The following is a 55182-nucleotide window of genomic DNA, read 5'->3' as shown; positions in this document are numbered from 1 at the left end:
GTCGCTGAGGATCAAGCAGCGTATTAAGCTCGAGTGTTTGCTTCTGCAACGATTGGCGAGAGGAAAATGCCAACAACTTGTGTGTCAGCTTGGCCCCGCGCGCCACCGACTCACGACCCATACGCACAACCTTGTCCAGGTCTTCGAGGCGGCCCTTTTGTAATCGTCGCTCGATAAGTTCGAAGCTTCCCCCGATGCTGGTCAGCAAGTTATTGAAATCATGGGCGAAACCACCAGCGAGCTGACCAATGGCATCCATTTTGCGCCTATGCTGGAGAGTGTTGTCGTCACGCGCCGCATAGGTTTCAAGCCGATCGGTGAGTTCGCGCAATGCCTCACGGGCAAGATATTGACGCTTTCGGGTGCGCATTGCCTGTTCAGCCAAGCTCAGTAACTGCGCCTCATCGAAGGGATGGTACAAGCAAGACAGATTGCCAAGGCTTTGTGCTAGCGCCGAGCCGCTGCCTGTCTTCATCATCAAGATCGGCAAGTCAGACCAGTTCGGCTGGGCGTCGACAAACTGCTGGAGTGGGGATATTTGATCAGTGGACAGCACCTGCTCATCGACCAAGACCAGCGCTGCGCCCTCATTGAGCCACACCCCAAGACGTTGGTTGTCAGTCGTGCACAGACACGTGATGCCACCGCCTGAAAGCATCTTCGAGGCCTTAGCGGCAACGTGCTGCGGCGCCAGAATGAGCGCCCTTTCGTCGTAGGGCAGTGAACCTGACAAGACCAATCTCCCGAGGGTGGGGCGGCCTGATGCGATGGGGCATTCAGCGAGCCGATACTCACTGGACCGCCTATTTTCCGTCAGGGTTCAAAGTGCTTGTAAGAAAGGGCTACAAGCCCTGTTGCAGGTATGGATCGTCGGGATTTTGCCGCTCAAGTTCGGCGAGCAACACCTGAACGTTCTGCAATTGTCCAGTCTCTTTCCAGTAGCGGATCAGTTGCACCCGCGCACGGCGATTGGCGGGTTGGCGATCCAGCAGGTTTTCCAGCTGCTTTTGCGCGGCCTCTACCTGTTCAAGGTCATGCAGGGTAATGGCCAAGGTGTAGCGGTAGTCGGCGTTGTCAGGTTCGAGTTCGACTGCGCGCGATAGGGCAAGCAGGGCATACTCGCGTTGTCCGTGGCGTAACAGCCAGAGACCGAGCTCATACTGCAGAAATGCGGAGTCTGGACGCAGTGCCAACGCCTGTGCGAGCACTTCGCGGGAGGCATCGTGCCGGTCCATGGCCTCTAGCAGTCGCACCTGGGTTGCCAGTGCATCCGGATCTTGCGGCGCCAATCTCAGGCTGCGGGCGAGGGCGGCTTCGGCACTTGGGAAGTCTCGCTCGTGCAAGTACAGCCGCGCCAGATGGGTCTGGGCCTGAGCATCGTCTGGCTGTTGCTCGAGGGCTTGCTGGTACTGCTCGAGCGCTGATTGCAAAGGGCGGAAATACAGGCCGATGGCGTCCGGATCCAGGCCCATCAACGCGTCTACGGCGGCGAAGCGCACGCTTTGCTCTTCATCTTCGAGCAACGGCCCCAGCACCAGACTGCGCTGGGCGGGTGGCAACAGGCGTCGAATGCTGGCAATGGCTGCGCGCCGGACCAAAGGAGCACCGTGTTCAAGGTCCTGCTTGGCCAGCTTGAGCGCCTGGGGGGAAGGGTAATTGGGTAACTCGTTGTACAGCGCAGCCCGACGGATCGGGGTGAGATCGTCCCGCTGGAGTTGCTGATAGAGCACCCGGGCGGCGCCTGGCAGTCCGGCATGGGCCTGCCGTAACGCTTTGGCGTAGCGTTCGGCAGGTGGGCCGGGAGGCGAGGATGCGGGAGTTCGCCACACGACAAGGATGGCCACGGCCAGAACCACCAGCGCGAGCGGCAGCGCGATCAGGTAACGGTGACGAATGGACATCAGCTGTTCCGTGAACTCGGGAGTGCAGAGCTTGGGACAGGTGGAGGTCAATTGCAACGGTGTCGCGGCTCGAGCTCGCGATCGATATGGGAAACACTTACACGCCCACTGTCCTGCTGATAGGACTATTAAAGCTGCTTTGAGCGGCTAATTACCCATTGCCTGGGTTGGTAGACTGATCCTCAGCCAAATGAGGAGTTTTCCCATGAAACAGGTTCTGAGTGTGCAACGAAGCCCACAGCCGCACTGGGTAGGCAATGGCTTTCCCGTGCGCAGCCTTTTTACCTATGATCGGCAGGCAGCGCATGTCAGCCCATTTCTCCTGCTCGATTACGCCGGTCCCCACCTATTTGCCCCCACTGAGGCGCGTCGCGGTGTCGGGCAGCACCCGCACCGCGGCTTTGAGACCGTCACCATTGTCTACCAAGGCGAGGTCGAGCACCGCGACTCCACGGGCGCAGGCGGGCTGATCGGCCCGGGCGACGTGCAGTGGATGACCGCGGCGGATGGGATCATTCATGAAGAGTTTCATTCACCGGCGTTTGCTCGGCAGGGCGGCACACTGGAAATGGTTCAGTTGTGGGTCAATCTGCCCGCCCGCGACAAGCAGGCAGCGCCGGGCTATCAGACATTGCTCGACCGAGATATCCCCCGCGTGTCACTGGCGCACGGCGCCGGCAGCTTGCGCGTGATTGCTGGCGAATATGAAGGATACAGCGGCCCGGCGCGGACATTCACCACCATGGATGTATGGGATATCCGTCTTGATGCAGGCGCTACCCTGCAATTGCCGATCAGCACCGGGCGCAACGCTGCACTGGTCGTGTTACACGGTGCGCTAACCGTCAACGATTCACAGCGAGCCGCCGACGGCGAGCTTGTGCTGCTCACACGTGAGGGCGAAAACGTTCGTGTGGCGGCGCAGCAGGATGTTTCGCTGTTGCTGCTCAGTGGTGAACCCATTGACGAACCCATCGTTGGCTATGGGCCGTTCGTGATGAATACGCAAGCGCAGATCGCCGAAGCATTCGACGATTTTCACGCTGGGCGCTTCGGCAAGATACCCGCGTCGACATCGGCGCCGGAACGGTGAACCGAGTCCTGTTTGGCCGTCCGTCACCTGGCCAGGAAGAGTGCTCGAACTAACAGGGTCGCGTGATGCTCATCCGTTAAGGCGTAGCGTGTGATCGCGCGGCTCAATTAGCCGCCCTGATAACCACGTGTTAGCTCACAGGCAATATCCATTGGCAAAGGACAGGTAGATGGCGTAATCCCTCATCTGGCCATCCACCGTTTTGAGGGTCTGACGATGTCTCTGAGTGGCGTTTCGATGCTGGAAATGCGTCAACTGATCGAGCAAGCCTGCCTGCCAGACCGGTGCGAGGTCAGTAGTCGCGATGGCGTGAGCTTGACCATCCGGCTTGGCACGGGCTCAAGCCTTGCCGACTGCGTGATAATGACCGACGTGCGACTGGACAGCCTGAACAGTTCTCGCGATCTGATTGGCCTGCTTGGAAAGCTCAAGGAAGGGCAGCGCCTGGGGCACCTAGCGCCGCAAAAGGCGTCGCCTCATCTACAGGCCTGACTCTAGGCGGATGCATGTGGGGTTGGTGTACACCCAACCCCACTCAAGGTGATCGGCCACAAATGGGATCAGTGCGTCAACGCTTCGGGTTCAGCGTCAAGTGCACGTGCCGGTTGACGTCCTTGTACAAGAGGTAGCTGAACGGACCTGGACCGCCGGAGTAGCAGGCCTGTGGGCAGAAGGCGCGTAGCCACATGAAGTCGCCGGCTTCGACCTCTACCCAGTCTTGGTTCAGGCGATACACCGCTTTACCTTCCAGCACATACAATCCGTGCTCCATCACGTGGGTTTCGGCGAACGGAATCACGCCGCCGGGTTGGAACGTGACGATGTTGACGTGCATGTCATGACGCATGTCAGCCATGTCGACGAAGCGCGTAGTCACCCAGCGGCCTTCGGTTCCTGGCATTTCGATGACGGTCGCGTTGTCACGGTGGGTGACGAAGGATTCAGGCGTGGCTAGGCCCTCAACCTTTTGATAGTGCTTGCGCAGCCAGTGGAAGGTGACGTTGGCCTTGCTGTTGTTACGTAGGCTCCAGTCAGCACCGGGGGCGAGAAACGCGTAGCCACCGGGCACCAAGGTATGGTGTTTGCCTTCGACGGTGATGTCGATTTCGCCTTCTACGACAAACACCACCGCTTCGGCATTGGGGTCCAGCTCGGGCCGCTCGCTGCCGCCTTCAGGGGCGACTTCGACAATGTACTGTGAAAAGGTTTCGGCAAAGCCGGTCAGCGGTCGGGCAATGACCCACATGCGCATCTTGTCCCAGAACGGCAGATGGCTGGTGACGATGTCACGCATCACACCCTTTGGGATGACGGCATAGGCTTCGGTGAACATGGCACGGTCAGTCAGCAACTCGGTCTGAGCCGGGTGCCCTCCGTGAGGGGCGAAGTAGGAGTGATTCGACATGGACGGTCTCGATTTGTTGTTCTGCCCCGTGCCGTAAGCCGCACCGTCCGGTGCGCCGCAGGGGATGCGAGGCCAGCATAGGGCGCGTCCGAGGCTATCCACAAATTAAATGTTGGAATAATCGGCATTCATCTTTCAAATGCAATTTCCGCTCTCAGCGATTGCTGGTCAGACGCTGTTGAGCGGCCACGCATCCGTTGATCTCCACGGCTTTCTGCAGCATGGCCTGACTGCGTTGTGGGTCGAGCTCGCCAAGCAACCGGTAGACTTCTGCCTGGTAGTCACGTTGACGTCCCCACTGCAGCTCCAGTCCCTGCGGGCGGTTGCGGTTGCATGCCAGGCGCGGGGCGGGTTGAGGATAGTAGGGGGCATAAAGGGTGGCCATGCCTGCAATGGCCTCCAGAGCATCTTGGTAGGCAGGGCTGGTACTGAACGCAGGGCACCAGTTGGCGATGGCCGTGGCCGGTGGAGCGAAGCCCTGCCGAAGGCTGGATTCGAGCAAAGGGCAAGCCGCCTCGGCGATTTTTCCGGCTGGCAGGTAGGTCATGTAATACAACGCCAAGCGATACTGGGCAACCGGATGACCCAGTTCGACTGACTTCTCCAGTAGTGCGACCGCGCTCGGTAGCGTGCGCGCCATGGCCTGGCCCTGCCGGCTGAGCTCTGGGTCGCGCAGGTCGGCAGTGCGCAGCGGACTGGCGCTGTCATTTTCTGCGTCGGCCTGCTCCAGCAATGGCAAGGCCTGGCGGTAGAGAAGATCGGCGTGAGGGTCGATGCGCACTTCAAGCGCCAAGGCCGCAACCGGCATCAGCGTTGCGAGCAGTCCCGAGAAAAAGACAGCTCGACTCACAAATACGCCTCGCGGGTAAGCGCGGGGCACTGGAGCAGGACCAGCGCGGAATTCAGTGCTTGGGAGTTCATGGCGAGTACGCGTTTGCCTCGAGCGACCGGGAGCGGTGACGGGCTATTCTAGCCATCACCGGGTGCTTGTCGAAAGGGCCGCGAACAGTAATCAGACGAGCTTGAAGGGCGAAGCCTTGCGGCTGGCGTATTTTTCCTGCGCCAAGCCGAGCTTGGCGGTGATGACTTTGGCGAGTGCATTGTTGCCGAGGTCGTTGAGATGCAGACGGTCGATGAACAGATCCTGGCCGAATACGGGTGAGCTGCTGAGCATGCCATTCATGTCATAGCAAGGCACTGGCTCCGCCTGGCTTTTTATCCGCCGGAAAAAAATCGAATGCAGATGATCGTCGTACACGCCGTCCAGCAACCGATCGTAATGGTCCGACCGTTGGAGCAGCAGGTTCAGCATTGCCTGTTCTCCAGGCGGTAGTTTTTCTCTACACCATGGAAGCAGCGGCTGCAGGATGAAGGTCAGCGAGGTATGGCTGTCAGCGAGCAAGCGATCCCATTGCAGCAACGTGCGGCCAATGCGATCGGCGGCGCGGATCAAGCGCTTTTCAGGTGACGATAATACCGGTGGCGGTAGGGGCTGCTGACGGCGCCGGAAAAGGCGCTGCAGCCAATGCGGCCACGGCGAGCGGTGTGTTGTCGCCTGCTGTGGGTGCTTATTTGAGGTTCGGTGTTCGGGCGCATCGACACGCAGGTTCGCTTGCTGATCGTCAGCAAGCATTTCGCACATGCCCTCGTGCGCCAGGGTATTGAGTCCGCTCAGGATCACCACATGACCGATTCGCCCCAGTCGATGTTGGTGGCTCAGGAACAGCAGTAACTCCTGGGTGGCGTCTAACCCGCAGCCTGCCAGGCTCAGCCACACCTCGCCGGTCAGCAGGGCCAGGCAGGAGGCCACCGTCTGCTGGTCGGAACTCGCGCCGATTCCCAATGCGGTCGAGCCGCCCACCAGCAGGTTGACGCGTGCCGAGCCGCCACGCTCGGCCAGGGAATAGCGCTTGCCGCCGAGGTGACTGTAGCGCACACCCAGCGCATCGGTATTGATGATGTCCGAGCGATAGCCTCGTTCATGAACGTAGAGCGTGAGGGGGGCACGGCGTCCGCCCAGCAGCAGGAAGCGCTGATAGTCTTCGCGCAGCGCCTGGCCGCAGTTCATCTCCAGCGTGTGGTCGATCGGTGCCATAGGCGCTCCTATGGGCCGGGCCTGTTCAGCCGGCCAGCTCCCTGAGGTTGTACAGCAGGCCGCCTGCAGCAATCAGCAGCAGCGCGATGCCTGAGGCCAGGCTGATCATCCGGCTGCTGCGCTGCGAGGCGATCTTGCCGATCGCGAAGATGTACAGGCTCAGCACGGCAAAATCGATGGCAATCCACAGCAGCGACAGCACCACCATGCTTTTTCCGAACGACTCGGTGATCTGGATGAACTGCGGAAAGAAGGCAATGAAGAAGATGATGTCCTTCGGGTTGGAGATGCCGACCATGAAACCCTGCAATAACCCGCCGCGGCCTCCACTCGTCGCCATCGCGCTCTGTTCGGCAGCAGCAGCGGAGCTCGCTGGAGGCTTGAGGGCCTCGCGCAAGGTGCCCGAGGCGATGTAGCCGATGAACAGGCAGCCCAGCAGGCTCATGCCGCTGAGCCAGGCCTTGTCGATGGCCGCGCTGGTCATGATGATCCAGGCGGCGGCGCCAATCAGTACCAGCGATGCCCAATTGGTACCTACTGCCGTGAATAGTGCCTTGCGTGCGCCTGCCGCGGCAGCGGTGTTGACGACCAACGCCACTACTGGGCCAGGGGTGGCGATCAGCAGCAAGACGGTCAAGGCATAGGTGGCGGTCAGTGCGGTATTCACGTTCAGTTCTCGATATTGTGTTCGATAGGGGTGTCAGGATTGAAAGGGCAGCGCGCGGGGTTGAGTGAGCCGGTTTCCTGGAGTTGGTACTGCGTCCATTCGTAGTTGTCGGGCTCGCCGAAGAACCCCAGGCTCTGGGGCACTGGCCCATCGTTGTAGCGCGCGACCCGTTCGCGGATTCGAGCGCGAATCCGTTGCCCGCTCTGGGTCGTGGCGCTGGCCACCTCGTCGAAACTTTCACGCGGATTGATCACGAAAACGATGCTATGGCCCAAATTGCGGCTTTTCATCTGCCGGTGAGCCGGAAAGCTCATGTTGATGAACAGCGGCATGCTGGCGAAGCAGAACGACCATTGCGTGTCGTGAGGATCACGTGGCACGTCCTGGGGCCAGGGATGAGGGTCGCGAGCGTGCACTTGCTGCAGAATCTTCCACGCAAGCGCCTGCTGTTCTGCCAACGTGCCGTGTTCGCGGGTTTCGAGAAACACCAGCAGTGGACAGCCGATCCGCTGCTTGAGTGGGATCGGCGTAATGGTCTGTACGTAGTCGGCCAGCCCGCGAGCGATATCGTTGGCCGGATCCTCGGCGCGGGCGAACAGGATATGGCAGGTGCCGGCGGCCACCGCCTTGCGTCCGAACAGGCAGGGAAAGCCAGGGTTGGCAAGAATGGCTTTGAAGTGTTGCAACGTGGTGTACGTCCAATGCTGTTTGCTCTGGACATGTTCGTCGGCCAGCTCTAGCGCATCCAGGCGATAGCAGTTTCCATAACCCGTAAACATGTTTTCCCCGGAAGAATGCTATGAAGTGGTTTTTCTGCCTTATCGCGGCGTATTGGCTGAATGTAATTGTTATTTACCTGCATTTTCTGGAAGCAGGACTCGGTTGTAAAACGCCTGGAACTATGAGTAACTATTAGTTTCACTCATGGTTTGGCGGCGAAGATGTCAGAACGGATTCAGGCTTTGCACGCTTTGCGTGCCTTCGAGGTGGCCTCGCGCTACGGATCGTTCACCCGTGCAGCGCAAGAGCTGGCATTGACCCAGGGTGCCGTCAGCCACCACATCAAGACCTTAGAGGCCTTGTTCGGCTGCGACCTGTTCGAGCGCCGAGGCCCCAAGCTGCGCCTTACCGAGCACGGCCGTCTGCTGGCCCAAGAGCTCAAGGTCGGGTTCAAGATCATCGAGAACGCCTGTGCGTTGTTGCGTCAGGACCGCTACGGCCTGCGCTTGAAGGCCGCATCGACCCTCACCGTGCGCTGGTTGCTCAGGGCGGTGGACAGCTTCAAGAGGGCCGACGACAGTTGCAGCGTGCAACTCTCCAGCGTGTGGATGGATATCGACACGGTGGATTTCTATTCCGAGCCCTATGACTGCGCCATCCTGCTGGGCAATGGCCGCTTTGCAGCCGACGTCGAAAGCGTGAAGCTGTTCGACGAATGGCTGATTCCCGTGTGTCATCCGGACTATCTGAGCGACGCGGCACCGCCCTTGTCGGTGCTGCGCGAATGTGAGTTCCTGCACCCGTCGTCCGACCGCCGCGATTGGCGCCGCTGGCTGGCGCGGGTGGATGCCCCGGACATCAGCATCGACCAAGGCCAGGTGTTCGATACCTTGGACCAGGGCATCTCCGCTGCCCAGCAAGGGTTGGGGATTTCGGTGGTCGATCTGGTACTGGCCAGCGCCGACCTTGATGCCGGGCGCCTGATCACCCCGTTCAGGCAGGCGGTGTCGACGGGTGACGGCTATTACATGACTTGGCTCAAGGCCAGCCCCAAAGCCAAGCAGATGGCCAAGTTGCGCGATTTTCTCATCGGTCAGGTGCCGCCTCTGGCATTGAAGGACATCACCTACCTGTATGGCTGATCCGTCCCTGGATCGTGGCACTGACCTCAGAAGCCGAAATGGCTCAGGCCTGGGTGATCGTCCGGTCGGCGCCCCAGTGGCCAGCGGAATTGGCGTTCTTCTTCGTTGATTGGCATCTCGTTGATGCTGGCGTGGCGATGCTGCATCAGGCCATCGGGTGCGAACTCCCAATTTTCATTCCCGTAGGCCCGATACCACTGGCCGCTGTCGTCGCGGTATTCGTAGGCATAGCGCACCGCGATGCGGTTGTCGGTAAAGGCCCAGAGCTCCTTGATCAGGCGGTAGTCATGCTCGCGGTTCCACTTGCGGGTGAGAAAAGCCTGAGCCTCGTCGCGATTACTGACGAAATCGACCCGATTGCGCCAGCGGGTGTCGAGCGTGTAGGCCAGGGCGACCTTTGCCGGATCGCGGCTGTTCCAGCCGTCTTCGGCCAGGCGGACTTTCTCGATAGCGGTTTCACGGCTGAACGGTGGCAGGGGTGGACGGGACATGGCGAAATTCCTCTGAGTGCAGATCGAGTAGGCGACCTGATGGAGTGAAGCCTAAGCCTTCACGGCTAGCACGAGAATCCGCCCGCGTGTCAGTTCATCATTTCGCCGGGCGGAACAATCGCCGATTGTGACCTGTGGTGTGTCAGAGCGCTTCGCCCATTCCCCGTCGCGCTACTTGAGTGCGTCCACCCAGCCACACCAGCAGGAGCGCGCTGGCGGCGAGCAATCCACCGGCCATCGGCACGGCCGCATAGCCAAGGTCCAGACTGATCACCGCGCCGCCCAAGGCCGCGCCGAGAGCGTTACCCAGATTGAACGCGCCGACGTTGATCGACGACGCCAGCCCAGGCGCCTCGGCGGCGGCGGTCATGACCCGCATCTGCAGCGGCGGGACGACGGCGAAGGTGAAGACGCCCCACACCAGCAGCGCCAGCGCCGCACCGATGTGAGTGCCGAGCACCAACGGCATCGACAGCATGATCACCGCCAGAATGGCCAGCACGATGCGCGCGGCACCGTCCAGCGACCAGTCGGCCAGGCGCCCGCCAAGGCTGTTGCCCAGGGTGAAGCCCACGCCGATCAGCACCAGCCCGAGGGTAACGAACGCCGCCGAGGCGCCGGTGAGCGCCGTGAGCACTGGCGCGACATAGGTGTACAGCGTGAACATCGCGCCGGCGCCGAGTACGGTGGTGGCCATGGCCAGCAGCACATTGGCACGGCCGATCACCGCCAGCTCCTTGCGCACAGGCGGCACGCTGCCGCGTTCACCCTTGGGCAGGGCGTACCACAAGGCGGCGATGGCGATGAGGCCCAGCACGGCGGTGCCGGCGAAAGCCATGCGCCAGCCAATCTGCTGGCCGATCCAGGTGGCAGCTGGCACCCCGCCGATATTGGCGATGGTCAGGCCCATGAACATGCTGGCGATGGCGCTGGCCTGCCGTTCCTTGGGCACTACGCTGGCGGCGACCACCGCGCCGAGGCCGAAGAATGCCCCGTGGTTGAGGCTGGTGATCAGGCGGGAGATCAGCAGGGTGTAGTAATCCGGCGACAATGCCGACAGCAGGTTGCCGACGGTGAAGATGCTCATCAGCAGCATCAGCGCCGCGCGCTTGCCGAAGCGGCTGAACAGCAGGGTCATGATCGGCGCGCCGACCATCACACCGATCGCATAGGCGGTGACCAGCATGCCGGCGCTGGGAATGCTGGCGTTGACGCCTTCGGCGATGACCGGCAGCAGGCCCATTGGGGCGAATTCGGTGGTGCCGATGCCGAAGGCGCCGATAGCCAAGGCAAACAAGACACGTTTGGGATGCAGCACGCTCATCGAGAACTCCAGGTGATGGCGGTGGAACGACAAAGGAGGAGGGCGCCGGGCACGCCGGCGCCGAGTGGTACAGGATCAATCCCAGGCAGGCGCCAGTCCCGCCGGGCTGACCTCACGGCCGTTGCGCTCCAGTCCGGCGATGCGCGCCATGTCCTGTTCGTCCAGGCGCAGGTCGCGGGCGAGCAGGTTGCTGGCCAGGTTCTCACGTTTGGTGGAGGAGGGAATGACCGCATAGCCTAGCTGCAAGGCCCAGGCTAGAGCAACTTGAGCGACGCTGGCCTGGTGTTTGCTAGCGATCTCGGCCAGCACCGGATCCTTGAGCACCTTGCCGTAGGCCAGGGTCATGTACGAAGTCACGGCGATGCCCTGCTCGCCGAGGAAATCGGCCAATCGACGGTTTTGCAGATAGGGGCTCAGTTCGATTTGGTTAGTGGCGATTTCGCCCTTGCCGACCACCTCGATGGCCTGACGCGTCAGTTCGATGTTGAAATTGGAAATACCGATCTGTCGGGTCAATCCTGCCCGTTTGGCCTCGGCCAGTGCGGTCATGAATTCACGCAGTTCCACGCCGTTGCCCGGTGCCGGCCAATGGATCAGGGTCAGGTCGACCTGGTCGGTGCGCAGTTTGCTCAAGCTTTCGCGCAGGCTGGGGATCAGCTTGTCGGCAGCGTAATTGTGGGTCCAGATCTTGGTGGTCAGGAACAACTGGTCGCGAGCCACGCCACTCTCGGCGAGAGCCTGGCCGACATCGGCTTCGTTCTTGTAGATCTGCGCGGTATCGATGGCGCGATAGCCCAGTTGCAGGGCCGTCTTGACCGAGTCGATGACGGTTTGACCGGTCAGGCGATAGGTGCCGAGGCCGAAGGCAGGGATAGTCATGCAAGGTGCTCCACGCAAAGGATGATCGAATTCATTCGAGCCGGGAGCAGTGTGAAGGTTGCAGCGCAAATGATTAAGCACGCTGCCAGGCAAGCACTTTTGCGTTCAAATCATCAATCCGACCGTCTGGCCTGACGGGCGCGAAATGCAAGCCCGGCACGGTGAATGCGATCAGGGCTGCGCATCCGCCAGCGGGCGAGCGTCGTTCTGCACCTGCTCCCAGACCCGCAGGAAGTTGCCGGCCCAGAGCTTGGCAATGTCGGTCTCGCTGTAGCCGCGGCTGAGCAGTTCGGCCGTGACGTTGCGGATCTCGCTGACGTCTTTCCAGCCTTCCAGGCCGCCGCCATCGTTGAAGTCCGAACTCAGGCCCACATGGTCGATACCGACCTTCTTGACCGTGTAGTCGATGGCGTCGGCGTACTGCTTGAGCGTCGCCTTGGGCTCTTCTTCGAGAATCGCGTAGAGGCTGCTGGCGTATTCGCCGAAGCGTGATTCGGGCCAGATGGCGATCACTGCATCGCCCGGCATCAACGCGTTGGCCAAGCCTTGCAACGGCTGCAGGTCGAAGCGCGCGCGCAGGGCTTCGAGCTTCTCCAATACCGGCTTGCTCAGCGGTTTGAGGTACTGACCGAAGCCGACTACCTGGATCACGCCGCCGCTGTCCTTGATCAGCTGCATTTCCTTGTCGGACAGGTTGCGCGGAATGTCCACCAGGGCCCGGGGCGCGGAGTGCGAGGCAACGATGGGCGCACGGCTCAGGCGCGCGACCTGCTCCAAAGCCAGGGTGGACATCTGCGACACGTCGATGATCACGCCCAGGTCATTCAGTCGTTTCACCGCCGCTTGGCCCAGCGGCGACAGACCGCCCAGCGCGTCGGCGGTGTCATTGAGAAACGGCAGCGGGCGCGAGGAGTCTGCCCAGTCGTTGTTGCCGGTGTAGCTGAAACCGAACATGCGCATGCCACGTGCCGTCCACAGGTCCAGTTGCGACAGGTCGTGGCCCAGCGGATAGGCGTTCAGCATGCTGATGAAGATCGCGAACTTGCCCTCGCCATTCAAGCGGCGGAAGTCCTCGGGGGTATAGGCAATGCCGACCTGGTTGGGGAAATCGCGAACCATGCCACTGATGATCTTCCAGCGCACCTCTTGCTGCTGCCTGGCCTCGTCGACGAAGCCAGGCGTCGGGCGGTGCGGTGCATTGGGGCCGTTCCAGATCTCGGGCCAGCCAAAGAGGGTCAGGGCCGCGCCGGAGAGCCGACCGCGGTTGGCCTTGACCAGGTCGAACTGACCAGGGCCGTCCTTGTCCACTTCCTCGCCCGTGCTGCCCAGGCTCAGAGGAACGGTGATGTGACTGTCGAACGAGAGCATGTGCTCGTGCAGCGCCTCGGCCTGCTCGACGATCTTCGCCGGGTAGCCGGCAGTGCGGTGTTGCCAGTAGAAATAGCCGGCAGCGCTGCCCAGGGCGACCACCAGGGCCAAGGGCAGGCCGATGTACAGGGCTTTGCGGGAACGGGTCTTGGTCATTGCCATCTCGGTGCAGGACTGATCGCAACCGCCCGGCAGGTGCACGACGTGCCGGGACAGGGTTCGGGTATCAGGTGGACGAATGGCGTCGACGCAGATTTACGTGGCAGGCGGTTGTCGGTGCCAGCCTCAGCCGTGCGGGGTTGCGCGCTTGTCGGGGGTGCCGGCGTACTGCGCCTTGAGATGACCCTGATCGTCCAGCAACCAGGCGTCCATGATCTCGCGCACCACGGGGCCGGCGACCCGGCCGCCAGCTTCGCCGTTCTCGATCATCACCGCCACCACGATCGATGGGTGATCGGCAGGGGCGAAGCCGACGAACAGGGCATTGTCACGGTGCCGCTCCAAGGTCTTGTCGCGGTTGTAGCGCTCGCCCTGGCGGATCGCGACCACCTGCGCCGTGCCGCTCTTGCCAGCGATCCGGTACTGCGCGCCTGCTGCGGCGGCGCGGGCGATGCCCCGCGGGTCGTGCATGACCATCTGCATGCCCTGACTGACCTGGTCCCAGGCGCGCTTGTCGTGCAGCACGATATCGGGCATCGGGTTGGGGTCTACCGGCTTCTCGCCGCCCACCGTCATGGCCAGGTGCGGGCGATGCCACACGCCCTTGCTGGCCAGCAGGCTGGTGGCCTGGGCCAGCTGCAGCGGGGTGACCTGCATGTAGCCCTGGCCGATACCCAGAATCAGCGTCTCGCCCGGGAACCAGGCCTGGCGGCGAGTGGCGCGCTTCCACTGCGCCGACGGCATCAGGCCCGGCGCTTCTTCGAACATGTCCAGCGAGACTTTCTGCCCCAGGCCGAACTCGGCCATGTAGTCGTGCAGGCGATCAATGCCCAGCTTGTGCGCCAGGTCATAAAAGTAGGTGTCGTTGGAACGCATGATGGCGGCGTAGAGGTCCACCCAGCCATCGCCACTGCGGTTCCAGTTGCGGTACTTGTGGTCGTAGTTGGGCAGTTCGTAGTAGCCCGGGTCGAATACCCGGCTGCCGGGGGTGATGACGCCGCTGTCCAGTCCGGCGATGGCCACCTCCGGCTTGACCGTCGAGCCGGGCGCATACAGACCACGCAGCACGCGGTTGAACAGCGGCCGGTCGATGGAGTCGCGCAGGGCTGCGTACTGCTTGAAACTGATGCCTTTGACGAAGAGGTTGGGGTCGAAGCTGGGGTTGCTGACCATGGCCAGCACGTCGCCTGTAGCCGGGTCCAGCGCGACCACCGCGCCACGCCGCTCGCCCAGGGCTTTCTCGGCGGCCTGCTGCAGATGGGCATCGAGGCTCAGCACGATGTCCTGGCCCGGTATCGGGTCATGATGGCGCAACACACGCATCACCCGGCCCTGGGCATTGGTCTCGACTTCTTCGTAGCCCACGTGGCCGTGCAGCTCGTTCTCGTAGAAGCGCTCCACGCCGGTCTTGCCGATCGACTGGGTACCGCGGTACTCGGTGTTATCGAGGCTCTTGGCTTCTTTTTCGTTGATCCGCCCCACGTAGCCCACCGAATGGGCGAAGTGCTCGGCCAACGGGTATTCGCGGATGAACTGTGGCTCGACTTCCAGCCCTGGCAGGCGGAACTGATTGACCGCGATCTGGGCGATTTGCTCCTCGCTCAGACCGACCATCAGGGTCACCGGCTCGAAGGGCTTGCGCCCCCGCCGCAGGTCCTTGTCGAACTGGGCGCGGTCGTCCTCGGACAGGTTCAGCACCTGGGCCAGGGCATCGAGCACGGCCGGGGTCTGGCCGTTGGTGCGCTCACGGGTCAAGGTCAGGTTGAAGCTGGGTTTGTTGTCGGCCAGCACCACACCGTTGCGGTCGTAGATCAGGCCACGTTCCGGGGGAATCGGCAGCACATGCACCCGGTTGTTCTCCGAAACGGCCGACTGCTGGTCATGCTGCAGCACCTGCAACACGTACAGTCTACCCACCAGGACCGCGACCAGGCTCAGGGTCAGCGCGGCGCACACCAACAGGCGGCGGTTGACCAGGCGTTTTTCGGTTTCGTGGTCCTTGAGGGGGATCGGTTGTGGCATGGGGTCTCGGGTGGCGTATCGGTGAGGGCAACGGCGCGGGGTTCGCGATGCTACGCAAGGCCGCGGCGCGTCTCAACCCAAGCTTGCCCTGGGATCACCGTGTCGCAGGGCTGCCGAGCCGCTGTTGAAGGGGTTGTGGAGAACATGAAGATTTATTCATTCGGCCAGATGGAGCGTGGGTTGCGTCCTGCCTCGACGTTGAGAGAAGCAGGGCGCAACCCGCCGCGGTCTACAGCACTTTGTCGAGGGTGATCGGGAACTCGCGCACCCGCTTGCCCGTGGCGTGATAGATGGCGTTGGCAATCGCGGCGGCGACGCCGACCACGCCGATTTCCCCGACGCCCTTGGAGCCGAGCTCATTGACGATGTCGTCTTGCTCCTCGACGAAAATCACCTCGATGTCGCCGATATCGGCGTGCACGGGAATGTGATACTCGGCCAGGTTGTGGTTGAGGACGCGGCCGAGCCCATGGTCGGTTTGGCCTTCCTCGTGCAGCGCCATGCCCAAACCCCACACCACGCCGCCGAGGATCTGGCTACGGGCGGTCTTGGGGTTGACCACGCGACCTGCCGCCACGGCGCTGACCACGCGGGTCACCTTGATCGAGCCCAGATCCTCATCGACAGCGACTTCGACGAAAACGGCCGAGTGGGTCGCGGTGGAAAAGGCCTGGCGCCGACTCCCAGGCTCGGCGTCGATCTGCACTTGCAATACGCCATGCTCGGCGCGTGCAACGATGTCTGCCAGGGCGATGCGCTGGCCGGCGGCGTGCAGATGGCCGTCGGCGAAGCGAATGTCTTCGACCGCCACTGCCGCCAGCGCCGGGTATGCCTGACGCGCGCATTCCAGCACCTTGGCGCGCAACACCAGGCAGGCCTGGCGCACCGCCGAGCCGACCGAGGACACGGTGAACGAGCCGCCTTGCAGGGGCGCGGTGGGCAACGAGGAGTCGCCAAGCTCGAAGGTCACCTCAGCCGTGTCCAGGCCCATGGCGTCGGCCGCGATCTGGGTCATGACGGTGTAGGTGCCGGTGCCAATATCAGTGGTAGCGCTGCTGACCGTCAGATGTCCGGAGGCATCCATCCGGGCTTTGGCGCTGGCTTTCATCTGCATGGCTTCCCACACGCCGGTGGCCATGCCCCAGCCCAGCAATTGCTTGCCGCTGCGCATGCTGCGCGGCTGCGGGTTGCGCTTGGCCCAGCCGAAGCGCTCGGCGCCTTGGTCGTAGCAGGCCAGCAGTTCTTTGCTGGAGTAGGGCTTGCCTTCATTGCCATTGTGCGAGGCAAAGTTGAGCCGTCGCAGCTCCACTGGGTCCAGGTCCGCTGCGCAGGCCAGTTCGTCCATCGCGCATTCCAGCGCGATCATCCCGGATCCGGCCCCAGGGGCACGCATGTCCAGCGGGGTGTAAACGTCCAGGTCCGCCAAGCGATAGCCCAGCGCCACGTTGTCACACTGGTAGAGCATGCCGCTCCATTCCACCAAGTGCTCGGTGAAGTCTTCGAAGCGTGAGGTCTGGCCAATTGCGTCGTGGCCGACCGCCAGTAACTTGCCCCTGCCATCCACACCCAGCCGTACACGCTGCTGAGTCCTTGGGCGATAGCCGAAGGTGAACATCTGCTGGCGGGTGAGGGCGAGTCGCACCGATCGCTTGAGGTGCAGCGCCGCCATCACCGCCAGGGGCAGTTGATATTGAGGTCTCAGACCCGAGCCGAATGCCCCGCCGACGAACGCGGCCAGCACGCGGATACGGTCCTTGGGCAGGCCGAAGACGTTGTGCAAGTATTCTTGGCAGTTCTGCGTGCCTTGGGTCTTGTCGTGGATTTCCAGGGCATCGCCGGATCTGTAGAACACCGTGGAGGCGTGTGGCTCCATCGGGTTGTGGTATTCGTTGGCAGTGACATAAGTAGCGTCCAGCGTGGTGGTCGCAGTGGCATAGGCACCGGCGAAATCACCACGCGGCTCGGGGAGATCGGCCGGCGCTTCGTGGCTGGCTGCAAGCGCACCGAGCAGATCGGTGCGATGGTCATCCTGATCGTACTCCACGGTGACCAACGCCCCGGCATGCCGGGCGAGCTCCAGCGTGTCGGCCACCACCAGCGCGATCGGCTGGCCGCTGTACAGGACCTTGTCGTTGTACAGCGGACGGAAAGGGGACCCGTCGGCCGAGTCGTCATCGCTGTAATCATCGTCGTAACTGGAGACATGGGGTCTGTTCAGGTGGTGCAGCACGGCAATCACGCCAGGCACCTGCAGGGCGGCGGCGATGTCAATTGCGCGGATACGGCCGCTGGCGATGGTGCTCGACACCACACTGGCATGCAGCAGGCCGTCTTCGTGGTACTCGCCGGCATAGCGCGCCTGGCCGGTGACCTTGGCCACGCCATCGACGCGGTCCAAGGGCTTGCCCATGGCGGAGGTAAAAGTGTTCATGGGGTGTTTCCTCCGTGCGGGGCACCAAGCGCTGCTTCGGTCAAGGCGCGAATGATCGCGCGCTCGGCCAGTTCGACTTTGAAGCCGTTGTGATCGAGCGGGACGGCGTCTTCGAGGACCAGCTTGGCCACTCGGGCGAAGAGTGCTGGCGAGACGGTCTGTCCCTGCATCAACGCCTCAGCCGCCTCGTTGCGCCAGGGCTTGTGCGCCACGCCACCGAGTGCCAGGCGCGCTTGCTGGATGACGTCGCCGCGCAACTCCAGTGCCGCTGCGACCGATACCAAGGCAAAGGCATAGGACGCCCGGTCACGAATCTTCAGGTAGCGGGCGTGTTCGGCGAACCGCGCCGGGGGCAGCTCGATGGCGGTGATCAGTTCATCGTCGTCGAGTTGATTGTCACGCTCAGGTGCATCGCCGGGCAGACGGTGGAAATCCTTGAAGGCGACGCAGCGCGTGCCGCGAAGACTCTGCACGTGCACCACGGCCTCCAGCGCCGCCAGGGCCACGCACATGTCCGAAGGGTGAGTCGCAACGCACGCTTCGCTGGCACCGAGGATGGCGTGAATACGGTTCAGGCCTGTGCGCGCCGGGCAGCCGCTGCCGGGTTCGCGTTTGTTGCAGGGCGTGCCGGTGTCATAGAAGTAGTAGCACCGGGTGCGTTGCAACAGGTTGCCGCCGGTGCTGGCCATGTTGCGCAACTGCGGCGAAGCGCCGGCCAGGATGGCTTCGGACAGCAACGGGTAGTCCCGCTCGATCAGCGGATGCCAGGCCAGGTCGGCGTTGCTCACTAGAGCGCCGATCAGCACGCCACCGTCGGCGGTGGACTGCACGCTGTCCAGGCCCAGGCCGGAAAGATCGATCAGGCGTTCGGGACGCTCGATGTTTTCCTTCATCAGGTCGACCAGGTTGGTGCCGCCAGCGATGAAGCGTGCGCCCGGCCCGACACTGTTCAGGGCCTCGGCGATGGAGGTGGGGTGCTGATAGCTGAAGGGCGTCATTCACTCACCTCGCGCATCTGCGGCAGGGCTTCTTCGACCGCCGCGATGATGTTGCTGTAAGCCCCGCAGCGGCACAGGTTGCCGCTCATGTGCTCGCGGATGGCCTCCCGGGTATGGGCACGGCCTTCGCGGGCCAGTCCGACCGCCGAGCAGATCTGCCCAGGCGTGCAGTAGCCGCACTGGAACGCGTCCTGCTTGATGAAGGCGCGTTGCAGGGGATGCAACGTATCGCCGTCAGCCAACCCCTCGATGGTGACCAAATCGGCCCCCTCGCAGCGGATCGCCAAGGTCAGGCAGGCGTTGACTCGCTTGCCGTCGCGCAACACGGTACAGGCGCCGCACTGGCCATGGTCACAGCCCTTCTTCGACCCCGTCAGGTCAAGCTGTTCGCGCAGCAGGTCCAGCAGCGTAGTCCAGGGATGCACCTGTACGGTAAGGGCCTGACCGTTGACGGTCAGGGAAACGGGGTGCGCCGCAGCGCCCTCGACAGAGGTGGCATTCATGGAAATTCCTCACGGTTACGGTCGTGCACAGTGGACTGTGTCTCTAAACAGCGACTGACGTGATCCGATGAAGGTTCAGCCTGTTTGCCGGAATGCTGATTGAAGGGGCTGGCGTTGAACGGGCTTGGCTAAGCCGCAGAAGCGGCTGGAGGGGGCTCCGGCAGCCTGTGCGAGGTCTGCCGGAAAGGTCTCGATACTCAGGGTTTGAGGTCTGGATTGGTGTCTTTGGTGTTTTTCTGACCGATGGGATCGATATCGTCCGGGTTACGCGGGTCCTGGCGCGTGTCGATAGTCGGTGCCGGAGACAGTTCCAGCACCTCGTTGGTGTAGTCCCACTCCTGCTGGACCTTGTCCGGGTGATCGTTCAAGTGCAGACCGTAGGACGGGATGATCTGCTTGATTTTCTGTTGCCATTCGGGTGTGGCGAGCTTGTCCTTGAACACTCGGTTGAGCAGGTCGAGCATGATCGGTGGCGCGGTCGAGGCGCCCGGCGAGGCCCCCAGCAGGCCGGCGATGCTGCCGTCCTTGGAGGCGACCACTTCGGTACCGAGCTTGAGCACACCGCCTTGGTCCGGGTCTTTCTTGATGATCTGCACGCGCTGGCCGGCCTGCCACAGTCGCCAATCTTCCTTCTTGGCATGGGGGAAGTAAGTCTGCAGGGCTTCGAAACGATCGTCGTCGGACTGCATGACTTGGCCGACCAGGTACTTGACCAGGTCGAACTCACGCACCCCGACGCGGACCATGGGCCAGGTGTTGTGCACGCTCATGCTGGCGAACAGGTCGAGTAGCGAACCTTCCTTGAGGAATTTGGTGGAAAAGGTCGCGAACGGCCCGAACAGGATCATGCGCTTGCCGTCCAGTACCCGCGTGTCCAGGTGTGGCACCGACATCGGCGGCGCGCCGGTGGCGGCGATGCCGTAGGCCTTGGCCATGTGGCGCAGGGCGATGGCCGGGTTCTCGGTGACCAGGAACGAGCCGCCCACGGGGAAGCCGGCATAGTCCTTGGCCTCGTCGATGCCTGACTTCTGCAGCAGCGGCAGCGCGGCACCGCCCGCGCCGATGAACAGGAACTTGGCGTCGGTCGACTGGCGGCTGCCGTCCTTGAGGTTCTTGTACGTCACGTGCCACGAGCCGTCGTCGTTGCGGGTGATGTCCTGGACCTCGCTGGACAGTTTGAGGTCGAAGTTCGGCCGGCTCTGCAGGTAGGCCACGTACTGGCGGGTGATCTCGCCAAAATTGACGTCGGTGCCGATGGGTGTCCAGGTCGCCGCCAGTTTTTGATCGGGGTCGCGACCCTCCATCATCAGCGGCACCCACTTGCGGATCTGCTCGGGGTCCTCGGAGTACTGCATCGGCCGGAACAGGGGGCTGGCCTGCAGCGCTTCGTAACGCTTGCGCAGGAAGCGGATATTGTCGTCGCCCCAGACGAAGCTCATGTGCGGCGTGGAGTTGATGAACGAACGCGGATTTTTAAGTACGCCCTGCTTGACCTGCCAGGCGAGGAACTGGCGGGTGATCTGGAACGACTCGTTGATTTCCACGGCCTTGGTGATATCGATCTTGCCGTCTTTCTCCGGTGTGTAGTTCAGTTCGGCCAAAGCCGAATGGCCGGTGCCGGCGTTGTTCCAGCCGTTGGAGCTTTCCTCGGCGACCTTGTCCAGCCGCTCGATCATCTGCATCGACCAACTCGGCTCCAGTTCGTTGAGCCAGATGGCCAGGGTGGAGCTCATGATGCCACCGCCGACGACCAGCACATCGACCTTGGGTGGATCGGCGGCGTTGGCGGTGGACAGGGCGCAGCCCAGGCTGAGCAGGGCGCAGTTGAGGCGGTTGTTGATCTTCATGTCGGCTCCAGAGAGGCACGCACGCCTCCGATAACGGTGGAACAGTCTTCGAGAAGCCTGACCGGACGTCGGTTCAAAACGTCCGGCCAGGGCCTGCATTGGAGTAGCAGGCGCGTCACCTTGAGGTTGAGAATAGAAGATCGTCGCAGCGCCACGGGAGGCACGGGATGCTGTTGGTCCGCACAGATCGCCAGCACTCGTCTGGAAGGCTATCCTTCGAGCAGATCGCCTGGTGCTTGAGGGGGCCACCCCACATCGGCATGACCTACCATCGAATACACATCAGGGAGGACGCGACATGCTCAAGCGAGGCGATGACTACAAGCGCTGGTGCGACCCAGGCCTCAACCATCAGGTTCACCAGCAAACCCTCGATGACGGCACGTTGCTCGAGGTGCAGACGCGCTTGTCGCGAACCGGCGCTACGCAGTTGTTCATTGGGATCTACGAGGCTGACGGTGCGTGCATCCATGAGCGTGTCTACGACCAAAGGCCTGGCGAAACCACCACGCGTGCATTGCTCTGGGGGCTGGGTCGCGCCCGGCGGCTGGCGCAAGAAGCGCGCAAGCATGGGACTTGGATCATCAATCAGTGAGTCTGCAGGCCTGAGGTTCACCTGGGCCACCCGGTAGATTTTTGGAACTCAGGCCCTGCGCCACTTGCCCACTTCCTTGACAGTCACAGACCACGAGGAGGGGCAAGATGCCCAAGGCAACAGGCAAAGTCCGTTATGGCGTGGTAGCCGGCGGCTCGATTTCCCAGGGTGCGTTCATGCCAGGTATCGGTCAGACCGATAACTCGGTGATCACTGCATTGGTGACGGGTGACCCACCGAAGGCCAGGCTTCTAGCCGAGCGCTACGCGCTCAAGGCCTATGCCTATGAAGAGTACGCCGCGCTCTTGAGCAGCGGTGAAGTGGATGCGGTGTACGTTGCCACGCCGAACTTTCGCCACCGCGAATTCGTGGTTCCAGCGCTCGAAGCGGGCATTCACGTGCTGCTGGAAAAACCCATGGGGGTCAGCGAGGCCGATTGCCAGGCCATGATCGACGCGGCGCAGCGTTCCGGCGCCAAACTGATGATCGCCTACCGCCTGCACTGCGAGCCCGGCACCCTGGACATGGTCGAGCGCGTTCATGCCGGTAACTTCGGTGACCCACGGTTGTTCACGTCGATCTTCACCCAACGCGTCAAACCCAGCAATCATCGCGCGCAAAGCGGTTTCGAGGCCGGTCCTGTGCCTGACATGGGGCCGTACCCGCTGAACATGGTGCGTCAGCTGTTCAATGCCGAACCCATCGAAGTGTCGGCGATCGGCGTGCATTCACCGGGGTCATCGATCAATACCTGGGACACCGTGACGGTGAGCCTGCGCTTCCCCGACGAGCGCCTGGCACAATTCACCGTGAGCTACACCTTGCCCGACAGCGAGCGTTTCCAATTGCTGGGCACCAAGGGCGAGATCGAGGCGTCGCCGTGTTTCGGCTATGGCGAAGGCGTCGCCATCAGCTATCGAGCCACCATCGACGGCGAAACGCGGGTCCACGTCAATCCGGTTGTGGATCAATTCGCTGGTGAAACCGCTTACTTCTCCGATTGCATCCTCAACAACGAGAGTCCGGAGCCCGATGGAGAGGAGGGGCGGCGCGATGTGAGAGTGGTCGCCGCGATCCAGCGAGCCCTGGAGACTGGCCAGGCTCAGCGCCTCGAGCCCCTCGAGCCACGGCCAGTCGCGCGGCGTGCAACGCAACGTCGGGCGTTTCCGTTAGCCAAGGTGCCGCCGATGATCGACACCGAATCGCCCACCGAATGACTGTACCGTCCGAGCGCGCTGCCTGGCGCGCCCGGACCTGCGCGCCTCAGCGCTGGGGGGCGTAGCCGCCAATGGCCAACGCCGCACGCAACGCGGCCAGGTGGGTCAGTCCCTGGGGCAGGTTGCCCAGATAATGCCCCGTACTTGGGTCGACCATTTCCGAATAGATACCCACGCCATGGGCCAGCCCGGATAGCGCCTGGTTGTAAGCCTGCTCGGCACGGCCACGCTGATCGAGTATGGCCCAGGCCTCGATCAGCCAGAACGTGCAAGCGAGAAAACACCCTTCCTCTTGCTCGGCTCCACTGTAGCGATAATGGTAGGCGCCGCTACCCAGTGCCTGCTGCACCGCCTCCAACGTACTGTTCAAACGTGCTCTGGATGGGTAGCCGAAGCGCACTGCCAGGGCGATGGAGGCATCCAGCCGATCGCTGCCGGGGTAGAACAGGTAGGCCTGGTGCTTCTCGCTCCAGCCGTGGGTTTCTATCCATACGTGAATACGCTCCCGCTCGCGCACCCAGCGCTCGCGGCAGGTGGTGGGCAGATGACCGCCATCGGCCAGTTCGATGGCACGGGTCAGAGCTTGCCAACTGCTGACCTTGGACATGGTGTAATGCTGCGGCTCGGGCAGTTCCCAGATACCGGAGTCGGGCAGGCGCCAGCAGTCCGCACATTGATCGGCCAAGTGGGCCAGCGTGGCGGCGCTCACGGCATCAAGGATATTGCCGCTGTCGATGAAACAGCGCGCGGTCTCGAAGATGTCGCCGAACACGCCGTGCTGCAGTTGATCCCGGGCATCGTTGCCGACCACCGGCGGGGAATGCTTGTAGCCGGGCAGGTCGAGGGGGCGGGTGCAGTCGCCCAGCGCACCGTCGAGTGTGTAGAACACCTGCGCCCCATGTTCTTTCACCCGCCGCAACAGCCAGGTGAAGGCGGCCTTGGCTTCGGGCTGGGCGCCGATACCGAGGAAGGCTTCGATGGTGTAGCCGGCATCACGGATCCAGGCGAAGCGGTAGTCGTAGTTCTTCGCACCGCCGATGCGCTCGGGCAACGAGGTGGTGGCCGCAGCCATGATCGAGCCGCTGGGCGAGGACAGCAGCAGCTTGAGCGCCAGGGCATTGCGCACCACCAGGCCCTTGAAAGGGCCATCGTAAACCAGGCTTTGTGACCACTGGCGCCATTCCCGGTCGGAGCCGTCGATGCGCGCATCGATCAGGCTCAACGGGGGCACCACCAGCGGCTCGTCGTGCCCGGCGATTAACGCCACGATGCTGCGCTGGCCTGGGCCGACCGACACCCGGGCGCGCACGCCCATGTCATCCTTGCGCTCGATTTCCGTGCGCGCATCATGCAGGAACAGACCGAGGATATGACCGGCGTGGAACACGCAGCCGTTGTCGTTGGGCGTCAGGTAGGGGCTGATGGTATCGGCCTGGGTGCCGAAGTCGATGGCGATGTCGAACTCGACTTCGCCTTCGACTCCTTCGATACGGCGGGCCAGCTCAGCCCAGGGCAGGCGACCGGCCGGGCCGCTGTTCAAAGACTCGGTGAGTCTGGCGCGACCATTGGCGGTGATGTACAGGGTTTCCAGCACATTGCTGTCAGGTAGATACCGGCGCTGGACGTGGAAAGGTTCGCGTGGCGTGATGGCGAAGAAGCCTCCGGTGGAGGGGGCCAGCAGCCGATCGAACAGGGGGGGAGAGTCCATGTGCGGGACGCACCACCAATCGATCGAACCATCCAGGCCGATCAGCGCCACTGATCGGCCATCGCCCAGGGCAGCGTAGTGCTCGAGCAGCAGCCAGCCACCGCTGTCGCGTTGCGGTTCGCCCTGTTGGCAGGAGTGAGAGTCGATATCGTGCACGCTGTGTCTCCGCTGTAGGTCGTAATCTTGGGACCAAAGGTGCGGCTGCGGAGTTCTGAACGACGCGTTGGCGCTATTGAGTGACCAATCAGTCAAAAAAACGGAATTTTTTGATTCAGTGCCCGCTCCATTAGCCTGAACTGATGAGGAGAGTCCAATGGCAGGACAGCAGTTGTACGTGATCGAGTACGCGCTTCATGGGGAATACCGGACTTTCATCATTCGGCTGGAACGTATGGACAATGCCGCAGCTTGGCACTGGGCAAGCTGCGACGCGGGCGTGGGCATCATTCCCCGGTTTGGCCAGCATTCCATCAAGAAGGTCAGCCGGCCGATGGCTGAGCGCTATGGGCTGTCCGATGTGCGCTGGCGGCCTTCGGGGCAGGGTCCCGAGTTCGTCCCACCACCAGTAGATGTGAAGAGGTTTTCCAGTTCGGGACGCTGTGGGGCCGACGCCTGAGCGATATGAGCGGTGCCCCTGGAGTCGAACCCGCTGCTGTGAGGGCGGTTTCAGCCGCCCTCACGGGACGTTGCCAAAAGCCGTGGCCTGTGCTCGACGTTTTCACGGCTCGAGCAACTGTGGGGTGTTGAAATTGCTCAGGCGAAGGTCGTTTGCAGTACACTCCAAGCCAACTACGCGCTCGTGCTGCAGCGCTTTCTGCAGGCTGCGTTCGCCAGCCTGCCAGGCATGTTCGAGTACCGGGAGCAGTCGACGAGGCAAGACGCTGAACATCGGCTGCCAATAACCGCTCTGACGCACCATCGCGGTGGCCTCTTCGGCCGCCGCGAGCTGGCGCAGGGCGTCGATCAATTCACGGTCGATCAGCGGCGAATCACACGCCAGTACCACCACCCATTCATGACGCACCACCTGCAGGCCGGCGATAACGCCAGCGAGCGGTCCTGGATAATCCCTGTCTTCATCGCCCACGCAGCAGTCGGCGAAGCCGGCATAGAGCTGCTGGTTGCGGTTGCACGAGATCACCACGTCATCGGTGAGCGGCCGAACCACGCGCTGTATGTGCGCCACCAGCGGCTCGCCACGCCAAGGCAGCAAGCCCTTGTCACGCCCGCCCATGCGCTGGCCACGGCCTCCGGCGAGGATCAGAACGGAACAGGGGGGCAGGGCAGCAGGCATTGAAAAGGGCTCCGGACAGTGACTGCCCGGAACCCTCTCATTCAACGCCTGGCTTGTCCAGTCAGGCGTCCGGCTTGGCGCTGCGGTGACCGGCAATACGCATGACCACCACGAAGAACACCGGCACGAACACCACGGCCAGGGTCGCACTGAGCATGCCGCCTATCACGCCGGTGCCAATGGCTTGCTGGCTGGCCGAGCTGGCACCGCTGGCAATGGCCAGCGGCACCACGCCGAGGATGAACGCCAGCGAGGTCATGACGATGGGGCGCAGTCGCAGCTTGGCGGCCTGCATGGCCGCATCGGCGGCGTCCACGCCTTGATCGACCAGGCTCTTGGCGAACTCGATGATCAGGATGGCATTCTTCGCCGACAGACCGATCAGGGTGATCAGGCCGACTTTGAAGAAGACGTCGTTGGGCATGCCGCGCAGGGTCACCGCCAGCACCGCACCCAATACGCCCAACGGCACCACCAGCAGCACCGCCGTAGGGATCGACCAGCTCTCGTAGAGCGCTGCCAGGCACAGGAACACCACCAGCAGCGACAGGGCCAACAGCACAGGTGCCTGGCTACCGGACAAGCGCTCCTGCAAGGACAGACCAGTCCATTCCAGCGCACTGCCGGCGGGCAGCGCATCGACCAGGCGCTGGATTTCCGCCATTGCCTCGCCCGAGCTGTGGCCTGCTGCTGGCTCACCGGAAATCGACACCGCCGGGTAACCGTTGTAGCGCGTCAGTTGCACCGGGCCGCTGAGCCAGCGTGCCTGCACGAAAGCGCCGAGCGGCACCATCTTGCCGCTGGCGTTGCGTACGTGGATCTTCAGCAGATCCTCGACCTGGCTGCGTTGATCGCCCTCGGCTTGAACCACCACGCGTTGCATGCGGCCCTGGTTGGGGAAGTCGTTGACGTAGTTCGAGCCCACGGAAGTGTCGAGCACGGCGCCGATGTCGGCGAAGGACACACCCAGCGCATTGGCCTGACGGCGGTCCACTTCCAGTTGCACCTGCGGGCTCTCGGCCAACGATGCCTCACGTACGTTGGTCAGCACCTTGCTCTTGCGTGCCTGGGCCAGCAGCTCGTCGCGGGCCGCCATGAGACCGGCATGGCCCATGCCGCCGCGGTCCTGCAGGCGGAACTCGAAGCCGGTCGACTCGCCCAGTCCGTCCACCGGCGGCGGCAGCACTGAGTAGGCCACAGCATCCTTGAGCGCCGAGAACGCGATGGTCGCGCGATCGGCGATCGACTGCGCGCTGTCGTCGGCGCCACGCTCGGACCAGTCCTTGAGTGTGGTGAAGGCCAGCGCCGCGTTCTGGCCAGTGCCCGAGAAGCTGAAGCCGAGGATCATGGTGGTGTTGCCCACGCCCGGTTCCTGGGCGTTGTGGGCTTCGATCTGCGCGGCGACCTGTTCGGTACGCATGCGGCTTGCCCCTGGGGGCAACTGGATGTCGGTGATGGTGTAACCCTGGTCCTCGGTGGGCAGGAAGGCGCTGGGTAACTGGCTGAAGCCGTAGCCCAGCACCGCCACCAGCAAACCGTACAGCAGCAGGTAGCGGCCACTGCGGGCCAGGGCGTGGGCGACCCAGCGCTGGTATCCCTGGCTCATGCCCTCGAAGCGGCGATTGAACCAGCCGAAGAAGCCTTTACGCTCATGATGCTCGCCTTTGGCGATGGGCTTGAGCAGGGTCGCGCACAGGGCGGGCGTGAGGCTCAGCGCCAGGAAAGCGGAGAACAGGATCGACACCGCCATCGACAGCGAAAATTGCTGGTAGATCACGCCCACCGAGCCTTTCATGAATGCCATGGGCAGGAATACGGCCACCAGCACCAGGGTGATGCCGATGATCGCGCCGCTGATCTGCCCCATCGCCTTGCGCGTCGCCTCCTTGGGACCTAGACCTTCCTCGGCCATGATCCGCTCGACGTTTTCCACCACCACGATGGCATCATCGACCAGGATGCCGATGGCCAGCACCATGCCGAACAGGGTCAGCACATTGACCGAGAAACCCAGCGCGAGCATCACGGCGAAGGTGCCCATGAGTGCGACTGGCACAACAAGGGTGGGGATCAGGGTGTAACGGATGTTCTGCAGGAACAGGAACATCACCGCGAACACCAGCAGCATCGCTTCGAATAGCGTGCTGATCACCTGCTTGATCGAGACCTTGACGAACGGCGAGGTGTCGTAAGGGATGTCGTATTTGACCCCGGCAGGGAAGTAGCGCGACAGCTCGTCCATCTTCTGCCGCACCAGCGTGGCCGTTTCCATGGCGTTGGCACCCGGGGACAGCTTGACGCTGAACGCGCTGGTCGCCTTGCCGTTCAGGCGCGTGCCGTATTGGTACTCCTGGGCGCCGATCTCGACGCGAGCGACATCGCCAACGGTGACCACCGAGCCATCGGGATTGGCCCGCAGCACGATGGCGGCGAACTCTTCCGGCGTGCTGAGCTGACCCTTGACCACCACGTTGGCGGTGATTTCCTGGGTCGGCCGGGTGGGCAGATCGCCGATGCTGCCAGGCGCCACCTGCGCGTTCTGCGCCGTAATGGCGCTGGCCACGTCCTGAGGCGTGAGGGCGAAGCCGACCAGCTTGGCCGGATCGATCCAGATCCGCATGGCCCGTTCCGAGCCATAGAGCTGGGCCTTGCCGACACCCTTGATGCGGCGGACCTCGTTCATGACGTTGCGCGCCAGCAGATCGCTCAGGGCGATTTCATCGTAGCTGCCGTCTTCGGAGGTGAGGGTGCCGAGCAGCAGAAAGCCGGTTGAGACCTTTTCCACTTGCAGGCCTTGCTGAGTGACCGGTCGCGGCAGACGCGACTCGACCACTTTCAGACGGTTCTGCACATCGACCTGGGCCAGGTCGGGCACCGTGCCTGGCTCGAAGGTGGCGGTGATGGTGGCACTGCCCAGGCTGCTCTGGGATTCGAAATACAGCAGATTATCGGCGCCATTGAGCTCCTGCTCGATGACGCTGACCACGCTCTCATCCATGGTCTGCGCCGAGGCGCCTGGGTACACGGCGTAGATTTCCACCTGCGGCGGCGCGACGTCGGGATACTGGGCGACCGGCAACTGCGGAATGGCCAGCGCGCCGGCGAGCAGGATGAACAAGGCGACCACCCAAGCGAAGATCGGGCGGTCGATGAAGAACTGCGGCATGGGTCAGGCCCTCACTGGCCGGTGTGCTTGACGAGGGGTTGAGCGGACTTGTCGGCGTCGACTTGCACTTGATCTCCGACCTTGACGTGCTGCAGGCCCTCGACCACCACGCGTTCGCCAGGCGTCAGCCCTTCGCTGACGATCCAGCGGTCACCCTGGGCACTGCCCAGGACCACCTGGCGCTCTTCGATACGCTGCTGGTCATCGACCACCAGCACCTTGGGTACGCCGGCGCTGTCGCGCAGAATCGCCCGCTGCGGCACGCTCAGGCCCTTGGGCTGTACCGCCTGCTCCAGTCGCACGCGCACATAGCTGCCGGGCAGCAGGTCCAGGTCTGGATTGGGGAACTCGCTGCGCAAGGTAATCTGGTTGGTGCTCGGGTCGACGCTGATGTCGGAGAACAACAGCTTGCCCGGCAGCGGGTAGGCACTGCCGTCGTCCTGAATCAGCGTGGCGCGGGCCTGGTCGGGGCCGACCTGCTGCAATTCGCCGGCGCGCAGGGCGCGGCGCAAGGCACTGAGGTCGCGGGTCGACTGGGTGACGTCGGCATGGATCGGGTCGAGTTGCTGGATGACGGCCATCCCGGTGGCCTCGCTCTGTCCGACCAGAGCGCCCTCGGTGACCAGGGCGCGGCCGATACGGCCTGAAATCGGTGCGGTGACCGTGGCGTAGCCCAAGTTCAGTCGCGCACGCTCCAGTGCTGCCCTGGCCTCGGCCACCTGGGCACCGCCCTGCAGGAAGGCGGCACGGGCGTTGTCGTATTCCTGACGGCTCACGGCATTTTCTTCGACCAACTGCCGGTAGCGCTGCTCCTGAAGCCGCGCCTGGTACATGGTAGCCTCGGCGCGGGCGAGGGCAGCGCGAGCGCTGTCGTGATCGGCCTTGAACGGTGCCGGGTCGATCAGGAACAGCACATCGCCTTGCTTGACGTCGCTGCCTTCGCGGTACACCCGCTTGAGCACCACGCCGGCGACGCGGGCGCGCACCTCGGCAGTTCTTGGCGCCAGAATACGCCCGCTCAGTTCGGTGCTGATGGCCAGAGCCTGCGGCTGCACGGTCTCGACCCGGACCTGCGGGGCCGCCGCGTCGGTTTCCTGATCGTTGGCATCGTCGCAACCGGCCAGGACCAAGCCCAGCACGGTCAAAAGCGCCAGACGGCGCTTGAAGAAGGGAATAGACATACGGATCTTCCAGATAGGATCGTGCCTATGCTACGGCAGCCGTTCGCGTGCGGGCTGTTAAGCTATGTAGGTCGTGTGTGAAAAAGTGTAAGGAGCGTGCTGTGCGCTGCGTAGGATTCTATATCCTGCGGGCAACGGGCCGTGTCGGCCTTTTCACTCTGATGACTTTCAAGCGCCCATGCCCAACATACTCCTGGTCGAAGACGACAGCGCGCTGTCGGAGCTGATCGCCAGCTACCTGCAACGCAACGATTTCCATGTCCGGGTGATCGCCCGTGGCGACCACGTGCTCGAGGAGTTCCGCCGCCAGCGTCCGGACCTGGTGGTGCTCGACCTGATGCTGCCGGGGCTGGATGGATTGCAGGTCTGTCGCCTGCTGCGCCAGGAGTCGCAGAGCCTGCCGATTCTCATGCTCACCGCTCGCGATGACAGCCATGATCAGGTATTGGGCCTGGAGATGGGTGCCGATGACTACGTCAACAAGCCGTGCGAGCCACGCGTGTTGCTGGCCCGTGTACGCACTTTGCTGCGCCGTAGCAGCGTGGGCGAGCCGCGCCTGGACCACGAGCTGATCGAAATCGGTGGGCTGAGCATCGATCTGGCCGAGCGAACAGTCAGTTGGCGCGGCGCCGAGGTCGAGCTGTCCAGTGGTGAGTACAACCTGCTGGTGGTGCTGGCGCGCAATGCCGGCGAGGTGCTCAGTCGCGACCGTATCCTGCAGCAGCTGCGTGGTATCGAGTTCAACGGCACCGACCGCTCCGTGGACGTGGCGATCTCCAAGCTGCGGCGCAAGTTCGACGATCACGCCGGCGAAGCACGCAAGATCAAGACCGTGTGGGGCAAGGGTTACTTGTTCAGCCGGCTCGAGTGGGAGTACTGAGCCGCCATGCTCAAGTTCCTGGTACGACTCTACCTGCTGATCATCGTCGCCTACGCCGGCGCGCTGCTGCTGATTCCCGATGCCATAGTCGGTGCGTTCCACGATCGTTTCATGGCCTACAACCTGGATCAGACCCGTGGTGTGCAATCGCTGATCGTCCGTCAGTTCCAGCAGGCGCCTCAGTCACGCTGGCCGCAGGTGGAGCAGGAACTGGCTGCCGCGTTCGCACCCTTGCAGGTGCAACTGCTGCGCATGGACGACCCGGATCTCAAGCCGGTCGAGCGCGCACGCCTGGAACGCGGGCAGCACGCCTTGCGCCTGGCGGACTGGGGTTATTACCAGACCATCATGGCGCCGCTGGATCGCAATTGGTTCGTGCGTCTGAACTCGCCACCGGACCCGCTGGACATCAACGTGTTGTCGTGGGGCGTGACGGTACTGATCGGCGCGGCCATGCTCGGCTGCCTGCTGCTGTGGGTCTGGCCGCACTGGCGTGACCTGGAGCGGCTCAAGGACACCGCCCGACGCCTGGGGCGCGGCGAGATGTCCGAGCGCACGCAGATTTCCCCGCGCTCCAACATCGGCGAGCTGGCTGGGGTGTTCGACACCATGGCCGGCGACCTGGAGCGCCAGGTCAGGCAACAGCGCGAGCTGCTCGATGCCGTCTCTCACGAGCTACGTACGCCGTTGACCCGGCTGGACTTCGGGCTGGTACTGCTGTTCGACGAGGTGCCCGCCGCCAGTCGCAAGCGTCTGCTGGAACTGGTCGGGCATGTGCGCGAGCTGGACGAACTGGTGTTGGAGCTTTTGTCCTACAGTCGGCTGGACAACGCCGAGCAGGTGCGCGAGCGGGTGGAGGTGTCGCTGGTCGAACTGGTCGACAGCGTGATCGGGGGTTTCGCCGAAGAGCTCGACGGGCGCGGCATCCAATGGGAGGTGCACGCCGATGAGGGGCTGCCGCGCTTCGTGCTCGATCCGCGGCTGACAGCGCGGGCGGTACAGAATCTGGTGCGCAACGCCATGCGCTACTGCGACCGACGCCTGCTGCTGCGCCTGACCCAGGAAGCCGACCGGGCTTGCCTGCTGACGGTGGAGGATGATGGAATCGGCATTCCGCCCGAAGAACGCGAGCGAATTTTCCAGCCGTTCTATCGTCTGGACCGCAGCCGAGACCGCAGTACCGGTGGCTTCGGCCTGGGCTTGGCGATCAGCCGTCGAGCCATCGAGGGGCAGGGCGGAACCCTGACGGCGGCGCAGTCCGCCTTGGGCGGGGCGCAATTCAGGATTCGCCTTCCGGCAGGTTCCCTGCAACCCAGCTGAACAGCGCTCGCAAAAAAGGGCTGCCAGGCAGCCCTTAGTGCATCGTCCGTGAGGACTTAGAACACCACACCCTGACTACGCAGGTAGTCATCGTACGTGCCGCTGAAGTCGATCACGCCATCGGCCGACAGCTCGATGATACGCGTGGCCAGCGAGGATACGAACTCGCGGTCATGGCTGACGAACAGCAGGGTGCCCGGATAGTTCTCCAGCGCCAGGTTCAGCGCCTCGATGGATTCCATGTCCAGGTGGTTGGTCGGCTCGTCCATCACCAGCACGTTGGGCTTCTGCAGGGTCAGCTTGCCGAACAGCATACGGCCTTGCTCACCACCGGAAATCACTTTGACCGACTTGAGAATCTCGTCGTTGGAGAACAGCATGCGGCCGAGCGTGCCACGGATGACCTGCTCGCCACTGGTCCACTGACCCATCCAGTCGAACAGGGTCACGTCGTCTTCGAAGTCGTGAGCATGATCCTGCGCGTAGTAACCTACCTCGGCGCTGTCGGTCCACTTGACCGAACCGGCGTCGGGCTGCAGCTCACCGACCAGGGTGCGCAGCAGCGTGGTCTTGCCGATGCCGTTGGGGCCGATGATCGCCACGCGCTCGCCGGCTTCGACGGTGATGTCGAAGTTCTTGAACAGCACCTTGTCGTCGAAGGCCTTGGCCATTTTTTCCACGACCACGGCCTGACGGTGCAGTTTCTTGGTCTGCTCGAAGCGGATGAACGGACTGACCCGGCTGGAGGGCTTGACCTCGGCAAGCTGGATCTTGTCGATCTGCTTGGCCCGGGAAGTGGCCTGCTTGGCCTTGGAGGCGTTGGCCGAGAAGCGGCTGACGAAGGTCTGCAGCTCGGCGATCTGCGCTTTCTTCTTGGCGTTGTCCGAGAGCAACTGTTCGCGGGCCTGGGTGGCGGCGGTCATGTACTCGTCGTAGTTGCCTGGGAACAGACGCAGTTCACCGTAGTCCAGGTCGGCCATGTGGGTGCAGACGCTGTTGAGGAAGTGACGGTCGTGGGAAATGATCACCATGGTACTGTTGCGCGCCGTGAGCACGTTTTCCAGCCAGCGGATGGTGTTGATGTCCAGGTGGTTGGTCGGCTCGTCGAGCAGCAGCACGTCCGGATCGGAGAACAGCGCCTGGGCCAGCAGCACGCGCAGTTTCCAGCCCGGCGCCACTTCGCTCATCGGACCGAAATGCTGCTCCAGCGGAATACCCAGGCCCAGCAGCAGTTCGCCGGCACGCGATTCGGCGGTGTAGCCGTCCATTTCAGCGAACTCGGTTTCCAGCTCGGCGACGGCCATGCCGTCTTCCTCGGTCATTTCCGGCAGCGAGTAGATGCGGTCGCGTTCGGCCTTGACCTTCCACAGTTGGCTGTGACCCATGATCACCGTGTCGATGACACTGAACTGCTCATAGGCGAACTGATCCTGACGCAGCTTGCCCAGGCGCGTGTTGGGCTCGAGCATCACCTGGCCGGCGCTGGGCTCCAGATCGCCGCCCAGGATTTTCATGAAGGTCGACTTGCCGCAACCGTTGGCGCCGATCAGGCCGTAGCGGTTGCCGTTGTTGAATTTGACGGAGACGTTCTCGAACAGGGGCTTGGAGCCGAACTGCATGGTGATGTTGGCTGTGGAGATCAAGTGCTTGTCCTGCGGGGGTTCCAGAGGTGTATTTAGGCTATCCCGGCGCTGTCGGGCCATTTTTCGGCCCGTTCGACTCGGGGCGGCAGCTTCTCCAGCTCCCTCCAGTCCGAGGAGGAGCTGATCCATTTCGCGTAGGTAGAGAGCAACAGCTCTACGCTATGGCCGAGCTGATTGGCGATGAACGCGGGGTTCATCCCAGGCATCAGGCACAGAGTTGCGTAGGCGTGGCGGGTGTCGTACTGACTGCGTTCACGGATGTTCAGCGCCTTGAACGCTGATTTGAAGTGGCGGATTGTAACACTTGGCTCGTCGATCCACAGCCCACCTTTGCCCGGCTGGAGCAGAAAGGGCTTTGCGGGTATGCCGGTTTGAATACCAAACGTCAACATTTCGCCAGCCGCCAAGCCTGATGTACGGCGTTATTCTCCCTCCCTCGCCGCCGCCATCTGATCATTGAACCGCCTGAAGAATCCCGTGTAATCCTCGCCGCGCTCGGCGAAGCGCAATGGCTTCACTCGTTCCACCAGAATCTCGTCCGCATCCGGTGAGTGCTCGAAGATCGCCATCACCTCGTCGATGAACTCACGCAACGGCATGGCATGGGGATCGTTCGCCTGACGCTGGCCCATCAACTCGGTTTGTACGTAGGGCGGGGCGATTTCATGCACGCGCACACAGGTGTCTTTCAATTGATAGCGCAGTGACTGCGTGTAGGAATGAATCGCCGCTTTGCTGGCGCTGTAGCTGGGCGTGAGGGCTAATGGCAGAAACGCCAGCCCTGAAGACACGGTAATGATCGTCGCGTGAGGTTGTTGCAAAAAGTGCGGCAGTAGCCAGCCGTCCAGACGCATGGGGCCTAGTAGGTTGGTGGTGATGGTGGCATCCAGTTCGGTGGGGCCTGCTCTGAGTGATTCGCCGCGCATGATGCCCGCGGCATGCAGCACGCCGTTCAAAGTCGGGTAGTCGCGGATCAACGCCTGTGCCACGCGCTGCAGATCTTCGGCATCGCTGACGTCCAGCACTTTGTACTGCAGGCCGGGGTTATCCGCCACCTGCTGACGCAACACCGACTCGCGCCGCCCGGCGATGATCACCTCGTTGCCCAGGGCTGAAAACGCCTTGGCCAATTCCAGGCCGATACCGCTGCCGCCGCCGGTGACCAGAAGAGTATTACCTGTCGTTTGCATGATCGTTCCTTACTACGGATGTAGTGTGAGGTGAACACGGGGTGGGCATTGCTGGTTATCAGCGATGGGTGAGCGAAAGCGTGGAGATGATGCAAATCGAACCATCGTCAGCCGGCGTCGTTTCAGTTTGATCGACCTGATTGTAGACGCCGCCATGGAATTCGAAGCGCTGTGAACTCCACGTCTTATCGAATTGAAGAGGACCGCAGGATCCGGAAGCGCCGTTGCATTTCGCAGTCACTGTTATCTGGCCCTGGGCGGTGGCCTGTAGGGTCACGGTGAACTCGGCACCCAGCGGCACATTTTCCAGCACTGTCATGTTAGTTGGCGTGGCTTGGTTATAGGTCCGGCGAAAACCCAGGGTGAGGCTGCCCTTGTTCCAGAACACCTTGACGGGCGGTCCGTCATCACCTCTCACATGCATCTGCGAAACCACCACCTTGTGTGCTGAGTTGACTTTGGTAAGTCGCATCGTTTGCCGGTTCAGGTGTTCAGTTGCACTCGCCAGCGTCCAATTTGTGGATTCAGACCACTCGCAACGGGTTCGCCGTGTGCTTTTGCTCGACGCGCCTTTTGTGGGCGCTGAGAGCTGGACAGACCCGTCGTCCAGTACCTTGATGATGCTGGGGTATTTCGCGATCGCCTCCGAGCCTTTCATCTCAAGCGCAACCGGGTTCTTCGCCGATGTCGGTAGGGGTGTAGTGAGGGTGAGGTTATTGATGTTTACAGTCATGTCGCCTTCCTTGTGCGGCCGGGGTAGTAGGTGACGATTGCACGTCATGTTCAATCAACCGTCTCACCCATTCATCTTCGCAGCCAATAGCGCACGTTCCTTGCTCAATGACTTGAGTACGCCGGGCTGTCCTCCGACTTTCATGAACAGGAAGTAGCGTTCGTGTTCATCGTGGAGGAGGCGATAGACATTGGCTGACCTTTCAGCATTAGGCGGCGTGAGTTTGTCCACGATCAATGTGTAGGCGTCCACTCCGAGGTCGCTCAAGGCGTTCTGCAGCTCAGTATCAACTTTCAAGCGCCACCTCTTCGAGTTGTATCGATACGCCCAAATCGCAAACGCGATAGCCAGTATTGGCATTACCCCGGAGGCGAAGACCGTCAGAACTTTATCCATGAAGCCTCTTCGTGACGTGGGAAAACCCGTTATCAATACCGGCGGGCGCCCAGAACTGCAAGAGAGGTCTACAGGCACTGCCCGCTGCCTGTCCATCCAGCCTGGATGCAAAGCCAGTGGCACCGTCAGGCACGCCATAGTAGGTTGCGCCTTCAACACAACCTGTCCGGTTCGTTGCCTGTATGCCCATGGACCGGGCACTCACCATTGGGGAGGTCAGATGGACACTGTTCAATCAATCAGTCAGCGAGAAATGGATGCCGCCCTCGTGGCGTTTGCCCGCTTCAAGATCGGCGAGATCAAGCTCTTCGATCTGGAGCAGGCCATGAGCTTCGATGCAGGGGACGCGCTGTCCAGAAGCGGGCTGGTGAGGTTCTCGATCAGCAAAATGGCGTCGGGCCGTTATCGCATCAGCGATGAAGGCGAGAATGCGATCACCCAGGCAGGGCGGGAACGTCTGGAGGCGCTTCGCGGATAAGCGCCGGGCTACGGTAGCTGTTCAGGCGAGGCCCCGGCAATGCCCAGCCTCGTCGTGAACGGCGCACTGATACTGCAACTGAAACCCTGTGGGTCGTAAGTCAGGCTCGCACTGCCATCGAACGCATTGCGCAGGCTGCCGTTGATCATCAACGTGCCGTAGCCCTTGTGGGTGGGCGCTGTTACCGGTGGGCCGTTTCCTTCCTGCCAGGTCAGGTCGAAATAGGGGTCGCTCTCTTCGCCGGTGCGCAGCGACCAAGCGACATTGAGTCTCCCGCCAGGTTCGGAGAATGCGCCGTACTTGGCAGCATTGGTCGACAGCTCATGCAGTACCAGGGCGATGGAGGACGCAGCCTCCGGTGCCAGGGTGATCGCAGGACCGTTGAAAAGCGTCTGGTGCGTGCAACTGTAGGGCGCCAAGGTGTCCTGCAGCAGTTCGAGCAAGCCGGTTTGCTGGTGAGTGACGGCCAGCGCGTGGGCTTTTTGCATCATCACCAGGCGTCCCTCGAACGCCTTGCGAAAGTTCGCGGGGTCGGGGTAATTGCGTGAGGTGAAGACGGCCATGGCGCCGATGGTGGTAAACAGGTTGCGCATGCGGTGGTCGAGCTCCTCGACCAGAATCTTCGCCGCCTCTTGCGTTCTGCTATAGGCGAACAGGTGCGCGCACAGCTCGGTGGCATGACCAAGCAGCTCACGCTGGTCCCCGCTCAAAGGCACGTCGAGTGGATGGATGACGGCGATGCTGCCTTGCACCACGCCTTCGTTGCTCAGTGCGGGGAACGACACCAGCGATTGCAGACCATGGGCGTGGAACAGCGCTTTCCATTCGGCAGAAAATCGCGAGTCGCAGGCGACGTTCGGTACTTCGACCGGACGTCCTGTCATCACCGCCATGCCGCATGAGCCACGTGTGCCCGTGATCAGATTGCCTACCAGCTGGGCGCCGAACTGTTCCGGCAACGCTGGAAAAATGGCGTGGCGAAAGGTTTTCCCGGGTTTGTCCAGGACGGTGACGCCTACCGTAGTGCCGGGCATTTCAGCCTGCAGGGCGTTCACGAAGGCTTCCAGCAATGGAAGCACTGGCCCACCAACGGCCATGACGCCAAGCGCTTTTTGGCGAAATGCATCAATCAGCTGGAGCATGGTCAGGTCACTCGAAACGATAAGCTGAACGGCAGCGTCTAGCGTGAGGGCTGGCGGATGCTCGGCGCCCAGGGCAGCGCTGCGCGAGGCACATGATGCGTCAAAAGGCTGCACTCGCCAAGCAAACAAAATCTTGGGAAAGGGGCGCGGGTGTCGCGATCAGGTAACTATTGCTGAATGGCGGGCAAAGAAAAGCCCGCTGGGGAGGGCGGGCGAAGTATTTCACGGATGTGGCTTAACCTTGCCAGCCGCCAGGTGAAAATGTCGTGAAGATAGTGTCGCAAAGATCTGTAGTTGGAAAAAACTGGATCCACCCGATGACCCCGATTAGTGTGCCAGGTGTCTCATCCCTTCCAGGAGCCATCCGTGTCCAACGCCTATACCTTGATGCCATCACCCGTAGGCACTTTGACACTGGTCGCGCGTGGCGAGTGTCTGGCTGCCGTACTTTGGGAAGAAGAGCGTGAGAACCGGGTGCGGCTCGGTGAGCTACACCGCGAGGACAGCTTGCCGGTGTTGCGTGAAACCGCTCGCCAACTGGGTGAATACTTCGCGGGGCAGCGTGAGCGCTTCGAACTTTCATTGGATTTTGCCGGCACCGACTTCCAGCGCCAAGTCTGGGCGGCGTTGCTGACCATCCCCTTCGGGCAGACCCGCAGCTACAGCGATATCGCTCGTCAGATCGGCAATCCTTCGGCGGTGCGGGCGGTCGGGGCGGCCAATGGTCGCAATCCCATCTCGATCATCGCGCCATGTCACCGGGTGATCGGCGCGTCGGGCAGCCTGACGGGCTTTGCCGGTGGGCTGGCGGCCAAGCACTTCCTGCTGGCGCTCGAGGGACGCCAGAGCTTATCTCTGTTCTGAGTGCTCAGCGGCTGAACGCCCATGCCAAGACACAGGCCACGAGGCTGACCAACGTTCCCGCAAGCATTGTGTAGTGGCGGTGAGACTGGCGAGCATGCGCCTCGACGTTGCGCAGGTATTCGCCCGGGGTCGGAGCGTCAGGCCGATGACGCAGACCTTCGGCGATGTCGGCCAGCCTGCCGTGAATCAGCAAACCGACCAGGTAATAGCAAATGGCATAGCTGGCGATGATCAGCAGCAGGTATTTCACGCGGATCCGTCCTTGGTCGAGACAAGTGTCAAAGATAACCACGTGCGCAGACTTTTACCCAGTGAAACTGAGATTTCCACGTTCATCGCGTGACCCAACCTTATGCCATGCTATCCGCCACAGCCTAAGCAGTACCCTACGAATGCGGGCGGTCTGTCGAGAGGTTATAGAGAATGCTGCGCTTTCAGAGCATGACGGCCAACACCGCAGGCCGCGACATGGCGGTAGGTGATATTCATGGTCATTTCCAGCGCCTGCAGGCGGCGCTGGAGCTCATCGCCTTCGATCCCTCGGTGGACCGACTCTTCAGCGTCGGCGATCTGGTGGATCGCGGTCCTGCCAGCGCGGATGTTCTGCATTGGCTGGCGCAGCCCTGGTTTCATGCAGTGCAAGGCAATCACGAAGCGTTGGCAATCACGCACGTGCGCGGTGGTCAACTCGATCTGGATATGTACCGTGCGGCGGGTGGCAGCTGGTTTCTGGACTTGGCGCCGAGCGAGCAGTTGCATTTGGTCGAACATTTCGAAGCGCTGCCCATCGCTATGCAAATACCCACGCCGCTGGGCCTGATTGGGTTGTTGCACGCGGACAGCCCGTTTCCGGACTGGCAGCAACTGCGCGCCGGCCTGGAGGTCGGCGATCAGAATGTGCAGGAGGTCTGCCAATGGTCCCGGCGGCGACTGAAAACGCACGATGCCAGACCGGTTGAAGGCCTGCGCGCGCTGCTGGTCGGTCACACCCCGGTGCCCGAGTACAGAGTCTTGGGTAATGTCTGGCACTTGGATACGGGAGGGTGGAGCAACGGATTCTTCAGCCTTCTGGACATCGCGACCCTGAAGATTGCTACGCCCACACGCCGCTGATTCCCCCACGCTGACGCATTCGGCAGCCTCGACCCATTTCATGTTAATTCGTGCGCCTGCCGCGCCTGGCAGCGCGTCCGCACACCCTCACATTCGATAACCCGTGATTATTGAATGTATTCGCATCAGGAATTGAGGTGGAATAATTTTGATTTTTAGTATGTAATTACATGGTACGTAATACATTACGAAATCGTAGGAGTCATCATGGCCCGTGGAGGCATCAATAAGGCGGTGGTGCAGCGGGCGCGTCAGGCTCTCATCGCCAGGGGCGAGCATCCCAGCATTGATGCCGTCCGTATCGAGCTCGGCAATACCGGGTCGAAGACCACCATTCATCGTTATTTGAAAGAGCTGGATGCGCAGTTGCCCGTGCAAAGTGCCCCGGCGCTGGGTGAGACGTTGGGCCGCTATGTGCAGCAGCTTGCAGACCAACTCAATGAGGAAGCCGAGGCCCGCGTTGCCCTGGCTCAAGCTGCGTTCGATGCCCAGATCGAACAGATGCGGACACAACTGAGTTTGGCCGAGCAAGCGCTTGTAGCCGCCGATCAGCAACAGCAGATCCAGGCCAGCGCGTTGCAGAGTCAATCCGAGCGACTCGAGACGACCCTGGCCAGCCTTCAGAGCGAGCAACTGCGCAGCGCCAGCCTCAACCAGTCTTTGGGCGAGCTCAAAGTGCGCCTGAACGATAAGGCTGAACAGATTCGGTCACTCGAAGACAAGCACCGCAATGCCCGCGATGCCTTGGAGCATTACCGCAGCGCCAGCCGTGAGCAGCGCGAGCAGGATCAACGTCGCCATGAGGCGCAGGTGCAGCAATTGCAGGTGGAATTGCGCCAGATGCAGCAGGGGATGGTGGTACGCCAGGAAGAACTGACCCGACTGCACCGCGACAATGAGCGGTTGTCAGTCGAGAATCGACAGCAACAAGCGGAGCGCAAGCAGCTCGATGAACAACTGGAGCAGCGCGACGCCCAGGTCCAGGGACTGCGCTCGATCCTGGCTCAGGCCCAGGGCGCCAGCGAAGAGTTGCGCCGGCAGTGGGATAATGATCGTCAGGCCTTGGAAACCCAGCGTGAGTTGACTCTTGAGCAGGCACGCCTGGTAGAACGGCTGCAAGATCGGCTGACGCTCAGCGAAGCTCGATCTGCGCAGCTCGCCCCGGCCGCCGAGGAGCGTGAGAAGCAGATAAATCAAACTTCCCCGCCGTGACAGGCTCTTTCATAGACACGTTCGAGGAGAGTAGAAGATGAGTACACACAAAACTCCTTTACATCACAATGAAGGGCCGCATTCTTCGGAAGAGAGTTCTGGGGAAAAAGATCTTGGATTCGATCCGGATTCGCCGGATCTGGAAGATCCTCAGGTAGACCCGCAAGGTCCGGCCATTGCGCCCAAGGATCACGAAAAGAAAGACCACCACTGACGCGACGAGCCTCGGCGCTGCGCAGGCAGCCACCGAGGCTCTAGGCCTTCAGCCTTCCAGTTTCTTCGCCGCCTCTACGCCGGCGCTGGATAGCTTGATGGGGTAGCTGACGTCGAGTTGCTGATCAGCATCGACGCTGACGCAGCCGTCATGGATCAACCCCTCTTCTTGCAACGACTTGAGCATCCCGGCCACAGCCATTTCGCCGCGGTAGTTGTCCAGGATCTCCTTACCCAAGCCGTGAGGGTGGGCGTGTCGCAACCGGGTCAGCACCTCGGCTCGCAGGTCATCGTCACTCATATCGAACCTCATTGGTTACCGGTGAATCACTTGCCGTGCTTGGTTTGCAGTTGCTTGGCTTCCTGCAGGTGCTTTTCCAGCGCAGGCAAGGTCTGAACGGCAAAGGCCTTCAGCTCGGCCTTGTCGGAGGACTGAGCCTCCTTCTTGTACAGCTCCACGGCTTTTTCGTGTGCAGCGACCTGATTGTTGACGTAGGACTTGTCAAAGGACTCATCACGCCATTCCAGGATCACTTTCTTGATCTTGTCGGTCAGCGCAGCGTCATCCGGCACCTTGATGTCCAGCTTGCCCGCCAACTCGGTCAACTGCTGATTCACTTTGGTGTGATCGGTGACCATCTGCTGAGCGAAGGTCTTGATTTCGGCGTCCTTGCTCTTTTCCAGCGCCAGGTTGCCGGTGACCACTTCCGCGATACCTGCCTCTACAGCAGCATCGACGAAATCGTCCGAGGTGGCGGCCATCGCTTGTACCGAGGCCAGTCCCATGGCCATGCACAGTCCGGCTCGCTTGAGGAAGAGATTGCTCATGTGTCACTCCTTATCCGTGGGCGCGACGTCAGTGTCGCGTTCGGTTGAGCCACGGCCGGTGGAGAAAGTTTGATTTATCTCGCTTTTTTTAGGCGCCATTGGGGTGGGGAGGGGCGGGCTGCTTTCGGTGCCGTCAAGGCGGACACCGAGAATGCAGTTGCAATTTGATTGTTATAACGTAACATTTTATCCCGATTCTTCTTTTAGGATTTCCGCGTGCGCTCTCTGCCTTTCATTCCTGCCTCACCCAATTCCTGCGCCTGCCATCCAGGGGCAGCATTTGTCCTGATCGGGTGCTGACATGGCCGATCTGTTGATACGCAACGCTCGCTTGATCAACGAGGGCCGCGTCTTCGAAGCCGACGTGCAGGTGACCCGTGGACGCATCGACAAGATCGCCACGAGCATCGACGGCGCTTGTGCCAACCAGGAAATCGACGCCCAGGGTCAGTGGTTAATGCCTGGGATGATCGACGACCAAGTCCATTTTCGCGAGCCCGGAGCCGCGCACAAAGGCACTATGGCCAGCGAATCGCGGGCGGCGGTGGCGGGCGGCATTACCAGCTTCATGGACATGCCCAACACCCTTCCGGCCACGTTGAGCCTTGCGGCGTTGGCCGATAAGAAGCATCGCGCCGCCGCCACTGCCCAGGCCAACTATGGATTTCATTTCGGTGTCAGCTGCGACAACTTGGACACCGTCGCTGCGCTCGATCCCCGAGAAGTCGCCGGGGTCAAGGTGTTCATGGGCGCCTCCACCGGCAATATGCTGGTCGACGACCCGCAGGTGCTCGAGCGCTTGTTCCGCGACTGTCCGACCATCCTGCTGGCGCACTGCGAGCACACGCCCAGCATCCTTGCCAATGAAGCGCGCTGGCGTGCCAGCCATGGTGAGGCGATCCCTGCGGCAGCGCATCCATTGATCCGCGACGCCGAGGCATGCTACCGCTCATCTTCTCTGGCCGTGGCGATGGCGCGCCGACTGGGGACACGCCTGCATGTACTGCACCTGACCAGCGCGCGCGAGTTGGCGCTGTTCAGCACAGGCGCGCTGAGCGACAAACGCATCACTGCTGAGGTCTGCCTGCATCATCTGCTGTTCGATGACCGCGACTATGAACGACTGGGCCATCTGATCAAATGCAACCCTTCGATCAAGACCCGGGCAGACCGCGATGCGCTGCGCCAGGCACTGGCCAGCGATGTCATCGACGTCATCGGTACCGATCATGCGCCCCATACCCTCGAGGACAAACAACGCCCTTACAGCCAGGCGCCTTCAGGACTGCCGCTGGTGCAGCACGCATTGCCGGCAGCGCTGGAGCTGGTGGCCGATGGCTTGCTGAGCTTGCCAAAGCTGGTGGAGAAGACCAGTCACGCGGTGGCCAGGCTATTCGGTATTCGCGAGCGCGGTTTCCTGCGCGAGGGGTATTGGGCGGATCTGGTATTGGTCGAGAAACTGGCCACGCCGCGTCCGGCCATTGATGACCCGGTGCTGGCCCACTGCGGCTGGACGCCGTTCCAGCACCATGCCTTCCGCCATGTGGTGCGCACCACGGTCGTATCGGGGCAACTCGCCTGGCACCAGGGTCAGGTGCAGCCGGGCTGCCAAGGGCTGCCATTGATATTCGATCGATGATTCATTTCTTCCACGAGCGTGTCCCATGACTGAAGAAGAGTTGCTTGCACAGGCACCAGAAGCCTACATGAATGAACCCCAGCGTCAGTTCTTCCGCAACCTGCTGCTGGCGCAGCGTACCGATCTGCAGACGCGCATCGAGCAGGAGTTTCGTGCGTTGCGCGAGCAGGAGGTGCACAGCGATCCAGCTGATCTGGGCAGCGCCGAAGAGGAAAGGCAGTGGCAACTGCGCTCTCTGGAACGGGAAAAACGCCTGCTGGACAAGATCGACCAGGCGCTTGAGCGCCTGGCGCGCGGCGACTATGGCTGGTGCGATGAAACCGGCGAGCCGATCGGGTTGCGCCGCCTGCTGCTACGCCCCACGGCCACCTTGTGCATCGAAGCCAAGGAGCGTCAGGAGCTGCGCGAGCGGCACCTGCGCGACGATACCTGATACGCCCTAGTCGGTCAGCACCGGCTGCACGTGGCGCTGCCACCGCACCGCGCTGACGCCTTTCTCCAGGCTCACCCGGCTGACCAGGCGCTCCAGTTGGGCGGGCGCCTGGGGCGTGCCGAGCAACTCGGCGCGGACCTCAAGACGTTGTGCGTCGGGCAAATCTTCGCTGTGCAGCGACTGCAGACGCAACCCAGGGTCGTTCAGGCTGTGCAGCATCAGGCTGCGCACTTGAATCTCGTCTTCGGTGCGGCAGACGATGCGCACTTCGAAGTGTTGCTCGACTTCGCTGGCCGGAACCATGTCCTGGCGGTCGAGGCGTTGGGCGATCTCACGCAGCAGGATGTTCGCGCACAGCACCGTCAGGCTGCCCAAGGTGGCTTCCAGCAGCAGACCAAGGCTGCACAGCACACCGATGGCGGCGGTGCACCAGAGCGTGGCAGCGGTGTTCAGGCCGCGCACGTTGAAGCCGTCGCGCATGATCACGCCGCCGCCGAGAAAACCGATGCCCGACACCACGTAGGCGGCGATGCGCGACGCGTCGCTGGGCGCCATGCCCGGCACTGCCTGGGTCATCAGCACGAACAGGCAGGCGCCGGTGCTGACCAGCGCATTGGTGCGCAGGCCGGTCAGACGCTGGCGCAGTTGACGTTCGGCGCCGATCAGGGCGCCCAGAGCGAGTGCTACGCCGACGCGCAGCAGAAAAACTTTCCAATCCATAGCAAACCTCTTTCCACGGGCCAATGCCCGCACGCGCGTCACTGCGGCAGTGACGCCGATGAAATGAATGAGTGCGCAGGACCACAGTGCTCGCCAGCAGCAGCCGGCTGAGTGGAAGGAGAAGGGAATGAGCCTGTACAGGCATCAGGGGCCGCTATCTACCGTGTTCGGCAAGACAGCGGCAGGAATACTGCCGGACTAGCTTGCCGTGTGGACCTGTCGCAATCGACTGGGGCTACTGTCCAATGCAGGACTCCTGTTGGGGATGCGAAATTGCGCGGCGGACATTACCCCGCGCCAAGCGATCGATCAAGGGCAGATCGATGACAATTGCTTCATCGCTGAACTCTCCTACCGATTTCGAAGGCCTGTCCGGCGGTGGTAATCTTGCGCCATTCGTTTTTCACGCCGGACCGTCACATGCTGTTCAACATCGCCGTGCTGCTCGCCACCCTCGTGGCCATGGAGGGTGTCGGTACCCTGGCCCACAAATACATCATGCACGGCTGGGGCTGGTGGTTGCATCGATCGCATCATCGACCGCACCTGGGGATACTCGAGACCAACGACTTCTACCTGCTTGCCCTAGCGTTGGTTGCGACCGCCCTGGTGGCTTTAGGCAAGGCCGGCTACCCACCGTTGCAATGGGTGGGTGGCGGTGTCGCAGGCTACGGCCTGCTCTACGTGGTGGCTCACGATGGCCTGTTCCACCGGCATTGGCCACGCCATCCCCGGCTCCTACAGCCCTACCTGAAGCGGCTGTACCGCGCCCATCGCCTGCACCATGCGATCAAGGAGCGCACAGGCAGCGTGTCGTTCGGCTTCTTCTATGCACCGCCTTTCGAGGCGCTCAAGCGCCAGTTGCGCGAGCGTCGGCGTGACTGAACGGTGCACCTGTGTCCGGGCGGCGACACGTCGCGTTGCGGGCGCCCGCCAGGCGCAGTAGGATTCGCGCTTTTGCCGAAGGATTAGCTCGTCATGCCGTTCCAGCAAGGTCTGCTCGCCACCCCGGTACCGGTCCACGCCCGTCACTTGTTCTTCGCCCTGCAACAGATCGATGCCGCTGCGGCGGCACTGCAAGCGCTGCTGGGCGAGGTCGATGGGCGCAGCCTGATCCTCGGCATTGGCCTGCCGTTGAGCAAAGCCCTGGGCCGCGACATACCGGGCCTGCGCAGCTTCCCGCAATTGGACGCGGTGGTGGAAAACCCCTCCACTCAGCATGCCCTGTGGTTGTGGTTGCGCAGCGACGAGCGTGGCGACCTGTTCCTGCGCGCTCAAGCACTGGAACAGACCCTGGCGCCGGCCTTCACCTTGGTGGACAGCGTCGACGGCTTCCTGCATCGCGGCGGACGCGACCTGACCGGTTACGAAGATGGCACCGAGAACCCGCGAGACGAAGAGGCCGTGGAGGCGGCAATCGTGGCATCGGAGGCCGGCGATATGGCCGGGTCCAGTTTCGCGGCGTTCCAGTTGTGGAAGCATGACCTGACCTACTTCAAATCGCTGCCGCAGCCCGAGCAGGACGACATTATTGGTCGACGCCTGAGCGATAACGAGGAACTGGACGAGGCGCCGGAATCGGCCCACGTCAAGCGCACGGCGCAGGAAAGCTATGCGCCGCAAGCGTTCATGGTGCGTCGCTCGGTGTCCTGGGCCGACACCCGCGGCGCAGGGCTGGCCTTCGTTGCCCTGGGGCGTTCCTTCGAGGCGTTCGAGGCTCAGTTGCGGCGTATGAGTGGTCTGGAAGATGGCGTCGTCGATGCCTTGTACCGCTTCAGTCGACCGCTGACGGGTGGCTATTACTGGTGCCCACCCATGGGCCGTGCCGGGCTGGACCTGCATCGGCTGATCGGCTGAGCGCCCCCACACAAGGCGCCGCACCCACGCGGTGCCTTCTACACGACGTCATCTCCAGGCACAAAGCTGCCGCACCAAATACCCCGCCTTGCACCTTTAGCGCCGCCGGTCCGCTGGCCTGTCAATAAAACGAATCGCCCGTTTTCGGCGCACTCCGAACCTATGTACGGCGCACGACCGTGCACATCCCACAGCCCAAGAGGTGCAAGACCATGGCCAATAACCAGAGCAAGACTGGCAGTCAGGGTGGTACCAAGAATCCTGGAAACTTCGCCAATGACCGGGAGAAAGCGTCTGAGGCCGGACGCAAGGGTGGACAGCACTCCGGTGGCAGTTCCGGTGGCAAGAAAGACGACATGAGCCACAAGGGCGGTCGTTCCTGAGGTGCTGGGCAGTGCCGGTGCCTCCGGCACTGCCGCAGTTCATCGTCGTGTGTTTGGCTCACTGGCAGGTGCTACTGCCGGTTCGGCAACAGGAGCCATAGATGGCCCGTGCAATCTGGAAAGGCGCGATCAGTTTTGGCTTGGTGCACATTCCTGTGTCTCTGAAGACCGCCGTACGCAGCGAGCGCATCGACTTCGACTGGCTCGACAAGCGCAGCATGGAGCGGGTCGGCTATAAGCGGATCAACAAAGTTACCGGCAAGGACATCGACAAGGCAGAGGTGGTCAAGGGCGTCGAGTACGAGAAAGGCCGCTACGTAGTGATCAGCGAAGAAGAAATTCGCAAGGCGCGGCCGGAGGCGACCCAGACCATCGATATTTTTTCGTTCGTCGAAGCGGGCGAGATTCCTCTACAGCATCTCGATACCCCGTATTACCTGAGCCCTGATAAACGTGGCGGTAAGGTTTACGCGCTGCTGCGCGAGACGCTGGCCAGCACCGCGAAGGTTGCGCTGGCGACCGTGGTGCTGCACACCCGCCAGCATCTGGCCTTGATTCGACCGCTGGACGGGGCGCTGGTGTTGATGACCTTACGCTGGCCAGACGAGGTTCGTGGCGTCGATAGCTTGGAGCTTGGTACCGAGGTCAAGGACGTCAAGCTGGACAAGAAAGAACGAGACATGGCCAAACGTCTAGTGGAAGACATGAGCGGCCCTTGGTCTCCCGATCAGTATCACGATGCGTTTCGCGACACGATCATGGAATTGGTGGCAGAGAAGGCCAAGAGGGGCAAGATCGCCAAGGTCCGCAAGGGCGATGGCGGCAAAGGCGAGAAGGGTGCGGACATTCTTGACCTGACCGAATTGCTCAAGCGCAGTCTTGCCGGCAAGGGTAAAGGCGCTCAGCCTTCCAAGAAACCGGCGGCGAAGAAAACCCGCAAGGCATCCTAGGTCGCCTTCAGGTGCAGATGTGCTCCGCGCCCGAGAGCTTACGGGTCAGTGGGGCGCGCGGACGATGGTCTTGAGCAGATCCTCAGGACTGATGTGCCCGACTACGGCACCCACGGCACTGCCGGGTGAGGGCAGGTCGATGATATGGCCCTTCATGCGCCCGACGACATGCATTTCACAGGGCTTGCAGTCGAACTTCAAGGTCAGCACCTCGTCGCCGTGCACCAGTTGCATCGGCGCCACCTTGGTGCGCACCCCGGTCACGCCTTTGGCCTGCTTGGGGCACAGGTTGAACGAAAAACGCAGGCAGTGCTTGGTGATCATTACCGGCACGTCACCGTGCTCCTCGTGCGCCTCGAACGCCGCATCGATCAGTTTCACCCCGTGGCGATGGTAGAAGTCACGCGCCTTCTGGTTATAAACGTTCGCCAGGAACGACAGGTGAGCCTCGGGATAGACCGGCGGCGGGGTGGTTTCGGCCTTGCGATAGCCGCGCGGATGCGCTTTGACGCGTGCGTCGGTCAGCGCCTCGATGGCCTCGCGGCGCAGGGCCTTGAGTTGCGAATTTGGAATGAAATAGGCCTGCGGCGCATCCAGTTCGACGGCCTCGGCGTGGTACTGGGTGGTGCCCAGTTGGCCCAGCAGATCATGCAACTGATCCAGTGCCTGTTGAGGCTTGTTGGCCGTGCCGAAGGGGCCGTCCAGGGCTACTTGCGCGGTGATGCCTTCTTCGCTGGTGACACTCAGTGCCAGGCGTTGCTCAGTGAGTACGGCCTGCCAGCGCACCGCGACTCGCCGTTCGGAGGAGGTGCGCTGCAAGGCCTGCTGCCAGTTATGGTCCAGGTTGCGCGACAACGGATGATTGGGCCGCAGCTTGTGCAGGCCTTCAGGCATTTCGTTGGGCTCGACGCGATAGCGGTAGCGGGCCTGGCCGTCCACTTCGAACTCGCCACGGGGTTCGGCGATATTGGCGCGGAACCCCACCACCTCGCGCTTGACCAGCACGTTCAAGCCATCGCCATTGGTCAGCGGCACCTCAGTCACGACCACCAGGTCGCGCTTGCCGACTTTCTCCACCACCCCCACCGGCAGGCCGGTAAAGGTCGGCGAGTCGAAGGCGCCGATGTCGATCTTGCGGTCGCTGACGAAGTAGTCGGTGCTGCCGCGGTGGAAGGTCTTGTCCGGGTCGGGCACGAAGAAGTGCTGGGTCCGACCGCTGGACGCGCGGGCCAGGTCGGTGCGGTCTTCAAGGATGGCGTCCAGCTCGCGGCGGTAGTGGGCCGTGATGTTCTTCACATAACCCATGTCCTTGTAGCGCCCCTCGATCTTGAACGAGCGCACGCCGGCGTCCACCAGGTCGCGCAGGTTGGCGGTCTGGTTGTTGTCCTTCATCGACAGCAGGTGTTTTTCGAACGCGACCACCCGGCCTTGGTCGTCCTTGAGCGTATACGGCAGGCGGCAGGCCTGGGAGCAGTCGCCACGGTTGGCGCTGCGCCCGGTCTGGGCGTGGGAGATGTTGCACTGTCCCGAGAACGCCACGCACAGCGCGCCATGGATGAAGAATTCGATCGCCGCATCGGTTTCGGCAGCAATGGCGCGGATCTGTTGCAGGTTCAGCTCACGGGCCAGGACCAGTTGCGAGAAGCCGGCCTGGTCGAGGAACTTGGCCCGCTCCAGTGTGCGGATGTCGGTCTGGGTACTGGCATGCAGCTCGATCGGCGGAATGTCCAGTTCCATGACGCCCAGGTCCTGCACGATCAGCGCATCGACGCCGGCGTCGTACAACTGGTGGATCAGCGCACGGGCCGGCTCCAGTTCGTTGTCGTGAAGAATGGTGTTGATCGTGGTGAACACCCGCGCATGGTAGCGTCGGGCGAACTCGACCAATTCGGCGATATCGGCGACCTCGTTGCACGCATTGTGCCGCGCACCGAAGCTCGGGCCGCCGATGTAGATGGCATCGGCGCCATGCAGGATCGCCTCGCGGGCAATGGCCACGTCGCGGGCAGGGCTGAGCAGTTCCAGGTGGTTCTTTGGAAGGGACATATCGTTATGAATTCGGGCTGGCACGGTTTGGCCGGCATTGTAGCGGCGAAACGGGCCGCTGGCACCCTTGGCTGCCGGAAGGCAGGCGCCTGGGGCATGGCGCCTGCGCGGCTGGAGTGCGACCTCAGCCCTTGGCCGCCATCGCAGTGACTTCCACCTTCATCCCTTCGAACGCCAGCGCCGCCACGCCGACAGCGGCGCGCACGGGCCAGGGCTTGGCGAAGAAACGCTGGTAGACCTGGTTGAAGACCGCGCGATCGGCCATGTCGGTCAGGTAGATGGTCAGGTGCAGCACGCGGTCCATCGAGCTGCCGGCGCCTTCGAGCGCATCCTTGAGTGCCTGCAGGGTGCACTCGCACTGGGTGACGATGTCGCCCAGTTCCAGCTCGCCGTCGGCGCGCACGGGAATTTGCGTGGTGACCAGCACGCCGTTGAACTCGGCGACGTCGGAGGAAATGGACTCGGCGTCCGCATCGGGGGTGAAGGTGATACCTGTCTGAGCCATGGATGAATCTACCTTGCGCTGGACTGAAACAGGCAAGCCTACGCGAGCGTCACGAAAGGGTCGAGTCGGCTGCGTGCTACGAATGGCATTGAAATGAGGAGGCTGGCACCGCAGAATCGCCGCGGATTTCAGGCAAGGGGTTGGCGTTGAACGAACTGACACTGTCGCAGCGGCTGGAACGCGTGGCGGCTTACATTGCACCGGGTGCGCGCCTGGCCGATATCGGCTCAGATCACGGGTATCTGCCGGTGGCCCTGGCGCTGCGCGGCGTACTCGAAGCGGCGGTAGCCGGCGAGGCTGCGGTCACGCCGTTCGAGTCGGCGCAGCGCAACGTCAAACGTAACGGCCTTGAGCACCGCGTCACGGTACGTCTGGCCGATGGCCTGGAGGCCATCGACGTCCATGACCGTATCGACACCGTCAGCCTGTGTGGCATGGGCGGCGAGACCATGGTCGAGATACTGCAACGGGGCAAGGCGCGACTGCACGGGCGCGAGCGCCTGGTGCTGCAGCCCAACGGTGGCGAGCAACCGTTGCGGCAGTGGCTGATGGACAACCGCTACCGCATCGTGGCTGAAGAGGTGCTGCGGGAAAACCGCTTCGACTACGAGATCATCGTCGCCGAACCGGCCGACCCGGTGAGCTACAGCGCCCAGGAGTTGCTGTTCGGGCCACTGCTGATGCGTGAGAAGAGCGCAGCGTTCATTGACAAGTGGCAGCGCATGCGCCGTCAGCGGCAGATGGCCCTGGCCAATTTTGCCCGCGCCCGGGATGTGCCGCAGGACAAGGCGAGGCTGTTCGCCTTGCACATCGAGTGGATCGAGCAACTGCTGGGCTGAATACCCTGGCCTGCGGCATCTCATGATAGATTCTCGCCCCCTGGGTAATGTTCGACCTCAAAGGATTGCCGACCATGGATATGCTGCATGCGATGCGCACCTTCGCCCGCGTGGTGGAGTGCGGCAGCTTCGCCGGTGCCGCCAATGCGCTGGACATCTCGGCGGCGCAAGTGTCGCGGATCGTCGCGGAGCTGGAGAAGCAGTTGCAGACCCGCTTGCTGCACCGCACCACCCGGCGCCTGCGCATGAGTGAGGCCGGGGAGCGCTTCCTCGAGCGTTGCCGGCAAATCATGTTGCTGACCGAAGAGGCCGTCGACGAAGCCCGTGGCGCCCACCTCACGCCGCGCGGACGGCTGCGGGTGCATTGCAGCCATGGCCTGGGCCTGCTGATGATGCCGCTGGTGGCGCGCTACAACGCCAGTTGCGCAGAAGTGGTGATGGAGCTGACGCTGTCCCAGCGCAACCCCGACCTGCTCGCCGAGGGGCACGATGTGGTGATCGCCATCGGCCAGGGCCTGCCGGATTCGCAACTGATCGCCATCCCGTTGGGCAGCATCTACAGCGTGCTCTGCGCCTCGCCCGACTATCTGGCTCGCCAAGGGATACCCAAGCAGCCCGAAGACCTGCACCAGCACATCTGCCTGCGCACGGTGGATCCGTTGTTCGAAGAAGACTGGCCCTTCGGTGAAGGGCCGGACGCGTGCGTGATCCGTCCGCAGGACACCTTTCTGACCAACGTTGCAGACGCCATGGTCAAGGCCACTGAGCTGGGAATGGGGATTGGCTTGCTGCCTTATTACTCGGCCAGTCAGGCGTTGCAAGATGGCAAGTTGTTGCGATTGTTGGCGCCATATCGTCTGCGCCAGCGGGAGATCTACGCGATCTACCCTTCGCGGCACTATCTGGATGCCAAGGTACGAACCTGGCTGGACTTTCTCAAGGAACAACTGCCGCTATTGTTCCAGGCCCATGAACAGCGGGTGGACGATCGCACCTGCTGGCGTTGATCGTCCACCGCCAGGTCGCTTATTTGCTGTCCTGGTCCTCGGCGGCGCCACCGGTCACACCGGCGCCACTGCCGGTGGCTTCACCGGTGCTGCTGGAGCCCCCGGTGCTACCGTCAGCTGCACCCGCGCTGCTGGTATCGCTGCTGTCGTTATCGCGCGTGCCACCTGGATTGTTGACGCTGGTGCCGTTGCCAGGGGTCTTGCTTTTCTGGATTTCGGCGTTGGAGGCCGGGGCCTTGTGATCGGTGCTGTTCATCTCGCCGGCGGCGAAGGCAGCACTGGAGGTCAGGCCGATGGCCAGGGCGAGTAGAAGCGGACGCGTGCGAACCATGGTGAATCTCCTGTGGGTGATCGTCTTTCGTTCGGCTACCGAGCCGGGGCAGGGTGCCCGGTAGCCGACGAACGGTCGTGGTACGGGTCCACGACCTGACGCCTTCACGCCGGTTCGGTACGCGTGGGTGTAGCGCTCTCGCCGGTTACCGCGTCGACGATCGGCGGGTGGTCCTGGGCGGCGTGGATCAGCTCTTCGGTCATGCGCAGTTCTGCGCCCGTCGGCGAGAACGTGGCCGTTGGTGCGAAAGGCGCGGGATGCTCCGGCGCCGGCCGCTTGCCACGACGCCACATGAAGAAGCTGACCATGGCCAGGTTGATCACGGCGAAGGCCCAGAACAGACCATCCGCACCGTAGGAGGTCATCACCGGCGAGATGGCCAGCGGACTCATCGCCGAGCCCAACGAGTTGATCAGCAGCAGCCCCTGGATCATCGGCACCAGCGCGTCCATCGGCGCGCGGTCGGCGGCGTGGCTGACCGCCACCGGATACACCGCGAACACGCCGCCGCCGAACAGGAACAATACCGCCGGTAACCAGGGCGAGGACGAAGGCAGCAGCAGGATCACCACCGAGAGCACCACGCACAGCGCGCCCAGGGCGATCAGCACGTCCTGGCGGTCCTTGCGGTCCGACCAGCGTCCGACCGGATATTGCAGCAACATGGCGCCGAGGATGACCCAGGCCATCATGTGGCCGACTTCCCCCACATCCATGCCAATACGTTGCAGGTACAGCGGCAGCAGGGCATACACGGCCGCGATGGCCACACCCGAGCCGAAGCAGCCGACCAGCCCGCTGGGCGTCACGCCCAGCAGTTGCCGTGGCTTGAGCGGCTCGACCTGTTCGAGCAGCGGTGAGACCCGTGGCAGGATCACGATCGGCAGCACCGACAGCGCCGCGAGCATGCCGGCCACGGTGAAGGGTGCACTGTCGCCAAGACTGACCAGATCGCCGAGCAAGGCCTGGCCCAGCACGCCGGCGCCATACAGGGCGATCATGTACAAGGCCAGCAGGCGGCCACGGATCTTCGCATCGCCGGCCAGCAGCAGCCAGCTTTCGATCACCAGGAACACCCCGACCGTGGCCCAGCCGTTGAGCAGGCGCAGGGCGAACCAGCCCCAGGTGTCGACGAACAGACCTTGCAGCAGGATGGTGGCAGCGATCAACGAGGCGAAGCTGCTGTAGGCGCGGATATGGCCGATGCGCAGGATCAGCCGGTCGTTGAAGACGGCGCCGAGGGTCAGGCCGATGAAGAAGCCGGAGGAGACGATACCGATCATCGTCGCCGATTCGCCGGCCTCGCCCAGGCGCAGGGTGGTCAGGGAGTAGAGCAGGCCATTGCCCAAGGCAATGATGAACAGTCCAAGCAGGGGTGCCAGCGCCATGGCCAGCAAACGCGGTGACATACGTACCTCAAGTGATCGATCAGCGGATGAGCCTTTTCGATCACACAGGCCAGGCCGGCCGCTGGAGGGTCGGGGCTGTGCGACGGTGCCAGGGTGGGGTGCGACCAGGGCAAGACTCAACCGCAGACTCGCGCAGGCGAGGTCGGGCGGGGTCGGTTGAGCCTGTGGCACATGGGCGATGTGGGTTAGGCGCAGACGTGGTCATTGCTGCCGGTGGCCACCGTGCGAGGCGACTGGGCGAAAAGGGCGCGGCATTCTACGTCTTGGGCCGCGCGCTTGCCAAAGGCCGGCTGGTGCGACAGGACGCCGCACCTTGTCCCGACTCAGGATGAGGGTTTGGCGGCCTTTTCTGGATGTTCGGCGCTGGGGGAGGATTCACGGGTGGCCAGAGCCTGGGTGGATTCTTGGGTTTGTTGCTGTTGCTGCTGGGCCCAGCGGGCATGGTGTTCCTGCAGGCGTTCGGCGCCGCCTTCGGCCAGGGCGGTGGTCATGGTGGTGGCGGTCAGTAGGGCCAGGAGGTAGGGCAGGGCTTTCATTTGGATGGATCTCCGTCATCGATTTGGGTTTCAGGCCGGGATTGGGGCCGATGGAGGGGATGATGGAGGGGTTGGATTTTCTCAGGATTAACAGGGGTGGGTTTTTTTGGCTGGTTCTGTTTGGGTGAATATCCGTTGGCTTTGGTGAGGCTGATTCACCTTTTCGCCCTTACGGCGACCCCCTTAATGAGATGGTCACCCCGGCACCCTACGAGGCGTACGCTTTCGTAGGGTGTTTTTACTTCGGAGACCGTCATCATGAGCAACGTGACCCTGATCGGCATCGACATCGGCAAACATACCTTCCAC

General features: G+C 62.4%; 56 protein-coding genes (1 of these 56 only partly in view). 21 read left to right on the top strand and 35 right to left on the bottom strand.

Annotation, left to right across the window (positions count from 1 at the left end; translation table 11 throughout):
- Positions 1-733: the 5' end (the start) of a response regulator gene (locus Q6A47_RS17440; protein WP_304484921.1), read on the bottom strand. 848 nt of this gene lie to the left of the window's left edge; 733 of the gene's 1581 nt are visible here — the first part of the coding sequence; its start codon is at positions 731-733; its stop codon lies beyond the left edge, outside the window.
- 109 nt (positions 734-842) lie between these two features.
- Positions 843-1901 (bottom strand): tetratricopeptide repeat protein, encoded by a 1059-nt coding sequence (locus Q6A47_RS17435; RefSeq protein WP_304484920.1) that lies wholly within the window; start codon positions 1899-1901, stop codon positions 843-845.
- A gap of 205 nt (positions 1902-2106) precedes the next feature.
- Here Q6A47_RS17435 and Q6A47_RS17430 point away from each other — a divergent pair, with 205 nt between their 5' ends.
- Together Q6A47_RS17430 and Q6A47_RS17425 are read left to right on the top strand one after the other, a co-directional pair.
- Complete coding sequence (locus Q6A47_RS17430; protein WP_295487096.1) at positions 2107-2994, top strand: pirin family protein; 888 nt, start codon at positions 2107-2109, stop codon at positions 2992-2994.
- A gap of 216 nt (positions 2995-3210) precedes the next feature.
- Positions 3211-3486, top strand: a complete 276-nt coding sequence (locus Q6A47_RS17425; protein ID WP_304484919.1) for a DUF1652 domain-containing protein — start codon at positions 3211-3213, stop codon at positions 3484-3486.
- Positions 3487-3562: 76 nt separating this feature from the next.
- On the opposite strand, the gene Q6A47_RS17420 is transcribed toward Q6A47_RS17425, so the two are convergent.
- The 5 genes from Q6A47_RS17420 to Q6A47_RS17400 all read right to left on the bottom strand — a co-directional run bounded on the left by Q6A47_RS17420 (position 3563) and on the right by Q6A47_RS17400 (position 7940).
- Positions 3563-4399, bottom strand: a complete 837-nt coding sequence (locus Q6A47_RS17420) for a bifunctional allantoicase/(S)-ureidoglycine aminohydrolase (protein ID WP_304484918.1) — start codon at positions 4397-4399, stop codon at positions 3563-3565.
- Between the two features lie 154 nt (positions 4400-4553).
- Positions 4554-5207: a hypothetical protein gene (locus Q6A47_RS17415; RefSeq protein WP_052192037.1), complete on the bottom strand. Its 654-nt coding sequence runs from the start codon at positions 5205-5207 to the stop codon at positions 4554-4556.
- 204 nt (positions 5208-5411) lie between these two features.
- The gene (locus Q6A47_RS17410; protein ID WP_304484957.1) at positions 5412-6467 is read right to left on the bottom strand and encodes a hypothetical protein; all 1056 of its coding nucleotides are present in this window, start codon (positions 6465-6467) and stop codon (positions 5412-5414) included.
- Positions 6468-6519: 52 nt separating this feature from the next.
- The gene (locus Q6A47_RS17405) at positions 6520-7161 is read right to left on the bottom strand and encodes a LysE family translocator (protein ID WP_304484917.1); all 642 of its coding nucleotides are present in this window, start codon (positions 7159-7161) and stop codon (positions 6520-6522) included.
- Positions 7162-7163: 2 nt separating this feature from the next.
- On the bottom strand, positions 7164-7940 hold the full coding sequence (locus tag Q6A47_RS17400; protein WP_304484916.1) for a YqcI/YcgG family protein: 777 nt from the start codon (positions 7938-7940) through the stop codon (positions 7164-7166).
- Between the two features lie 162 nt (positions 7941-8102).
- Here Q6A47_RS17400 and Q6A47_RS17395 point away from each other — a divergent pair, with 162 nt between their 5' ends.
- Positions 8103-9023 (top strand): LysR substrate-binding domain-containing protein, encoded by a 921-nt coding sequence (locus Q6A47_RS17395; RefSeq protein WP_039583165.1) that lies wholly within the window; start codon positions 8103-8105, stop codon positions 9021-9023.
- A 26-nt stretch (positions 9024-9049) separates the two neighbouring features.
- Here the strand turns inward: Q6A47_RS17395 and Q6A47_RS17390 are convergent, their stop codons facing one another.
- The 9 genes from Q6A47_RS17390 to mqo form a co-directional block, all read right to left on the bottom strand.
- Positions 9050-9514, bottom strand: coding sequence for a nuclear transport factor 2 family protein (locus tag Q6A47_RS17390; RefSeq protein WP_304484915.1), 465 nt, complete (start codon positions 9512-9514; stop codon positions 9050-9052).
- Positions 9515-9656: 142 nt separating this feature from the next.
- Positions 9657-10838 (bottom strand): MFS transporter, encoded by a 1182-nt coding sequence (locus Q6A47_RS17385; protein ID WP_304484914.1) that lies wholly within the window; start codon positions 10836-10838, stop codon positions 9657-9659.
- A 75-nt stretch (positions 10839-10913) separates the two neighbouring features.
- Positions 10914-11717 (bottom strand): 2,5-didehydrogluconate reductase DkgB, encoded by an 804-nt coding sequence (gene dkgB / locus Q6A47_RS17380; RefSeq protein WP_116888201.1) that lies wholly within the window; start codon positions 11715-11717, stop codon positions 10914-10916.
- A 171-nt stretch (positions 11718-11888) separates the two neighbouring features.
- A complete protein-coding gene (gene pvdM, locus Q6A47_RS17375) occupies positions 11889-13241 on the bottom strand; it encodes a pyoverdine-tailoring dipeptidase-like protein PvdM (RefSeq protein ID WP_304484913.1) in 1353 nt (450 codons plus the stop codon).
- Positions 13242-13370: 129 nt separating this feature from the next.
- The gene (mrdA, locus tag Q6A47_RS17370; RefSeq protein WP_304484912.1) at positions 13371-15266 is read right to left on the bottom strand and encodes a penicillin-binding protein 2; all 1896 of its coding nucleotides are present in this window, start codon (positions 15264-15266) and stop codon (positions 13371-13373) included.
- 229 nt (positions 15267-15495) lie between these two features.
- Positions 15496-17697: a xanthine dehydrogenase family protein molybdopterin-binding subunit gene (locus Q6A47_RS17365; RefSeq protein ID WP_304484911.1), complete on the bottom strand. Its 2202-nt coding sequence runs from the start codon at positions 17695-17697 to the stop codon at positions 15496-15498.
- A complete protein-coding gene (locus Q6A47_RS17360) occupies positions 17694-18695 on the bottom strand; it encodes an FAD binding domain-containing protein (RefSeq protein ID WP_304484910.1) in 1002 nt (333 codons plus the stop codon). The genes Q6A47_RS17365 and Q6A47_RS17360 overlap by 4 nt, the downstream gene beginning before the upstream one ends.
- On the bottom strand, positions 18692-19198 hold the full coding sequence (locus tag Q6A47_RS17355) for a (2Fe-2S)-binding protein (RefSeq protein WP_039577690.1): 507 nt from the start codon (positions 19196-19198) through the stop codon (positions 18692-18694). Before Q6A47_RS17355 ends, Q6A47_RS17360 begins: the two co-directional genes overlap by 4 nt.
- Before the next feature lie 197 nt (positions 19199-19395).
- Complete coding sequence (gene mqo / locus Q6A47_RS17350) at positions 19396-21045, bottom strand: malate dehydrogenase (quinone) (RefSeq protein ID WP_304484909.1); 1650 nt, start codon at positions 21043-21045, stop codon at positions 19396-19398.
- 298 nt (positions 21046-21343) lie between these two features.
- On the opposite strand from mqo, the gene Q6A47_RS17345 reads away from it, so the two are divergent.
- The gene (locus tag Q6A47_RS17345; protein ID WP_304484908.1) at positions 21344-21640 is read left to right on the top strand and encodes a hypothetical protein; all 297 of its coding nucleotides are present in this window, start codon (positions 21344-21346) and stop codon (positions 21638-21640) included.
- A gap of 107 nt (positions 21641-21747) precedes the next feature.
- Entirely contained in the window at positions 21748-22857 is a 1110-nt protein-coding gene (locus Q6A47_RS17340; RefSeq protein ID WP_304484907.1) for a Gfo/Idh/MocA family protein, read from the top strand.
- 46 nt (positions 22858-22903) lie between these two features.
- Here the strand turns inward: Q6A47_RS17340 and Q6A47_RS17335 are convergent, their stop codons facing one another.
- A complete protein-coding gene (locus Q6A47_RS17335) occupies positions 22904-24658 on the bottom strand; it encodes a glycoside hydrolase family 15 protein (protein ID WP_304484956.1) in 1755 nt (584 codons plus the stop codon).
- Positions 24659-24878: 220 nt separating this feature from the next.
- Here Q6A47_RS17335 and Q6A47_RS17330 point away from each other — a divergent pair, with 220 nt between their 5' ends.
- Positions 24879-25181 carry a DUF6555 family protein gene (locus Q6A47_RS17330; RefSeq protein ID WP_116888206.1) on the top strand — a complete coding sequence of 101 codons (303 nt, stop codon included), beginning with the start codon at positions 24879-24881 and terminating at the stop codon, positions 25179-25181.
- Positions 25182-25283: 102 nt separating this feature from the next.
- On the opposite strand, the gene mobA is transcribed toward Q6A47_RS17330, so the two are convergent.
- The 3 genes from mobA to Q6A47_RS17315 all read right to left on the bottom strand — a co-directional run bounded on the left by mobA (position 25284) and on the right by Q6A47_RS17315 (position 30206).
- Complete coding sequence (mobA, locus tag Q6A47_RS17325; RefSeq protein ID WP_304484906.1) at positions 25284-25859, bottom strand: molybdenum cofactor guanylyltransferase MobA; 576 nt, start codon at positions 25857-25859, stop codon at positions 25284-25286.
- Positions 25860-25920: 61 nt separating this feature from the next.
- A complete protein-coding gene (locus tag Q6A47_RS17320; RefSeq protein WP_304484905.1) occupies positions 25921-29025 on the bottom strand; it encodes a multidrug efflux RND transporter permease subunit in 3105 nt (1034 codons plus the stop codon).
- 11 nt (positions 29026-29036) lie between these two features.
- Positions 29037-30206, bottom strand: coding sequence for an efflux RND transporter periplasmic adaptor subunit (locus Q6A47_RS17315; protein ID WP_304484904.1), 1170 nt, complete (start codon positions 30204-30206; stop codon positions 29037-29039).
- Positions 30207-30384: 178 nt separating this feature from the next.
- Between Q6A47_RS17315 and Q6A47_RS17310 the strand changes: the two genes are divergently transcribed.
- The gene (locus Q6A47_RS17310) at positions 30385-31086 is read left to right on the top strand and encodes a response regulator (protein WP_304484903.1); all 702 of its coding nucleotides are present in this window, start codon (positions 30385-30387) and stop codon (positions 31084-31086) included.
- Between the two features lie 6 nt (positions 31087-31092).
- Complete coding sequence (locus tag Q6A47_RS17305) at positions 31093-32406, top strand: ATP-binding protein (RefSeq protein WP_304484902.1); 1314 nt, start codon at positions 31093-31095, stop codon at positions 32404-32406.
- 56 nt (positions 32407-32462) lie between these two features.
- Here Q6A47_RS17305 and Q6A47_RS17300 read toward each other — a convergent pair whose 3' ends face one another.
- The 5 genes from Q6A47_RS17300 to Q6A47_RS17280 form a co-directional block, all read right to left on the bottom strand.
- Complete coding sequence (locus Q6A47_RS17300; RefSeq protein WP_039577712.1) at positions 32463-34049, bottom strand: ABC-F family ATPase; 1587 nt, start codon at positions 34047-34049, stop codon at positions 32463-32465.
- A 32-nt stretch (positions 34050-34081) separates the two neighbouring features.
- A complete protein-coding gene (locus tag Q6A47_RS17295; protein ID WP_304484901.1) occupies positions 34082-34441 on the bottom strand; it encodes a site-specific integrase in 360 nt (119 codons plus the stop codon).
- Between the two features lie 30 nt (positions 34442-34471).
- The gene (locus Q6A47_RS17290) at positions 34472-35239 is read right to left on the bottom strand and encodes an SDR family oxidoreductase (protein WP_304484900.1); all 768 of its coding nucleotides are present in this window, start codon (positions 35237-35239) and stop codon (positions 34472-34474) included.
- A gap of 58 nt (positions 35240-35297) precedes the next feature.
- The gene (locus tag Q6A47_RS17285) at positions 35298-35972 is read right to left on the bottom strand and encodes a polysaccharide lyase family 7 protein (RefSeq protein WP_029612616.1); all 675 of its coding nucleotides are present in this window, start codon (positions 35970-35972) and stop codon (positions 35298-35300) included.
- Positions 35973-36035: 63 nt separating this feature from the next.
- Positions 36036-36368, bottom strand: coding sequence for a hypothetical protein (locus Q6A47_RS17280; protein ID WP_039577723.1), 333 nt, complete (start codon positions 36366-36368; stop codon positions 36036-36038).
- 220 nt (positions 36369-36588) lie between these two features.
- On the opposite strand from Q6A47_RS17280, the gene Q6A47_RS17275 reads away from it, so the two are divergent.
- The gene (locus Q6A47_RS17275) at positions 36589-36846 is read left to right on the top strand and encodes a hypothetical protein (RefSeq protein WP_029612618.1); all 258 of its coding nucleotides are present in this window, start codon (positions 36589-36591) and stop codon (positions 36844-36846) included.
- 8 nt (positions 36847-36854) lie between these two features.
- On the opposite strand, the gene Q6A47_RS17270 is transcribed toward Q6A47_RS17275, so the two are convergent.
- Positions 36855-37901 (bottom strand): HWE histidine kinase domain-containing protein, encoded by a 1047-nt coding sequence (locus Q6A47_RS17270; RefSeq protein ID WP_304484899.1) that lies wholly within the window; start codon positions 37899-37901, stop codon positions 36855-36857.
- A 453-nt stretch (positions 37902-38354) separates the two neighbouring features.
- Between Q6A47_RS17270 and Q6A47_RS17265 the strand changes: the two genes are divergently transcribed.
- Complete coding sequence (locus tag Q6A47_RS17265; protein WP_304484898.1) at positions 38355-38852, top strand: methylated-DNA--[protein]-cysteine S-methyltransferase; 498 nt, start codon at positions 38355-38357, stop codon at positions 38850-38852.
- A 4-nt stretch (positions 38853-38856) separates the two neighbouring features.
- On the opposite strand, the gene Q6A47_RS17260 is transcribed toward Q6A47_RS17265, so the two are convergent.
- Positions 38857-39102 (bottom strand): hypothetical protein, encoded by a 246-nt coding sequence (locus Q6A47_RS17260; RefSeq protein WP_029612622.1) that lies wholly within the window; start codon positions 39100-39102, stop codon positions 38857-38859.
- A gap of 173 nt (positions 39103-39275) precedes the next feature.
- On the opposite strand from Q6A47_RS17260, the gene Q6A47_RS17255 reads away from it, so the two are divergent.
- From Q6A47_RS17255 to Q6A47_RS17245, 3 genes are all read left to right on the top strand, one after another.
- Positions 39276-39965, top strand: a complete 690-nt coding sequence (locus Q6A47_RS17255) for a metallophosphoesterase (protein WP_304484897.1) — start codon at positions 39276-39278, stop codon at positions 39963-39965.
- A 207-nt stretch (positions 39966-40172) separates the two neighbouring features.
- The gene (locus Q6A47_RS17250) at positions 40173-41177 is read left to right on the top strand and encodes a DNA-binding protein (RefSeq protein WP_304484896.1); all 1005 of its coding nucleotides are present in this window, start codon (positions 40173-40175) and stop codon (positions 41175-41177) included.
- Between the two features lie 37 nt (positions 41178-41214).
- Positions 41215-41391: a DUF6021 family protein gene (locus Q6A47_RS17245; RefSeq protein ID WP_304484895.1), complete on the top strand. Its 177-nt coding sequence runs from the start codon at positions 41215-41217 to the stop codon at positions 41389-41391.
- A gap of 48 nt (positions 41392-41439) precedes the next feature.
- On the opposite strand, the gene Q6A47_RS17240 is transcribed toward Q6A47_RS17245, so the two are convergent.
- Both Q6A47_RS17240 and Q6A47_RS17235 read right to left on the bottom strand, forming a co-directional pair.
- On the bottom strand, positions 41440-41691 hold the full coding sequence (locus tag Q6A47_RS17240; protein WP_029612627.1) for a hypothetical protein: 252 nt from the start codon (positions 41689-41691) through the stop codon (positions 41440-41442).
- A 26-nt stretch (positions 41692-41717) separates the two neighbouring features.
- Positions 41718-42218: a DUF4142 domain-containing protein gene (locus tag Q6A47_RS17235; RefSeq protein WP_039577738.1), complete on the bottom strand. Its 501-nt coding sequence runs from the start codon at positions 42216-42218 to the stop codon at positions 41718-41720.
- Between the two features lie 301 nt (positions 42219-42519).
- Here Q6A47_RS17235 and Q6A47_RS17230 point away from each other — a divergent pair, with 301 nt between their 5' ends.
- Both Q6A47_RS17230 and dksA read left to right on the top strand, forming a co-directional pair.
- Complete coding sequence (locus tag Q6A47_RS17230; RefSeq protein ID WP_304484894.1) at positions 42520-43857, top strand: dihydroorotase; 1338 nt, start codon at positions 42520-42522, stop codon at positions 43855-43857.
- A 25-nt stretch (positions 43858-43882) separates the two neighbouring features.
- Positions 43883-44290, top strand: coding sequence for an RNA polymerase-binding protein DksA (dksA, locus tag Q6A47_RS17225; protein ID WP_039577746.1), 408 nt, complete (start codon positions 43883-43885; stop codon positions 44288-44290).
- Between the two features lie 6 nt (positions 44291-44296).
- Here the strand turns inward: dksA and Q6A47_RS17220 are convergent, their stop codons facing one another.
- Entirely contained in the window at positions 44297-45010 is a 714-nt protein-coding gene (locus Q6A47_RS17220; RefSeq protein WP_304484893.1) for an MgtC/SapB family protein, read from the bottom strand.
- Positions 45011-45430: 420 nt separating this feature from the next.
- Here Q6A47_RS17220 and Q6A47_RS17215 point away from each other — a divergent pair, with 420 nt between their 5' ends.
- The 4 genes from Q6A47_RS17215 (at position 45431) to ku (ending at position 48200) form a co-directional block, all read left to right on the top strand.
- Positions 45431-45895: a sterol desaturase family protein gene (locus Q6A47_RS17215; RefSeq protein WP_304484892.1), complete on the top strand. Its 465-nt coding sequence runs from the start codon at positions 45431-45433 to the stop codon at positions 45893-45895.
- Positions 45896-45988: 93 nt separating this feature from the next.
- Complete coding sequence (locus Q6A47_RS17210) at positions 45989-46867, top strand: Dyp-type peroxidase (RefSeq protein WP_304484891.1); 879 nt, start codon at positions 45989-45991, stop codon at positions 46865-46867.
- A 212-nt stretch (positions 46868-47079) separates the two neighbouring features.
- Positions 47080-47250: a KGG domain-containing protein gene (locus tag Q6A47_RS17205; protein ID WP_029612636.1), complete on the top strand. Its 171-nt coding sequence runs from the start codon at positions 47080-47082 to the stop codon at positions 47248-47250.
- Between the two features lie 101 nt (positions 47251-47351).
- Positions 47352-48200 (top strand): non-homologous end joining protein Ku, encoded by an 849-nt coding sequence (ku, locus tag Q6A47_RS17200; RefSeq protein WP_116888286.1) that lies wholly within the window; start codon positions 47352-47354, stop codon positions 48198-48200.
- Positions 48201-48245: 45 nt separating this feature from the next.
- Here the strand turns inward: ku and Q6A47_RS17195 are convergent, their stop codons facing one another.
- Both Q6A47_RS17195 and Q6A47_RS17190 read right to left on the bottom strand, forming a co-directional pair.
- Complete coding sequence (locus Q6A47_RS17195; RefSeq protein WP_304484890.1) at positions 48246-50246, bottom strand: peptidase U32 family protein; 2001 nt, start codon at positions 50244-50246, stop codon at positions 48246-48248.
- Positions 50247-50370: 124 nt separating this feature from the next.
- Positions 50371-50751, bottom strand: a complete 381-nt coding sequence (locus tag Q6A47_RS17190) for a RidA family protein (protein ID WP_029612638.1) — start codon at positions 50749-50751, stop codon at positions 50371-50373.
- Between the two features lie 146 nt (positions 50752-50897).
- Here Q6A47_RS17190 and Q6A47_RS17185 point away from each other — a divergent pair, with 146 nt between their 5' ends.
- Positions 50898-51590, top strand: a complete 693-nt coding sequence (locus tag Q6A47_RS17185) for a tRNA (adenine(22)-N(1))-methyltransferase (RefSeq protein WP_029612639.1) — start codon at positions 50898-50900, stop codon at positions 51588-51590.
- Between the two features lie 74 nt (positions 51591-51664).
- The gene (locus Q6A47_RS17180) at positions 51665-52597 is read left to right on the top strand and encodes a LysR family transcriptional regulator (protein ID WP_304484889.1); all 933 of its coding nucleotides are present in this window, start codon (positions 51665-51667) and stop codon (positions 52595-52597) included.
- Positions 52598-52616: 19 nt separating this feature from the next.
- Here the strand turns inward: Q6A47_RS17180 and Q6A47_RS17175 are convergent, their stop codons facing one another.
- The 3 genes from Q6A47_RS17175 to Q6A47_RS17165 form a co-directional block, all read right to left on the bottom strand.
- Positions 52617-52928 carry a hypothetical protein gene (locus Q6A47_RS17175; RefSeq protein WP_029612643.1) on the bottom strand — a complete coding sequence of 104 codons (312 nt, stop codon included), beginning with the start codon at positions 52926-52928 and terminating at the stop codon, positions 52617-52619.
- Positions 52929-53032: 104 nt separating this feature from the next.
- Entirely contained in the window at positions 53033-54337 is a 1305-nt protein-coding gene (locus Q6A47_RS17170; RefSeq protein WP_039577759.1) for an MFS transporter, read from the bottom strand.
- A gap of 323 nt (positions 54338-54660) precedes the next feature.
- A complete protein-coding gene (locus tag Q6A47_RS17165; protein ID WP_029612646.1) occupies positions 54661-54873 on the bottom strand; it encodes a hypothetical protein in 213 nt (70 codons plus the stop codon).
- Positions 54874-55182 lie beyond the last annotated feature (309 nt).

Source organism: Pseudomonas boreofloridensis (genome assembly GCF_030580795.1).
Lineage (GTDB): Bacteria > Pseudomonadota > Gammaproteobacteria > Pseudomonadales > Pseudomonadaceae > Aquipseudomonas > Aquipseudomonas boreofloridensis.
The sequence above is the reverse complement of the archived record's forward strand: the minus strand, read 5'-3'. Positions and strand labels throughout refer to the sequence as shown.

Bases quoted from the DNA above. Each gene is read 5' to 3' on its own strand.
- Q6A47_RS17165 (WP_029612646.1), bottom strand. From the start codon at position 54,873: ATGAAAGCCCTGCCCTACCTCCTGGCCCTACTGACCGCCACCACCATG.
- Q6A47_RS17360 (WP_304484910.1), bottom strand. From the start codon at position 18,695: ATGACGCCCTTCAGCTATCAGCACCCCACCTCCATCGCCGAGGCCCTG.
- Q6A47_RS17280 (WP_039577723.1), bottom strand. From the start codon at position 36,368: ATGGATAAAGTTCTGACGGTCTTCGCCTCCGGGGTAATGCCAATACTG.
- mrdA (WP_304484912.1), bottom strand. From the start codon at position 15,266: ATGCCACAACCGATCCCCCTCAAGGACCACGAAACCGAAAAACGCCTG.
- Q6A47_RS17215 (WP_304484892.1), top strand. From the start codon at position 45,431: ATGCTGTTCAACATCGCCGTGCTGCTCGCCACCCTCGTGGCCATGGAG.
- dkgB (WP_116888201.1), bottom strand. From the start codon at position 11,717: ATGACTATCCCTGCCTTCGGCCTCGGCACCTATCGCCTGACCGGTCAA.
- Q6A47_RS17250 (WP_304484896.1), top strand. From the start codon at position 40,173: ATGGCCCGTGGAGGCATCAATAAGGCGGTGGTGCAGCGGGCGCGTCAG.
- Q6A47_RS17415 (WP_052192037.1), bottom strand. From the start codon at position 5,207: ATGCCGGTTGCGGCCTTGGCGCTTGAAGTGCGCATCGACCCTCACGCC.
- Q6A47_RS17235 (WP_039577738.1), bottom strand. From the start codon at position 42,218: ATGAGCAATCTCTTCCTCAAGCGAGCCGGACTGTGCATGGCCATGGGA.
- Q6A47_RS17290 (WP_304484900.1), bottom strand. From the start codon at position 35,239: ATGCAAACGACAGGTAATACTCTTCTGGTCACCGGCGGCGGCAGCGGT.
- Q6A47_RS17420 (WP_304484918.1), bottom strand. From the start codon at position 4,399: ATGTCGAATCACTCCTACTTCGCCCCTCACGGAGGGCACCCGGCTCAG.
- Q6A47_RS17295 (WP_304484901.1), bottom strand. From the start codon at position 34,441: ATGTTGACGTTTGGTATTCAAACCGGCATACCCGCAAAGCCCTTTCTG.
- Q6A47_RS17210 (WP_304484891.1), top strand. From the start codon at position 45,989: ATGCCGTTCCAGCAAGGTCTGCTCGCCACCCCGGTACCGGTCCACGCC.
- Q6A47_RS17230 (WP_304484894.1), top strand. From the start codon at position 42,520: ATGGCCGATCTGTTGATACGCAACGCTCGCTTGATCAACGAGGGCCGC.
- Q6A47_RS17355 (WP_039577690.1), bottom strand. From the start codon at position 19,198: ATGAATGCCACCTCTGTCGAGGGCGCTGCGGCGCACCCCGTTTCCCTG.
- dksA (WP_039577746.1), top strand. From the start codon at position 43,883: ATGACTGAAGAAGAGTTGCTTGCACAGGCACCAGAAGCCTACATGAAT.
- ku (WP_116888286.1), top strand. From the start codon at position 47,352: ATGGCCCGTGCAATCTGGAAAGGCGCGATCAGTTTTGGCTTGGTGCAC.
- pvdM (WP_304484913.1), bottom strand. From the start codon at position 13,241: ATGACCAAGACCCGTTCCCGCAAAGCCCTGTACATCGGCCTGCCCTTG.
- Q6A47_RS17195 (WP_304484890.1), bottom strand. From the start codon at position 50,246: ATGTCCCTTCCAAAGAACCACCTGGAACTGCTCAGCCCTGCCCGCGAC.
- Q6A47_RS17170 (WP_039577759.1), bottom strand. From the start codon at position 54,337: ATGTCACCGCGTTTGCTGGCCATGGCGCTGGCACCCCTGCTTGGACTG.
- Q6A47_RS17285 (WP_029612616.1), bottom strand. From the start codon at position 35,972: ATGACTGTAAACATCAATAACCTCACCCTCACTACACCCCTACCGACA.
- Q6A47_RS17305 (WP_304484902.1), top strand. From the start codon at position 31,093: ATGCTCAAGTTCCTGGTACGACTCTACCTGCTGATCATCGTCGCCTAC.
- Q6A47_RS17330 (WP_116888206.1), top strand. From the start codon at position 24,879: ATGGCAGGACAGCAGTTGTACGTGATCGAGTACGCGCTTCATGGGGAA.
- Q6A47_RS17220 (WP_304484893.1), bottom strand. From the start codon at position 45,010: ATGGATTGGAAAGTTTTTCTGCTGCGCGTCGGCGTAGCACTCGCTCTG.
- Q6A47_RS17245 (WP_304484895.1), top strand. From the start codon at position 41,215: ATGAGTACACACAAAACTCCTTTACATCACAATGAAGGGCCGCATTCT.
- Q6A47_RS17395 (WP_039583165.1), top strand. From the start codon at position 8,103: ATGTCAGAACGGATTCAGGCTTTGCACGCTTTGCGTGCCTTCGAGGTG.
- Q6A47_RS17240 (WP_029612627.1), bottom strand. From the start codon at position 41,691: ATGAGTGACGATGACCTGCGAGCCGAGGTGCTGACCCGGTTGCGACAC.
- Q6A47_RS17340 (WP_304484907.1), top strand. From the start codon at position 21,748: ATGCCCAAGGCAACAGGCAAAGTCCGTTATGGCGTGGTAGCCGGCGGC.
- mqo (WP_304484909.1), bottom strand. From the start codon at position 21,045: ATGAAGATCAACAACCGCCTCAACTGCGCCCTGCTCAGCCTGGGCTGC.
- Q6A47_RS17315 (WP_304484904.1), bottom strand. From the start codon at position 30,206: ATGTCTATTCCCTTCTTCAAGCGCCGTCTGGCGCTTTTGACCGTGCTG.
- Q6A47_RS17435 (WP_304484920.1), bottom strand. From the start codon at position 1,901: ATGTCCATTCGTCACCGTTACCTGATCGCGCTGCCGCTCGCGCTGGTG.
- Q6A47_RS17365 (WP_304484911.1), bottom strand. From the start codon at position 17,697: ATGAACACTTTTACCTCCGCCATGGGCAAGCCCTTGGACCGCGTCGAT.
- Q6A47_RS17275 (WP_029612618.1), top strand. From the start codon at position 36,589: ATGGACACTGTTCAATCAATCAGTCAGCGAGAAATGGATGCCGCCCTC.
- Q6A47_RS17390 (WP_304484915.1), bottom strand. From the start codon at position 9,514: ATGTCCCGTCCACCCCTGCCACCGTTCAGCCGTGAAACCGCTATCGAG.
- Q6A47_RS17410 (WP_304484957.1), bottom strand. From the start codon at position 6,467: ATGAACTGCGGCCAGGCGCTGCGCGAAGACTATCAGCGCTTCCTGCTG.
- Q6A47_RS17310 (WP_304484903.1), top strand. From the start codon at position 30,385: ATGCCCAACATACTCCTGGTCGAAGACGACAGCGCGCTGTCGGAGCTG.
- Q6A47_RS17190 (WP_029612638.1), bottom strand. From the start codon at position 50,751: ATGGCTCAGACAGGTATCACCTTCACCCCCGATGCGGACGCCGAGTCC.
- Q6A47_RS17180 (WP_304484889.1), top strand. From the start codon at position 51,665: ATGGATATGCTGCATGCGATGCGCACCTTCGCCCGCGTGGTGGAGTGC.
- Q6A47_RS17205 (WP_029612636.1), top strand. From the start codon at position 47,080: ATGGCCAATAACCAGAGCAAGACTGGCAGTCAGGGTGGTACCAAGAAT.
- Q6A47_RS17425 (WP_304484919.1), top strand. From the start codon at position 3,211: ATGTCTCTGAGTGGCGTTTCGATGCTGGAAATGCGTCAACTGATCGAG.
- Q6A47_RS17400 (WP_304484916.1), bottom strand. From the start codon at position 7,940: ATGTTTACGGGTTATGGAAACTGCTATCGCCTGGATGCGCTAGAGCTG.
- Q6A47_RS17320 (WP_304484905.1), bottom strand. From the start codon at position 29,025: ATGCCGCAGTTCTTCATCGACCGCCCGATCTTCGCTTGGGTGGTCGCC.
- Q6A47_RS17345 (WP_304484908.1), top strand. From the start codon at position 21,344: ATGCTCAAGCGAGGCGATGACTACAAGCGCTGGTGCGACCCAGGCCTC.
- Q6A47_RS17175 (WP_029612643.1), bottom strand. From the start codon at position 52,928: ATGGTTCGCACGCGTCCGCTTCTACTCGCCCTGGCCATCGGCCTGACC.
- Q6A47_RS17385 (WP_304484914.1), bottom strand. From the start codon at position 10,838: ATGAGCGTGCTGCATCCCAAACGTGTCTTGTTTGCCTTGGCTATCGGC.
- Q6A47_RS17255 (WP_304484897.1), top strand. From the start codon at position 39,276: ATGCTGCGCTTTCAGAGCATGACGGCCAACACCGCAGGCCGCGACATG.
- Q6A47_RS17430 (WP_295487096.1), top strand. From the start codon at position 2,107: ATGAAACAGGTTCTGAGTGTGCAACGAAGCCCACAGCCGCACTGGGTA.
- mobA (WP_304484906.1), bottom strand. From the start codon at position 25,859: ATGCCTGCTGCCCTGCCCCCCTGTTCCGTTCTGATCCTCGCCGGAGGC.